The following is a 57,671-nucleotide window of genomic DNA, read 5'->3' as shown; positions in this document are numbered from 1 at the left end:
CAGATCAACGCGACGCCGCCATACGCGGCCGACAAACCGATTCGCGCGGTATCGCCCGGCCCGGCGCCCGCGCCCGCCGCCTCCGCGGTGCCCGCCGCGTCCGCGCCGGGCGCATCGGCCGGTAACCCGGCAGGTGGGTCGGCCGGCGGCTCAGGTAATGCGGCGCCGTCCGGCTCGACCGCGGTGGCCGTCTCCAACGCACGGGCGGTCCGATGACGGTCCGCACAGTAGTCACGGCACGCAGTCTGCGCGCGCTCGATTGGCTGAACTTCTTCGTCGCCAATGTGCAGACCGGTTTCGGGCCGTTCATCGCGTCGTATCTGGCCTCGCACAAGTGGACCCAGGGCGAGATCGGCATGGTGCTGTCGGTCGGCACGATCAGCGCGATGGTCAGCCAGGTGCCGGGCGGCGCCGCGGTCGACGCGCTGCGCAACAAGAAAGGCGCCGCCGCGTGGGCGATCGTCGCGATCATCCTCAGCGCGCTGCTGCTCGCGGTCAGCCCGACCGTGCTGCCGGTGATCGCCGCCGAGGTGTTCCACGGCTTCGCGAGCTGCATGCTGACGCCGGCGCTCGCGGCGATCTCGTTCGCGCTGGTGGGACGCGCGAATCTCGGCGACCGGCTCGGCCGCAACGCGCGCTGGGCGTCGATCGGCAGCGCGGTCGCGGCCGGTTTGATGGGTCTCTTCGGCGAGTACTACTCGCCGCGCGCGGTGTTCTTTCTGACCGCGGGGCTCGCGGTGCCGGCGCTGTTCGCGCTGTCGATGATCCAGCGCACCGACACGATCGAGCTGCCTAAGGCCGCGCCGACGCCCGAGCAGCTCGAGCGGCGCGAGAGCCTGCGCGAGCTGCTGCGCGACCGCCGTCTGCTGCTGTTCGCCGCGTGCATCGTGCTGTTCCATCTGTCGAACGCGGCGATGCTCAATCTCGCGGCCGGCGAAGTGACGGCCGGCATGGGCGATAACGTGCAGCTGGTGATCGCCGCGTGCATCATCGTTCCGCAGGCGATCGTCGCGATGATGTCGCCGTGGGTCGGCCGTTCGGCCGAGCGCTGGGGCCGCCGGCCGATCCTGCTGCTGGGCTTCTCGGCGCTGCCGATCCGCGCGCTGCTGTTCGCCGGAATCAGCAGCCCGTATCTGCTGGTGCCGGTGCAGATGCTCGACGGTCTGAGCGCCGCGGTGTTCGGCGTGATGCTGCCGCTGATCGCCGCCGACGTGGCCGGCGACAAGGGCCGCTACAACCTCTGTATCGGTCTGTTCGGGCTGGCGGCCGGGATCGGCGCGACGCTCAGTACGACCGCGGCGGGCTTCGTCGCCGATCACTTCGGCAATGCGGTGAGCTTCTTCTGCCTCGCGGCGGCGGGCGCGCTCGCGGTGCTGCTGGTGTGGGCCGCGATGCCGGAGACGCGCGATGCGCCGGCCGGCGATGGTAACGGCGATGGCGCGCCGGTGACCGGTGGAGGGAAATCGACCGCGCGGTGAGTTTTGCGTGAGGCCGTGGGTGGATAGCAAAAGAGGCGCGATTTTTCGATCGCGCCTCTTTTTTTGCGGGTCATTCCGCGCGCGTCGCCGCGCGGCGCGTGCTCAATCGATCGGTTTGCCCGCCGTCTCCCGCATCAACGGCAACGGCAGCAACGACACCACGCTGCACCCGATCAGATACCACGCCGGCGCGAGATTGCTGCCGGAAATCTGGATCAGCCACGTCGCGAAGAACTGCGCGAAGCCACCGAAAATCGATACGCCCAGGCAGTACACGATCGACATCCCGGTCGCGCGGATCGCACGCGGAAACAGCTCGGGCAGCATCACGATATTGGGCACCGCGGTGAACGCGACCAGCACCGCGAGGCCGGCGACCACCGCGAGCAGCACCGGCACCGTCGGCGCCGCGTTGATCGCCATGAAGGCCGGATAGACCGCTAGAATCAGCAGCACCCGCGACACCGCCATCACCGGCTTGCGGCCGAGCCGGTCGGACAGCGCGCCCGCGAACGGCGAGCAGATCACCGTGACCACCGCGCCGGTCCACGCGGCCCACAGCGCCGAGGCCATCGGCAGATGCAGGATCTTGATCGCGTAGGTCGACAGATAGAACAGCACGATGTAGTTCGCCGCGGTGCCGCCGATCGTCGTCAGCGTGCCGGTCGTGATCGAGCGCGCGTGGTCGCGAAACAGCTTGCGCACCGGCATCGACGCCGGCTGTTCGGCCGGATTCGCGTGCGGGCTCGACACCGCCTGCGCGGCCCCGTCCTCGACACCCGGCAAGGTCTCGTCCAGATGCCGGCGGATATAGATACCGATCGGCCCCATCGCCATACCGATCACGAACGGCACGCGCCAGCCCCAGCTTTCGAGCGCTTGGGTCGACAGCGTCGAGGCGAGCGCGACGCCGAGCAGCGAGCCCACCACCGTGTTCGCGCCCTGGCTGACGAACTGCCAGCTGCCGTAGAAACCGCGCGTGCGGTCGCTGCCGTATTCGAGCAGCAGCGCGGTCGATGCGCCGACCTCGCCGCCCAGCGCAAAACCCTGAATCAGCCGCGCGACGATGATCAGGATCGGCGCGGCCACGCCGATCGTCGCGTAGCCGGGCGCGAACGCGATGATCGCGGAGCCGAGCGTCATCAGCCACAGCGTCAGGCTCATCGCGGCCTTGCGACCCGCGCGGTCCGCATAGCCGCCGAGAATCACGCCGCCCACCGGCCGCATGATGAAGCCGACTCCGAACGTGCCGACCGCGAGCATCAGTTGCACGAGCTGCCCTTCGACCGGGAAGAACAGCTTGCCGATGATCGTCGCGAAGAAGCTGTAGATCGTGAAGTCGAAGAATTCGAGGCCGTTGCCGAGCGTGATCGCGGCGATCGCCTTTGCGTGGCTCGCGCGTTTGCCGGGCGCGAGCGATGCCGGCGCGCCACTGGCGGCCGTGGCAACAAGCTGTGCTGCGTCGGTGTCCGCGGGCTGGGGAGTGGCGGAATAGTTCATCTGTGTCTCCATCGTGTTTTTACTGCGCGGCCCGCGCGTCGTGGCGAGCGCGGCCTTCATTGCGCATTGCTGCGAGCGCGGACCGGCGCGAATGCCGTCGCCCGCGCCGCCGCGTCAAACCAGGAACGTCTGCGCGAGCTTGACCCAGTACGCGGCGCCGGTCGCGAGCGCGTCGTCGTTGAAGTCGTAGCCGGGGTTGTGGACCATGCAGCCGCCCTCGCCGTCGCCATTGCCGATGATCAGATAGCTGCCCGCGCAACGCTCGAGCAGGAACGCGAAATCTTCGCTGCCCGTGAGCGGCTGCATATCGCGGATCAGTCCGTCTTCGCCGAGCCAGTCGAGCGCGACCTGGCGCGCGAGCGCGGTCATCTCGACATCGTTCACGAGCACCGGATAACGGCGCTGATAATCGACCTCGGCGCGCGCGCCGAAGATCTCCGCCTGGCCGGTCGCGACCGCGGTGATGCGTTCCTGCAGATGGTCGCGCACCTCGGGACGCAGCGCGCGCACCGACAGACGCATCTCGGCGGTTTCGGGAATCACGTTCGGCGCTTCGCCCGCGTGGATCGCGCCGACGGTGATGATCGCCATATCGAGCGGCGCGATATTGCGCGCGACGATCGCCTGCAACGCGAGCACGATCTGCGCGCACACGACGATCGGATCGACCGCCTTATGCGGCACCGCGCCGTGACCGCCGCGCCCGATCACCTTGATCACGACCGTATCGGACGAAGCCATGAACGAACCCGGCAGGAATCCGAACTTTCCGGTCGGATGGCCCGGCATGTTGTGCATCGCGAACACCGCATCGCAGGGGAACTGTTCGAACAGCCCGTCTTCGAGCATTTTCTTCGCGCCGGCAAGGCCTTCCTCGGCGGGCTGGAAGATCAGATTCAGCGTGCCGTCGAAGTTTTTCTCCTGCGCGAGGTGCTTGGCGGCGCCCAGCAGCATCGCGGTGTGGCCGTCGTGGCCGCATGCGTGCATCTTGCCGGGCACCTTGCTCGCGTACGGCAGGCCGGTGGTTTCGTGGATCGGCAGCGCGTCCATGTCGGCGCGCAGACCGAGCCGGCGAGTGCCGTTGCCGAGTTTCAACTGGCCGACCACGCCGGTCTCGCCCATCCCGCGATGCACGGTGTAGCCCCATTCGGTCAGGCGTTCGGCGACCAGATCGGCGGTCGCGAATTCCTCATACGCGAGTTCGGGATGCGCGTGGATGCGGCGGCGCAGCTCGATCATCTCTTCTTCGACTGCGGCGATGCCGGCGGGAATGACCATCGTGTTCACGGGGTGTCTCCTCTGTAACGGTGAACCTAGGATAGCCACGCCGATATTCGAGCGGCAGGCGTAGAATCGTTCCGCCAGCAACCAGCGGTTGCCCCCTCCCCACGTGCAAATGAGATGAAACTGCATCAACTCAATACCCTGGCGGCGATCGCGGATACCGGAAGTATCCGGGCCGCGGCCCGCTCGCTGGGGCTGTCGCCGGCCGCCGTGACCAAGGCGATGCGCGAACTGGAAGCCGATCTGCATGCACCGCTGATCGTGCGCGGCGCGAGCGGGGTCGCGTTCACCGAGTTCGGCCGCGCGCTGGTCGTGCATGCGCGGCTCGTGCTCGGTCAGTTGCAGCGCGCCGAGGCGGAGATCGAGGCGATGCGCGGCGCGGCCGCCGGAAAACTGTCGATCGGCGTCACGCCGTGGGTCGCGCTGACCTTCCTGCCGCCCGCGGTGCGGCGCTTTCGCGAGCGGATGCCGGAGGTGCAGCTGGAATTTTTCGAAGGTCTGCTCGCGGTCGTGCAGCCTCGTTTGCGCGACGGCAGTCTCGACTTCTCGATCGGCCGGCCGCCGCCCGCGTCGCCGCAATCGGAGTTTCACAACGTGCCGCTGTTTTCGACCCATTCGGCGGTGGTCGCGCGGCGCGATCATCCGTTGGCCGGCTGTCGCACGCTGCTCGAACTGCAGGACGCGGAGTGGGTGCTGAACTACGATCCGGCGAGCCGCGAATCGATCGCCGACAACCTGTTCCGCCAGCGCGGGATGCGCGTGCCGCACACGATCCTGCTCGCCCATTCGCTGGCGATCGTGCTCGGCTTGCTCGCGCACACCGACATGCTGAGCATCTTTCCGTGGCCGCTCGTCGAGGTGATGCTCGCGAAGGAAAACCTCGCGGCGCTGCAACTGCGCGAAACCGTCGACGAAACGCTAGTCAGCATCACGTCGCGGCGCGGCGCGCCGACGAGCCCGGCGGCCGAATGTTTTCTGGACTGCCTGCGCGAGACGATCGATGCCGGCGCGCGCTCACAGGAGCCGGAGATGAAGCGGCTCTTTCATTCGATCGAACTGCTGTTGTAGCGGCTTTTACGGCCGCCTCGCATCGAATCAATCCAGAAACTCCCCCGCCCGCTTCCTGAGCATCGCGCTGAAATCGTCGAGCCAGCCGATCGACAAGCGCCAGCTCTGCCAGTACAGATCAACGTCGATATGCTTGCCCGGCGCGATCTCGACCAGCTCGCCGCTCGCCAGTTGCGCAGCGATCATCCGCTCCGGACACATCCCCCAGCCGAGCCCCGTCACGCACGCGCGCAGAAAGCCGCCCACATGCGGAATCCAGTGCAGCGGCGGCTCCAGTTCCGCGCGCGTGATACGTCGCATGAAGCGCCGTTGCAGCTGATCCTTCGGATTGAAATCGACGCACGGCGTGCGGCGCAGGCTCTCGCGCGTAACGCCAGCCGCGAAATAACGGTCGCGAAACGCCGGCGAGCACACCGCCAGATAACGCATCCGGCCGAGCCGCATCGAACGGCAGCCCTGCACCGGTTCGGCCTGGGTGGTGATCGCGCCTTGCACGCTGCCGTCGCGAATCCGCTGCGCGGTGTGGTCCTGATCGTCGATCACCAGATCCAGCAGCATCTCGCGCTCGACGCAGAACGGCGCGACCGCATCGATGAACCACGTGCCGACGCTGTCGTCGTTGACCGCCACCCGCAGCGCCGGCCACTGCTCGACCAGCGCGCCTGGCAATGCCGGCAGGCGGCCGTTCAGCTCCGCCTCCAGCAGTTGCACGCGCTCGGTATGACGGCACAGCAGCGCGCCCGACGGCGTCGCGACGCACGGCTGGCCGCGCTTGACCAGCACGCTGCCGACCCGCTCCTCCAGCAGCTTGACCCGCTGCGACACCGCGGACGGCGTGATATTGAGTTCGCTCGCCGCGCGGTCGAACGAGCCGTGGCGGACCACGGCGGCCAGCGCGTCGAGCAACGCGTAATCCAACATTAGCGTTCCTTAATCGGCATTAAGTAAATTAGCTTCTCTTATGAGAGGCCAGCCCGCAGACTAGCGCCAATGTTTCGCTTCGTCCATTGCCTCTTCCGTTTTCGGGACCTTCTATGAACTGGTTGTCGTTTTCCCACGGCGCGGCGCTGTGCGCGTCGCTGATCGTGACGATCGGCGCGCAGAACGCATTCGTGCTGCGCCAGGGGATCATGCGCTCGCACGTCGGCAAGATCGTGCTGCTGTGCACGTTGTCGGATTTCATTCTGATCGGCGCGGGCGTCGGCGGCGCCGCGGTGCTGATGGAGCGCTTCCCGCGCTTCGTGCACGCGATGCTCTATGTCGGGCTCGCGTATCTCGCATGGTTCGGGATCAATGCGCTGCGCCGCGCGGTGCGGCCGGGGCATGCGGTGCTCGATGGCGGTACGGCTGCTGCTGTCGAGGGTTCGGTCAATGGGCCGGATAACGGTGTAGCTAACGGTGTGACTAACGGTGCGGCCCATGCAGCGCCGCCGGTGCAGCGCGCGCTGCCGATCGTGCTGATGACGCTCGCATTCACATGGCTCAATCCGCACGTGTATCTGGATACGTTTCTTCTGATCGGCACGGCCGGCGCGAGAGAACCGGAAGGTGCGCGGGTCGCGTTCGCGCTCGGCGCGATGGCGGTCAGCGCGGTGTGGTTCGTCGGTCTCGGCTATGGCGCGCGCCTGCTCGCGCCGCTGTTTCGCCGCGCGACCGCGTGGCGCGTGCTGGATGGCGCGATCGGCAGCATGGTGTTGCTGCTCGCGGTCACGCAGTTGCGCTGAGCGAGCGTCACCGGTTTCCTCCAACCCGCCGCTCTGGCCACCCGCGCCAGCATGATCCTCCACGGGCCGCCGCGCCAGCGACGGCCGCTACCCCCGCCCCGTTCGCCGGTCTGCCGCTCTGCTGCTCTGCCGCTCCGCCGGATTTCATCGTCCGAACCGCCGGCCAGCGCCGGCGGCGGCAAAGCTCCGACGCTATCTCGCAACAGCAAAGCCGCCCCCTCCCGGACGTTTCTCTTAAGAGAAATACTCCCCGCCGACCGCCGATTAAAAGCCAATTAATCGCGCTATTCCGCGCCTAGCCATGAGCAGGTCCGGCCGACAATGCCAGCATGGCTGCGGTGGACCGCGCCGGCTAACGCGCGAAGGCAATCGCCGCCGCTCGAACCTCCGCCGCGTCGCACGCCGTCGTGCCGTGACAGCAACCGGGGCAACCGGAGCAAGCGGGCAAAACCGCCCCAAGCCGCCGCGACGATTCAGCCACCGGCGCCGAATGCCAAACGATTGACCGGATGGATTTGCCGAGGTCGAACAGGAATGGCGAGCAGATTCCGCTTTTTCAATTGTTTTACGGAGAGAATTCCCCTCATCGACCTGCATGTCCGATCGATCGAGGCCGGTTAGAATCCGCGCCGACCAGCTGGCGACGGGGGCCGGCAACGAAGACCACCCGCAATCCGCGGGATCCAGATAATGCCAACCAGGCCGCGGGCTCACGCCCGGCGCGGCCGCGTTCGTATGCCATTCGCCGGGAACGCCGGCCCGGCGGCATGCGGCAATAAAAAAGACCATTGCAACAATGCCTGTACGAATCATGTCGGTGTTCGGCACGAGGCCGGAAGCCATCAAGATGGCGCCGCTCGTCAAGCAGCTGGAAGCAGACCGGGAAATCGAATCGCTCGTTTGCGTGACCGGGCAACACGGCTCGATGCTCGCGCAAGTGCTGGAATTTTTTCGCATCACGCCGCACTACGATCTCGCGCTGATGACCGCGAACCAGACGCTCAACGCGCTGGCCTCGCGGCTGTTCGCATCGCTCGACGAAGTGTTCGAACGCGCGCAGCCGGACCGCGTGCTGGTGCACGGCGACACCACCACCGCCAGCATGGCCGCGCTCGCCGCGTTCCATCGACGCATTCCGGTCGGCCACATCGAGGCGGGCCTGCGCACCGGCAATTTGCAACAGCCCTGGCCCGAAGAAATGAACCGGCGCGTGGTCGACGTCGCGAGCGACCTGCTGTTCGCGCCGACCGCCAGTTCGAAGGCCAATCTCGCGCGCGAAGCACTGGCCGGGCGCGTGATCGTCACCGGCAACACGGTAATCGACGCGCTGCATGAAACCCTCGCCCGGCTCGACGCGGATGCGTCGCTGCGCGCCGCGCTCGAAGCGCGCATGAGTTTCATCGACGGCACGCGGCCGCTGCTGCTCGTGACCGGCCATCGCCGCGAAAGCTTCGGCCCCGGCTTCGCGAATATCTGCGCGGCGCTGGCCGAACTGGCCGCCGGCGACGACGTGCAAATCGTCTATCCGGTCCACCTGAATCCGAACGTGCGCGGCCCCGTGCAGGCGACGCTCGGCAACATGCGCAACGTGCATCTGATCGAACCGCTCGACTATGTCGGCTTCGTCTGGCTGATGCGGCGCGCGACGCTGATCCTCACCGACTCGGGCGGCGTGCAGGAAGAAGCCCCCGCGCTCGGCAAGCCCGTGCTGGTGATGCGCGAGGTGACCGAGCGGCCCGAAGCGGTCGCGGCCGGCACGGTGCGTCTGGTCGGCACCGCGCGCGAGTCGATCGTGCGCGAGGTGCGCGCGCTGCTGCGCGATCCGCTCGCTTACGGCGAGTTCGCGCGGCGCGTCAATCCGTATGGCGACGGCCGGGCGTCGGCGCGCATCGTCGCCTGTCTGGCGGGACGCCGGTTCGATGAGTTCGGCGGCGCGAGCGAGGACCGTGGACACGGTGAGCGCGGCGAACGCGGTGAACCGACCGCACCCGGCGAACGCAACGAACGCAAAAGCGAACTCGGCGAACGCGACCGCTGCGCCGCAGCCGCGCGCGGCGCCGCCGCTCCGGCGCCCCCGTAAGCCAGCACCTCGAACCGGCTGGCCCCACGCGTCCCTTTCTCCTGCCTATTTCCACTTCGCGACGATCGTGACTTCACTCCCCGTCTCCCGAGCCGGCCGCGCCCAGGCGCGCCGCCGCGGCATGCATCGCGCATCGCTGATGGCGCTCGCGCTGGCCGCCTGCAATGCGATCGGCGTGGCCGCCGCGCCGAATCCCACGCCGACGGTCCACGGCCCGGCGCCCGCCACGGCGGTGTCGAGTGCGTCGAGTGCGCCGTCTGCCGCCGCAACCTCTGCCGCCGCGGCACCAGCAGCGCCAGCAACAGCACCAGCACCAGCCGCTGCCGCCCCAAACACCAACCCATTCGCAAAAGCCCTCGCCGAAGCCGCCAACCCCACGGTCCGGCGCACGATCGCGCTGAACGGGCTCGGCATCAGCGGCACGACCACGCTCGACGCCCCCGCCAGCCGCCGCGAGTTCTACTTCCCGGTGCCGGCCGGCGTACCGATCGCGGACGGCGAACTGCAGCTCGACAGCAGCTACCTGCGCGCCGACGGCGGCCGCACCACGCTGCTGGTGTCGATCGACGGCACCCCCGCGCTCGCCCGCGCGCTCACGCAGCCGCAAGGCGACGCGGCGCTGGCGGTCGGCGTCGGCGGCGACGCGCGCCCGAGCGGCTATGTGCGGATCGGCCTCGACTGGAGTTCGGTCGTCGCCGATACGGTGTGCTCGGACCAGACCGCGATCGGCAACGTGCTGCGCGTCGCGCCGCTGACGTCGCTGTCGTATCGCTACGACACCCGCGACATCAAGGATCTGCGCACCGCGTGGAGCGCGCTGCCGCTCGCGCCCACGCTGCTGATTTCGTCGGCGCATCTGGACACCGCGCACTACGACGCCGGCTGGCGCGAACTCGCGCTGCTGCAGCGCGACGGCCGCGAGCCGCAAGTGCGCGCGTGGCCCGCGCCCGGCGACACCGTCGAACTCGGCGCGCCCGCCGTGCCGGCCGCGTTGCAGACGCTGCCCGCGTTCGCGGCGTTGGCCGCGGGCGGCCCGCATCGCGTCGCCAACCCGGCCGAGCTGGCCGCGTTGCTGGTCATCGCGCCGCGCGGCGCATTGCCGCTCGACCTGATCCTGATGGACGACACGCTGCGCGCGTCGCTCAATGGCGCGCTCGACGCGCTCGCCGCGCAAGCCGCGAACGCGTCGCCGGACGCGCGCGACGCATTCGCCGCGTGGCGCGCGCAGGTCGCCGCGCCGCTGGTCGCGCCGCTCGCCGCGGGCGAATTGCGGCTCGTGCATATCGGCGGCCAGGCGGCGATCGTGGCGGGCGACACCCAGGGCATCGCCGCGCTCGCGCAGATGTGGCGCGCGGTGAACGTATCGAACCAGCTGGTCGTGCACGAGCTCGACGGCAACGCGCGTCACGACGTCGAACAGGTCTCGCTGGCCGCGCTCGGCGGCGAACCGGGCACCCTCAGCGTGCTGCGCGAAGCGCAGTGGCAGACCCGGTTCGACCTCGCCGCGGCGGCCGGCGCGGGCCGTTTGCCCGACGACGTGGTGCTCGAACTCGCCGCCGCGCCGAACTCGCACGGCAGCGGCGTGGTCGCGTCGATCTACTTCAACGACGCGCTGATCGGCGCGCAACTGCTGAACGCGCGCGGCCGCAACGAGCGCGTCAGCGCCCATATTCCGCGCTATCTGCTGGCGGCCAGCAACACGCTGCGGGTCGCGTTCCAGCGGCAAAGCGACGGCGGCTGCGCGCGCGCCGAAGGCTATCCGGTCGCGGTCCTGCCGGGCAGCCACCTGACCCTCGCCAAGGCCGATGCGGGCGATACCTTCACCGGCATGGTCGGCCGCTACGCGTCGGGCTCCGCGGTCTACGTGCCCGCCGCGTATCCGGCGCGCTCGACCGACACGCTCGCGCGCGTCGCGCATCTGGCCAACGCGGTCGGCATCGCGCCGCAGCGGGCCGTGCTGCGCGTCGCCGCCGACGGCGAACGGATCGCGCCCGCCGAGCCGTTCCTCGCGCTCGGCGTGGCCGTCGAACGCCCGGACCCGGCCGTGCGCGTGCAAGGCGACGGCCTGACGATCGCCGACCCGCAAGGCCGCGCGCTGTACGCGGCCAGCGGCGTCGCGAAGCTCGCTGGCGTCAGCGTGTTCGACGTGGTGCGCGCGGATCGCGCGAGCGGCATCGTCTGGCGCAGCCTCGGCGAGCACGAGCCGGTGTTGCCCGCGAGCCTGCAGCTGCAGCACGGCAACGTCGCGGTGGTGAGCGGCGACGGCGTGCTCAAGACGCTGGACACCCGCCGCGCCGACGGAGCCCTCGACACCGACGACGACGAGCGCGCACCGTGGCGCCGGCAATGGTGGACGTGGGCGGTGCCGACGGCGCTCGTCGGCGCGTTCGCGCTGCTGTTGCTGCTGGCGACCGTAACCCGCCGCCGCAAGCAACGGCGCAGCCAGGGGACGCCCGAGTGAGCCTGCTGGCGCGCTACTTCGCCGCGCAATACTTCCAGTCGCTGCAATACGCGGCGGGCGCGATCGCGGTGGCGATCCTGCTCTCCAGCCTCGACGATCTGTTCATCGACGGCTGGTACTGGGTGCGCGAGACGTGGCGCGCGCTGACCGTGAAGCGCACCTACCGGCCGCTCACGGTCGAGCAGTTGCATATGCGCGACGAGCAGCCGCTCGCGATCATGGTGCCCGCGTGGCTCGAATACGACGTGATCGCGGCGATGGTCGAGGACGCGGTGAAGGTGCTCGACTATCGCAACTACATGATCTTCGTCGGCACCTACGTGAACGATGCGAAGACCATCGAGGAAGTCGAGCGGATGCGCCGCCGCTATCGCCAGTTGCGCCGCGTGGAAGTGCCGCACGACGGCCCGACCTGCAAGGCCGACTGCCTGAACTGGGTGATCCAGGCGATCTTCGCGCACGAGCGCGAGAGCGGCGTGGAGTTCGCCGGCGTGGTTCTGCACGACAGCGAGGACGTGCTGCATTCGCTGGAATTGCGCTTCTTCAACTATCTGCTGCCGCGCAAGGACATGATCCAGCTGCCGGTGTGCTCGCTGGAGCGCAACTGGTACGAACTCGTGGCCGGCACCTACATGGACGAGTTCGCCGAATGGCACGCGAAGGATCTGGTCGTGCGCGAAAGCCTGGTGGGCGCGGTGCCGTCGGCCGGCGTGGGCACCTGCTTCTCGCGCCGCGCGCTGCTCGCGCTGTGCGAAAGCACCGCCAACCAGCCGTTCAACACCGACAGCCTGACCGAAGACTACGACGTCGGCGCGCGGCTCTCGAAGCTCGGCATGCAGTCGATTTTCGCGCGCTTTCCGGTGCAGTTCCGCAGCCGCCGCGCGAGCTGGTTCGGCTTCGGCAAACCGCGCGACGTGATCGTGACGATGCCGCTGTGCGTGCGTGAGCTGTTCCCCGACACGCTGCGCACCGCGTACCGGCAGCGCGCGCGCTGGACTCTCGGCATCGGCCTGCAAGGCTGGGCGCAGAACGGCTGGAACGGCTCGCTCGCGAACCGCTACCTGCTGTTTCGCGACCGCAAGGGCATCGTCACCGCGTTCGTCGGGATGGCCGCGTATGCGGTGCTGCTGCAGTTCCTGCTTTTCATGATCGTGGCCGCGCTCGGCTACGGACCGGAGTTGCCGCCGTCGCCGTTCATCGACGCCACGTGGATGCATCTCGTGCTGTGGCTCAACGTCGTCGCGCTCGCGCTGCGGGTGGTGCAGCGGGTTCATTTCGTGAAGCGGCTCTACGGCTGGGAGCACGGTCTGATGGCGGTGCCGCGGATGATCGTCGGCAACTTCGTCAACTTTCTCGCGGTCGGGCGCGCGTGGCGGATGTATCTCGCGCATCTCGCGACCGGCAAGCGCCTCGCGTGGGACAAGACGATGCACGACTTCCCGTCCGCCGACGGCCTGCCCGCCGACCGTCGTCAGCGGCTCGGCGAACTGCTGCTCGCGTGGCAGGTGATCGACGATAGGCAGCTCGCGCTCGCGCTGGAGGATGATCACGCGCACGAAGCGCCGCTCGGTCGCGTGCTGATGGCCAAGGGCTGGCTCGACGAGGAAACGCTCGCCGAGGCGATCGCGTTCCAGACCGGCCTGCCGCGCGCGCGGCTCGACCCGGCGCGTCTGCGCGCCGACCGCGAGCGCCTGCCGGCCGCGCTGGCGATCCGCCACCGGGTGCTGGTGCAGGGCGAGGACGAGCGTGGCCGCGCGATCGTGCTCGCCGCCAGCCCGCTCGGCGACGAAGCGCGCGCGCAGATCGAGGCCGCGCTCGGCCAGCCGCTCGCGCAGCAGATCCTGCGCGAGAGCGAGATCGCCGCCGGCCTGCGCGTGTTGCGCGGCGACGCCGACGCGCTCGAACAGGACGCGCCGCGCGTGCCGCTGCTCGGCGATCTGCTGATCGAATTGGGCCACGTCACGCGCGAGCGCTTCGAGGCGGCGCTCACGCACTACCGGCCGGACCGCGACGGCCGCATCGGCGACTTCATGATGGCGCGCGGCGTGATCACGCGCGAGGCGCTCGCGCTGGCGATCGAGGTGCAGCAGCGGGTGCGCGCGACGGCGCCCGCGCAGCCGGTGGGGGCGCAAGCGCAGCCGGCGGCGGTGGCTGTCGCGTCTACCGCGACGACGACGACGCAAGCACAGCCCGTGCCCGCCAACGACGGACTACCCGCATGACGACGCCCCTCGCCTCGCTGCGCGAACGGCTGCGCGCCGTCCGCCGCGTTTGCTCCCGCGCCGGTTCTCGCGCCGGTTCTCGCGCCGGTTCCCACGCCGGTTCCTGCGCCGGTTCTCGCGCCGGTTCTCGCGCCGATTCCCGCGCCGATTCCCGCGCCAACTCCCGCGCCGATTCCCACGCCGATTCCCACGCCGATTCCCACGCCGATTCCCACGCCGATTCCCACGCTTACTCCCGCACGTTCCGCCGCGCTTGCGCCGTCCTCGCGCTGAGCCTGCTGGCCGGCTGCCAGCAGCCGCCGCTCGTGGACGGCATCGCGTGGCAGCTCGACAACGCGCATCTGCACCCGCGCGGCGACTGGGCGCGCCTGGGCGCAACCGATCTGCTGGTGCAGTGGACGGTGGTGGACGGCGTCGCCTACGTGAGCGGCACCGGCTTGCCGGCTGCCGCGCAACTGCCCGACTGGGCGCGCATCGCGCAGGAGCCGTGGGCGCGCCACGCGCTCGTCGGCCTCGCTGGCCGCTACGACGAAGCGGCCGCGCGCAAGGATCTCGAACAACTGGTCGAGCAGTCGTTGCGGGTGGCCGCCGCGCCGCCGCCGGTGCGGATCGACGGCTGGTATTTCCCGGTCGAGGTCGATCCGACGTGGCACGACGCCGCCGCCCTCGCCCCGCTGCTCGCGCGCCTGCCGCGCCCGTTGTGGATCAGCGTGTACGACCAGTCGAATATCGGCGGCGCCGCGCTCGCCGAGTGGCTCGACGGCTGGCTGCCGCGCGACGTCGGCGTGCTGTTCCAGGACGGCGTGGGCCTCTACACGCGCGAGCCGCGGGTAGCGCGCGAGTATGCCGACGCGCTGGCCGCGCGGCTCGGCGCGGCGCGCGTGCGGATCATCGCCGAAGCGTTCCGGCCCGGCACCGGCGGCCAATTCCGCGCGGCCACCGCCGCCGAACTCAAACCGCAACTCGACGCCTATCGCGGCTACCGGACCTATCTGTTCGACGGCCCCCATTACGTTCCCCCGGCACTCGTGGAAGACCTGCTCAAGTGATCGCCGCAACCTCGAGCGGCCTGCAACATGACCCGCTACACCCTTCGATTCGAAGCATGAACCGCCGCCCGGCGCGCGGCCTCGCGCGGCGCCGCGCGAGCCTTGCCTATGCCGCGCTGAGCGCCGCGCTAGCCGCCGCGTGGAGCCCCGCCGCCGCCGATGAAAATCTGCCGCTGCCGCTCGCCGGCGGCGCGTACCGCGTGGCCCAGCGAGCCTACGACGAATACGCGCGCGGCGACTACGACGCCGCGCTACGCGACGCACGCGAGGCGGTGCGGTTGCGCCCCGACGTCGCGCGCTTGCGCACGCTGCTGCACGAAGCGGAAACCGCGTCGCGCCGGCACGCGCAGCCGCTCGCCGTTCATCCCGCGTCGGGCACTGAAGGAAACGCACAAAATCGCCACACCGCGCGGGACGCCGCTACCCGCGATACCGCCGGCCGGCGCACGGTCGCCCAGCACGCCACGACCGGAGACGCGCTCGCGCAGCAGGCGGCAACCGGCGACGCCGTCGCCCAGCACGCCGCCACCCGGAGCACCGCCGCCCAGCACGATGCCGCCACGCAGGCACCGGCACCCGCAACCGCAACACCGGCCCCGCAACCGCAACCGCACGACGCCCCCACCGGCGCGGCAGCCACACAACGCTTTGCCGCCGAAGCCTATCGCGCCGCCGCCGACAACCGCCCGCAAGACGCCGCCGACCTATTCCAGCGCGCACTCGATGCGGGCGGCCCGAACCATGAACTCGAAGGCCGGCGCGACGCGATGCGCCGCCAGATGGCGCAGCAACCGGCCGGCGACGCGTACCGCGCGCTCGCGGCCGACCAGCTCGACGAAGCGCGCGCGCAGATCGCCCAGGCCATCGCGCTCGCCCCCGACGTGATGTCCTACCGCCTGCTGCTGGTGAACGTGCTGATCCGCCAGCAGCGCTACGCCGACGCGGAGCAAGCGGCCGGCGACGCGATCAGGGTCGACGACGAGGACGCGGTGCCGGTGCTGCTGCGCGGCTATCTGCGCCAGCAGCAAGGCCGCCGCGAACTCGCGCGCGCCGACTACGCGCGCGCGCTCGGCAACGACACGCTCGGCGACGACGACCTGCGCGAGCTGCGCCTGTACGTCGCCGATGCGTACATGGCCGCACGCGCCTGGCAGGATGCCGACGCGCTGCTCGGCAAGCTGCCCGCGCGCGACGGCGAAGCGAACTGGCGCCGCGCGCTGATCGCGTATCACCGTGAGCACGGCGGCCAGCCGCCGCTGCTCGCGCCGTTCCTCGACTGCCGGGTCACGCCGTACGGCACGGTCTGCAACGCGCAGCCCGCGCCGAGCGCATCGAACGCGATGATCGCCGCGATCTACCGCGCGCTCGGCCAGCACGAGCGCGCCGCCGCGCTCGCGCTGGCGCGCGTGCTGGCGGCCTCGAAACCGAACGAGCAGCGCTACCGGCGCGTGCTGGCCCAGGCGCTCGACGCCAACGGCGAGCACAGCGCCGCGCAACAGGCGCGCGCGCATCTGGACCCGCCGGCGCCCGACCTCGAATTCGCCTATCTCGCCGCGACCTCGGGCGCGCCGGCGCTCGCGCTCGACGCGTTCCAGCAGATCGACGCCGCCGGCAAGCTGCCGCCGCGCGCGCTGCAGGACGCCGCGTTCAGCGCGATCAACGCGAACGACAAACCCGCCGCGGTGCGCTACTTCGAACGCGGCATCGACGCCGCCGACGCCGGACAGCTCGACGCGACCGAGCAGCAGCGCTACGACATGCGCCGCTCGGTCGACGAACTGGAGCGCCAGTTCGGCGCATACGTGTCGCTCAGCTATCGCGGCAGCAACAACATGCAGACCGGGCAAAACCAGTCGGCGCTGGTGGGCGACAACCTGCAGCTCGGCACCGAGGCGTACTGGCGGCCGCGCGCGCTCGAACACGACGGCGCGTACGTCGACCTGTACGCGCGCCTGACCGGCACCCCGTACAGCGCGCCGAGCACGTCCACCGATCGCGCGACCGGCGCGACCTTCACCGGCAGTTCGCCGACCGGCCTCGCGAGTCTGCTGTCCGCGTTCGGCGTGCGCTGGAAGCCGCTGGCCGGCCAGAACGCGATCCTCGCGTTCGAACGCCAGCAGGCGATCGGCTCGAAAGCGCAGAGCGACTGGCTCGCGCGGCTCGGCTATTCGAACGGCGTCGGCACCGATCTGCGCTATGACCGGGCGAACTGGAACAGCGCGCAGGTCTACGCGGAAACCGGCTACTACACGATCGCGAACACCTATTACTTCACCTCCGAGCTACAGGGCGGGCGCAGTTTCCGCCTGCCCGAAGCCTGGTTCCATCACACGACGCTGGAGCCGCTCGCGGTGCTCGGCGCCGACTACAACAACGCGTACAACACCCCGCTGGCGGTGGGCGTCGGCGTCGGCGTGAATCTGCGGACGTGGTTCCGCGAGGACCGCTATCACGCGCCGCGCTCGTATCTCGACGTGTCGATCCAGTACCGCGTACGGATCGCCGGCGACGACCGGGCCACCGGCTGGTTCATTCGCAGTGTCTTCAACTTCTGAGGTCGCGCAGTCATGTTCAACCCTTCTGTTCTGGCTTTTCGTCCCGTGCGTTTCGCCGGCTGGCTGGCCGCGGCCTGCGCGTGCGCGGGTGTGCTCTGCGCCGGCGTGAGCGCGCCGGCGCGCGCGCAGGAAATCGCCCGGCTCTATGCGCCGCAGCCGCCGGCCGGCTCGAGCTACGTGCGGGTCGTCAATCCGGCCGCGCACAGCGCCGAGGTCGAGTTCGCCGGGGCGCGCGACACGCTCGACCCGGCGCGCCGGATCGTCACCGACTACCGCGTGGTGAATGCCGCGGCGGGCGTCGCGATCAAGGTGAACGGCCGCGCGTTGCCGCCGTTCAAGGTTCAACCGGGCAGCTTCAACACCGTGGTGCTGGACGACGGCGCGCCGGCCCAGCTGATCGCCGACACCACCGACGGCCGCGACGACCTGAAGGCCGAACTGCGCTTCTACAACGTCACGCGCGATTGCGACGCGACGCTCGCGGTCGACCACGGCCCCGAGGTGTTCGCGCACGTGCCGGCCGGCGCCAGCCGCAAACGCGTGATCAATCCGGTGCAGGCGCGCGTGGCGGGCCGCTGCGGCGCGGCGAGCACCGCCGCCGTCGCGCTGCCGGCGCTGCGCTCGGGCGACCGCGCGAGCGTGTTCCTGGTCGGCGCGGGCAGCGCGCTGCGCGTAGTCGCGCAGCTCGACGGCACCGCGCCGTACCACGCCGTGCAATAAGCCACCGTCCCCACCGAGCGCACCGTCGATGGTCTTCGTCAGCATCAGTTTCGTCTTCGTGTTCCTGCCGCTGTTCCTGCTCGCCTATGCGGCGACCGGCAGCCGTGCGCGCAACCTGACGATCCTCGCGTTCAGCTGGGCGTTCTACGCGTGGTGGCGGCTCGACTTCCTGCCGCTGATCGTGTCGATCGCGCTGTGGTCGTGGGGCAGCGCGCACTGGATCGAACGCAGCCGCGACGCCGGGCGGCGCGGCGCGCTGCTCGCCGCGATCGCGTGGCCGCTGGGCGCGCTCGTCTGGTTCAAGTACGCGAACCTGCTGCACGACACGGCGGTCTGGTTCGGCGCGCCCGCGCAGGGCTGGAGCGCGATCCTGCTGCCGATCGGTCTGTCGTTCTTCGTGTTCGGCGCGATCTCGTATTCGGTCGACGTGTACCGCGGCACCGTCGCCGCCGAGCCCAGCTTCGTGAACTACGCGACCTATCAGTCGATGTTCGGGCATCTGGTCGCGGGGCCGGTCGTGCGCTACGAGTGGGTCGCCGAGCGGCTGCGCCGGCGCGCGTTCCAGCGCGCCGAGCTGGTTGCCGGCATCGAGCGCTTCATGAGCGGCTTCACGCAGAAGATCCTGCTCGCCGACACGCTCGCGCCGCTGGTCGCCACCGGCTACCAGCTCGCCGCGCCGAGCGCCGCCGACGCCGCGCTCACCGTGCTCGCGTACACGCTGCAGCTGTACTTCGATTTCCGCGCGTACAGCAGCATGGCGATCGGCCTGGGGCTGCTGGTCGGCCTGAAGTTTCCGGAGAACTTCGACGCGCCCTATCTGAGCGCGTCGCTGTCCGAGTTCTGGCGGCGCTGGCACATCAGCCTGTCGAGCTGGCTGCGCGACTATCTGTACATTCCGCTCGGCGGCAACCGCGGCGGTCTCGCGCGCGGCTGCGCGAACCTGCTGGTAACGATGGCGCTGGGCGGACTGTGGCACGGCGCCAGCTGGACCTTCATGGTGTGGGGCTTGTGGCACGGCGGCGGCCTCGCGCTCGAGCGTCTGTGGCGAGCGCGCAGTAGCCGCGCGTTGCCGGTCGCGCTCGCGCACGCGGCCACGCTGGGCTTCGTGATGCTGGGCTGGCTGCTGTTTCGCGCGCAAAGCTGGGGCGAGGTCGCGACCCTGGCCGGCGCGCTCGGCGGCCGCCACGGCTGGGCGCTCTCCAGCGCGTTCGCCGCGTCGCTGCGGCCCAACCAGATCGTGTGCCTGCTGCTGGGCGTCGCGCTCGTCTATCTGCCCGCGCTGCTCGCGCGCGCGCCGGGCCTGCGCTCGCGCTGCGCGCGCCTGCACCAGCTCGGCGGCGTGCCGTTGTGGCTGATCGCGCTGTGGGTGCTGCAAGGCCGCACCGTGGTGCCGTTTCTCTACTTCCAGTTCTGATCATGATCCGCAAGCTGAACACGCTCGCCTTCATGCTGGTCGTCGCGGCCGGCGCGGCGCTGCTGGGCTGGCGCCTCGTCGCGCAGTCCGGCACGCCGCCGGTATCAGCGCCCGGCGCGTCCGGGGTGTCCGGGGTGTCCGGGGTGTCCGGGGTGTCCGGGGTGTCCGGCGCATCCGCGTGGCTCGACGGCGGCGTGACGCGGGCGTTCGACGCGCGCGTGGCCGCGGCGATGCCGCCGCCCCGCGCGATGAGCCGCGTGCTCAACGGCCTGCTGTACGCGGTCACCGGCGACCCCGATCCGCAGGTGCGCAGCGGTTGCCGCGGCTGGCTTTTTCTCGCCGACGAAACCGTCGAGACGCCGGCCGGCGAGCGCAACTTGCGCGAACGCGTCGCGCTCGCGCGCAAGCTCGTGGACACGCTCGGCAAGCGCCATGTGCACGTGCTCGCGGTGCCGGTGCCCGACAAGGTCGAGCAGGCCGCGGGCGAACTGTGCGGGCTCGCCGTGTCGCCGCAGGCGCGCGGCCGCCGCGACGCGTGGCGACGCGCGAGCGCCGCGCTCGCGCTGCCGCAGGTCGATCTGCATAGCGGCTGGAGCGCGCCCGGCTACTGGCGCACCGACAGCCACTGGAACCGCGCCGGCGCGAAGTTCGCGGCCGCGCGGGTGGCCGCGCTCGCGCAGCCGCTCGCGCCCGCCGGCGAGACCGCGATGCGCTTGCAGGTGGGCACGCAAAGCCATCCGCGCATCGGCGATCTGATGCGGCTCGCGGCGCTGGAGCGCAACGCGCCGCCGTTCGCGCCGCCCGCCGACGTGGATCACGACGAAACCCTCGACATCACCCACGACGGCGGTCTGCTCGACGCGGTCGCGGGACCGGCGGTGATGCTGGCCGGTTCGTCGTATTCGCTCAACTCGGGCTTCATCGATTACCTGCAGCTCGATCTGAAGCAGGAGATCGCGCAGCAAAGCCAGCTCGGCAGCGGCTTCGACGGCAGCGTGCTCGATCTGCTCCAGCATCATCCCGAGCGGCTCGACGGCATCCGGCTGCTGATCTGGGAGTGGCCGCTGCGCTCGCTCTATCAACCCCTTACCGACAACGAACGCGCCTTCCTGACGCAATGACCCACTTCGCGATGAGACGTCCAATGAAACGAATCCGCTTTCCGGCCATGACCAAAGCGCGCGCCCTCGTGCGTATTCTGTTGCAGGCGACCGTGCTCGGCGCGGCCGCGCACGCGAGCGCGGCGCCGTCGGTAATCGAAGGCCAGGACGGCTGGCTGTTCCCCGGCTGGGAACACACCGACGCGGTCAACCGCGCGACGCTCGACGCCAACCTCAAGACCATCGAGCAGACCGCGACCGAGCTGGCGGCGCGGCATATCGGCCTCGTGCTGATGGTGGTGCCCGCGAAGGCGCTGTTCTATCCGCAGCGGCTGCCCGCCGGCGTCGCGATCGCGCCGCCGGTGAAGTCGCGCTACGACGACATCCTCGGCATGCTCAAGGCGGCCGGCGTCAGCACCTTCGACGACCGCCCGGTGCTGCGCTCGGTCGAGCACGACCAGCAGAGCGCGTTCTATCGCGCCGACTATCACTGGAGCGCGTGGGCGGCGGAGGCGTCGGCGGACGCGACCGCGCAACTGATTCAGGCGCGCTTTCCGCTGCCGGCCAACGGCCCGGGCGCGACGCTCGGCGACTGGACCAACGAGCGCCGCTACGGCGATCTCGCGATGAACTTCATGGCGCCCGAGGACCGCAAACGCATCGGCCGCGACATCTATACCGTGCGCAAACAGCCCGACGACCAGAGCGGCCAGAGCGGCCAGGGCGGCCAGCAGGACGCCGGCGGCGCTCTGCTCGACAGCGCGGCCCCGCAGGTGCAGGTGATCGGCAACAGCTTCGTGCAGCCCTACCTCGGCTATACGCAAAAGCTCTCCAACGCGCTCGGCCAGCCGGTGGGCCTCACCTGGAATCCGGGCAACGTCGGCCCGTGGAAGACCTTCGTCGATTACGTCGAGACGCCGGCGTTCGCGCAGCACAAACCGAAGGTGATCGTGTGGCAGTTCAACGAGGCGCAACTGGAGAACGAACTGGATGCCGCGTCGAGCTGGGATGCGCAGAGCCTGATGTCCACGGCCAGCTGGCGCAAGCGGGTCGGCGCCGCGCTCGCGAAGTAGCGGCGGCATAGCCGCCACGCGCCGATTGTGATGACGAAACGGTGCGGGATGCCGGGCACACCTATTGCGTGAGTTCGCTGCACCGGCACCTCACCGTGACAGACGCCGACGTCCGCCACGGGTCGCCGTTCCAACGTCATTTCAACAATCCATCGGTGGAGGCACCATGCTTCGATACGCTGTGATTTTCTTCATCATCGCCATCATCGCCGCGGTGTTCGGCTTTGGCGGCATCGCCGCGGGCGCGACCGAAATCGCCAAGATCCTGTTCTTCATCTTCCTGGTGATCTTCCTCGTCACCTTGCTGATGGGGGTGATTCGACGCTGACGGTTGCAGACAGCGTTTTCGTGAAGCGACGCCCGGCCCGTTGCAATAGTTGCCGCACCGTCTTGCAATAGTTGCCGCGCCGGGTAGCTTTCTTGTACGTACATGCCGCCGGTCACGTATGCGCCCTCACGGTTTCCGTCGAGGACGCATAGGTGATCGGCGGCATCGTTTTGATGGGCTCGCGGCCGGCGGCGATACTTCGTGATCCCAGGCATCGCGTTCGGGCGGCGCGTAATCCTGCCCAACTCCCGCGCAACTCCCGCGCAATCCGTCACGCGATGTTCTCCGCCTCGTACAGCCGCCGCCCCGCCGCGTCCTTGCTGCCGAGAATCGGCTCGTAGTCGATCGGCCACTCGATGCCGATGTCGGGATCGGACCACAGCAGGCAGCGCTCGAGTTCGGGAAACCAGTACTCGGTGGTTTTCCAGACCACCTCCGCGACCTCCGACAACACCACGAAGCCATGCGCGAAACCGGGCGGCATCCAGATCTGCCGCTGGTTCGCGTCGCTCAGAAACTCGCCGCACCATTTGCCGAAGTGCGGCGAATTCAGCCGCACGTCGACCGCGACATCGAACACCTCGCCGCGCACCACGCGCAAAAGCCGCCCCTGCGGACGCTGCACCTGGTAGTGCAGTCCGCGCAGCACGCCGCGCACCGCGCGTTGATGTCGATCCTGGACGAAGTTGAAACCCGCCGCGACCTCGTCGGCGAATTCGTCCGCGCTGAAACTCTCGTAGCAGAAGCCGTATTCGTCGGCGAACACTTCCGGCTCGACGAGTTTGACCTCCGGCAATGCCGTCGCAATGACCCTGTTGCCCATCGCCTGTACTCGCAAAAAGGCTGGCCAGCGTGACGGCCGCTCACGCGCCGCGCTTCGCAACGAAGCGCATCCCGGCGCGAACGCGACCGCATCAGATAACGAAGCGTACGGACGCAAGCGCCCGTTCGCATGACGCTATGCGCTCATGCTACGCCTCGCTGGCCGCCCGGCTACGGGCACGATATTCGGTTGGCGACAGGGCCATGCGCTTGCGGAAGATTTTCGCAAGACGATCGCCGTTGCCGGTACCGCTGCGGCGGGCGATCTTGTCGACCGGCAATTCGGTCTCGGTGAGGAAGTTACACGCGATGCGCAGCCGCACCTGCAGCAGGTAGTCCGACGGCGTGACCTGCATCTCGTGCTTGAAGCGGCGCAGGAAATTGCGCTCGCTCATCGCCGCGACCTGCGCGGCGTCGGCGACCGAAACCGGCCGGTCGCAGTTCGCCTCCATCCAGCGCGCGGCCGCGCGGATTTTCTCGGCGACACTGAGCGTGCCGCCCTCGGCCGGCAGCGGCACCCACGTCGCCGCCATGCCGGGCATCACGCGATCGGCGACGCTGCGCGCGAGCTCCGCGCCGAGATCGCGCTTGATGAACATCAGCGCGCTGCGCGCGCAGTCGTTGCGGTCGGTGGCCGCGCCGAACGCGCCGTCCGGGCTGGCGGCGGCGCCGACCGGATAGCGCGTCAGCATGCCGTCGTGCTCGGTCGGACCGGCCGCTTCGAGCACGCTGCGGCCCTCGCCGATCGCTTCGATCGCGCGGGTGCGCGCCTGCACCGAGCGCAGCCAGCCGAGCAGACGTTCGTCGCGCGCGGCCGCGTTAGCGCCATAGCCGCCGGCGATGAACAGCACGTCGAAGCCGGCGCCGAAACGCGGATCGATCCGTTCGGTCCAGATGCGCGCCGACGACGAACTCGCGACATTGCCGCCGTCCATCGACAGAAACTGCACTTCGTAAGGGGGATCCTCGCCGGCGCGGGTGCCCGCGAGTTCATTGGCGCTCTGGAACATCTCGACCACGGTGCCCGGCCCCAGCAGCCAGAAGCCGTCGAACAGCAGAATGCCGATTCGCCGCGCCGCAGCACGGACATTGGGGGCCGGTGAATGAAGCCACGTAATTCTCGCTGTATCAAGGTGCATTTGCGGCATGATCTTTCCCCAAACGTACATACGTTGCGGACCCCGATGGCCCTATAGCCAGGCGGAACTAAAGAATGAATTAATTTCGGCAGAAGCCGCGGCGAACGCCGCTTAAAGGATTAAGCGTGATGTTAGCGGATGCGCCCGCGTTAGTAAATTTGAAAAGCAGAATTATTGAAAGGACAAGGTCTGACGAAAACCGTAATTGAGCGTTTGATATGAGCAGACGGTTGCGCCCCGCCACGCAACCCGCGGAGCCCGGCGCAAGCGGCGCCCGCTGTGGATTGGCGCGTTGATTCAGCACGCGCTTGCCGGATTCATGCCACTTGCCGATAATGCGAAGCGCGCGTGATTCGCCGATACCGCGGTGTTTCGGTTGGGCTTCAAAAAACGTTTCAAACGTGAAAAACCGAAAACCGCAAATAATGCGAGTCATTCCGCCCTTTATTCGCAAAGCAGGAATTTATCGGCTTCATCATCCGGTCATTTCGACCTGATTAACGGCTACTGCAAATTAATATCAAAATGCTGATTTAGCGGGTGACGAAAAACGTTTCATTTATGAAACATGGACGGCCTTTTCGTACGATTTAAAACGCGCGGCGCGCGCGGCGCGTTTTGCGCGCAAGCAGGCTTGAATGCAGTGCAGCAATCCGGCCTGCACGAGACGCTAAAACGACACGCAAAATTTCGGGCCGCTGTTGCAACCCACGCGGTTGCAACAGCGGCCCGATAGAACGCCTACGGAGGCCGCGGCAGTGCTTCAGCCTCCTGGCGACTCAACTCAACCGTGGGTCCCTTCCCCCGCCAGCGACTCCACGTTGGCCGTGCGCGCCAGCACCGGCCGCAACGCGGCGCCGGTATGGCTCGCGGCGACCCGCGACAGGCTGTCGGGATCGGTCGCCGCGACGATCGTGCCGCCGCCCACACCGCCTTCCGGCCCGAGGTCGATTACCCAGTCCGCCTCGGCGATCACATCCAGATCGTGCTCGATCACGATCACGCTATGACCGCCGTCGGCCAACCGATGCAGCACGCGGATCAGCTTCGCGACGTCGGCCATATGCAGGCCGACCGTCGGTTCGTCGAGCACGTACAGCGTGTGCGGCGGTTTCTGGCCGCGTCGCGTGATGTCGTCGCGCACCTTGCTCAGCTCGGTGACCAGCTTGATCCGCTGCGCCTCGCCGCCCGACAGCGTCGGCGACGGCTGGCCGAGCGTCAGATAGCCGAGCCCGACGTCCTTCATCAATTGCAACGGATGACCGATGTTGGTGATCGACGCGAAGAACTCGACCGCTTCGTCGATTTCCATCGTCAGCACGTCGCCGATGTTCTTGCCGCGCCACGTAACCGCGAGCGTCTCCGGATTGAAGCGCTGGCCGTGACAGACATCGCACGGCACCTTCACGTCGGGCAGGAAGCTCATGCCGATCGTGCGCACGCCCTGGCCTTCGCAGGCCGGGCAACGCCCGTCGCCGGTATTGAACGAGAAGCGCGACGCGGTATAGCCGCGCGCGCGCGCTTCCAGCGTGCCCGCGAACAGCTTGCGGATCGCGTCCCACACGCCGATGTAGGTGGCCGGGCACGAACGCGGGGTCTTGCCGATCGGCGTCTGATCGACTTCGAGCACGCGGTCGATGCTCTCCCAGCCGCTGATCGACTCGCAGCCCTGCCAGTTGTGCGTGACGTTCAGCGGCGCACGCGGCGCGCTGCGCGCGAGCACGCTGGAGCGCCGGTTGGCCGCCGGCTTGTCTTCGGCTGCCGCGCGCGCACGGCGAGTGGCCGGCGACGACAGCACCGAGCGGCCGACCGCGTCGAGCAGGTTGGTCATCAGCACGTCGCGCGCGAGCGTCGACTTGCCCGAACCGCTGACGCCGGTGACCGCGACCAGCCGCCCGAGCGGAATGCCGACCGTCACGTCGCGCAGGTTGTGCAGCTTGCCGCCGTGCACGGTCAGCCAGTTCTCCGGCACCGCGGCCGTGCGCTTACCGGCCGCAACGACTTCGCGACGCGGTTGCAGCGGATGCACGATCGGCTGCGCGAGGAAGCGCCCGGTCAGCGAATCGGGCTGCGCGGACAGATCCGCGACGCTGCCCTGCGCGATCAGCGAGCCGCCGCGCTTGCCGGCGCCCGGACCGATATCGATGATGTGATCCGCGCGCCGGATCGTGTCCTCGTCGTGTTCGACGACGACCAGCGTATTGCCCTTGTCGCCGAGCTTGCGCAGCGCGTTCAGCAGGATCTGGTTGTCGCGCGGATGCAGGCCGATGGTCGGCTCGTCGAGCACGTAGCACACGCCCTGCAGGTTGCTGCCGAGTTGCGCGGCGAGCCGGATGCGCTGCGCCTCGCCGCCCGACAGACTCGGCGCCGCGCGGTCGAGGCTCAGATAGCCGAGCCCGACTTCTTCGAGAAATTGCAGACGGCTGCCGATTTCGCTGACCACGTCGCGGGCGATTTCGGCGTCGCGGCCGGTCATCTCCAGCGTATCGATCCATGCGCGCGTGTCGGACACGGTCCATTGCGCGACGTCGGTGATCGCCTGGGTGTCGAACGTGACCGCGCGCGCGACCGGATTCAGACGCGTGCCGCCGCAATCGCCGCACGGCTCGTCGACCAGCCCTTCCGGTTCCTGCTCTTCCGACGGCAGGCTCTGTTCGCGGCCGCGATTGTCGTCGGCGGTAACCGTGTCGTCGTACGCGGCGCGCTGCTCGCGGGTCAGCGCGAGGCCGGTGCCGACGCAGCTCGTACACCAGCCGTGCTTGCTGTTGTACGAGAACATGCGCGGATCGAGTTCCGGGTAGCTGGTGCCGCACTCGGGACACGCGCGCTTGGTGGACAGCACCTTCACCGCGCCGAGCTGCGTCGTGGAGTGGCCGTTGTTGATCGCCGCGTGCAGGCCGTCGAGCGGCGCGAGCAGATGCATCACGCCCTTGCCGGCGTCGAGCGTCTGTTCGAGCGCGGTGCGCAGTTCCGCTTCGTGATCCGCTGAGATCACGAGATCGGCGACCGGCAGCTCGATCGTGTGTTCGCGGAAGCGGTCGAGCTTCGGCCACGGATCGACCGGCACGAATTCGCCGTCGACACGCAAGTGAGTATTGCCGCGCGCCTTCGCCCACTTCGCCAGATCCGTATAAACGCCCTTGCGATTGACGACCAGCGGCGCGAGGAAACCGACATGCTGGCCCTTGTGATCGCGCAACAACTGCGCGGCGATCGACTCGGCGCTTTGCGACGTGACCGGCGTGCCGTCGTGCACGCAATGCTGCAAGCCGAGCTTCACGTACAGCAGACGCAGGAAGTGCCACACCTCCGAGGTCGTCGCGACGGTACTCTTGCGGCCGCCGCGCGAGAGCCGCTGCTCGATTGCGACGGTCGGCGGAATGCCGTACACCGCATCCACTTCGGGACGGCCGGCCGGCTGCACGATCGAGCGCGCGTACGCGTTCAGCGATTCGAGGTAACGGCGCTGGCCTTCATGGAACAGGATGTCGAACGCGAGCGTCGATTTGCCCGAGCCGGACACGCCGGTGATCACGTTGAACTTGCCGTGCGGGATATCGACGTCGAGCGCCTTCAGGTTGTGCTCGCGCGCATTGACGATGCGCACCACGTCCTCGCCTTCGATCGCGCGCCGTGCGCGCGCCGCGCTAAGCGCCTTTTGCAGCGGGATGCCGTGCAGCGTGGTGTCGTCGTCGAACGCGCTGGCGCCCTCACGCGCGGCGCTCATCGACGCCATCGCGCGGTCGTACTGGACCAGCGCCTCGCCGGTATGCGAACCGGCGCAGGCTTTGACCTCGTCCGGGGTGCCCGCGCACAGCACGAGGCCGCCGCCGTCGCCGCCTTCGGGGCCGAGGTCGATCAGCCAGTCGGCCGCGCGGATCACGTCGAGATTGTGTTCGATCACGATCAGCGAATGACCGCTCGCGAGCAACTTGCCGAACGCCTGCATCAGTTTCGCGATGTCGTCGAAATGCAGGCCCGTGGTCGGCTCGTCGAACATGAACAGACGCTTGGGCAGCGCCTGCTTCGCGCCGCGCGGGCTGCGCGCCTGCGCCGATTCGGCGAGAAAACCCGCGAGCTTCAGACGCTGCGCCTCGCCGCCCGAGAGTGTGGGCACCGGCTGGCCGAGCTTCACGTATTCGAGACCGACGTCGACGATCGGCTGCAGCACGCGCAATACTTCGGCGTCCTTCGCGAAGTACGCGGCGGCCTCGCTGACGGTCAGCTCCAGCACGTCGGCAATCGAAAGCGCGCGCGCCGGCGTGCCGCGCTCGATCTTCACTTCGAGCAGTTCCGCGCGATAACGGCGGCCGTCGCAATCCGGGCAGCGCAGATACACGTCGCTGAGGAACTGCATTTCGATGTGTTCGAAACCGGAGCCGCCGCAGGTCGGGCAACGGCCGTCGCCCGAGTTGAAGCTGAACATCCCGGCGCTGTAGCCGCGCTGCTGCGCGAGCGGCGCCTTGGCGAACAGCTTGCGGATTTCGTCGAACGCGCCGACGTAGCTGGCCGGATTCGAGCGCGCGGTCTTGCCGATCGGCGACTGGTCGACGAACACCACGTCGGTCACCTGGTCCGCGCCGCGCAGGCTGCGGTACGCGCCCGGCGACTCGGTCGCGATGCCGAAGTGACGCGCCATTGCCGGATACAGCACGTCCTGCAACAGCGTCGATTTACCGGAACCCGACACGCCGGTCACGCAGACCAGCCGCTGCAACGGAATCTCGACCGTCACGTCGCGCAGATTGTGTTCGGTCGCGCCTTCGAGCACGATGCGCGGCGTGTCCGCATCGACCGCGCGACGCGACCAGTGCGCGGCATCCGCGACATGGCGGCGCCCGCCCAGGTATTCGCCGGTCAGCGTGCCGGAGCCGCGAATCGCGTTCGGCGCGCCGTCGAAAATAATCGAGCCGCCGCGTTCGCCCGGACCCGGGCCCATATCGATCAGCCGGTCCGCCGCGAGCATCACCGACGGATCGTGTTCGACCACCACCAGCGTATTGCCGGCGTCGCGCAGCCGGTGCATCGCCTCGACGATCCGGTTCAGGTCGCGCGGATGCAGGCCGATGCTCGGCTCGTCGAGCACGAACAGCGTCTTGGTCAGCGACGTGCCGAGTGCGGTGGTCAGGTTGATCCGCTGCACCTCGCCGCCCGACAACGTGCGGCTCTGGCGGTCCAGCGTCAGATAGCCGAGGCCGACGTCGCACAGATATTTGAGGCGCGTGCGCACTTCGGCGAGCAGCAGTTTCAGCGCGTCGTCGAGCAATGCGCTCGGCAGCGTGATGTCGTCGAAGAAGCGGCGGATTCGTTCGATCGGCAGCAGCATCAGATCGTGCACGGTCAGACCCGGCAGCGCTTCGAGCTGCTCGCGCCGCCATTGCACGCCGCGCGGCAGGAAGCGCTGCGCGGGCGCGAGGACCTCGTCCGCGTTGGCCTTGCTGCCCAGCCGCCACAGCAGCGATTCGGTCTTCAGGCGCGCGCCGCCGCAGGTTTCGCACGGCGTGTAGCTGCGGTACTTCGACAGCAGCACGCGGATATGCATCTTGTACGCCTTCGATTCCAGATACTCGAAGAAGCGCCGCACGCCATACCAATGCGTTTGCCACTTGCCGTTCCAGTCCGGCGAGCCATTGATCACCCAGTCGCGTTCGCGCTCGCTCAGCTGCCCCCACGGCGTGTCACGGCGGATGTCGGCCTTGGCCGCGTAGCGCATCAGGTCGTCCTGACACTCCTTCCACGCGGGTGTCTGCATCGGCTTGACCGCGCCTTCGCGCAGCGTCTTGCGCGCGTCCGGAATCACGAGGCCGAGGTCGACGCCGATCACGCGGCCAAAGCCGCGGCATACGTCGCACGCGCCGTAGGCCGAGTTGAACGAGAACAGCGCCGGCTGCGGGTCCGCGTAACGCAGATCGCTGTCGGGGCTGTGCAGACCGGTGGAGAAACGCCAGATGCGCGGTTCGGCTTCGGGCGCCTGCGGCTCGTCCGACGTGGCCGGCAGCACGTAGATGTTGACGCGCCCGCCGCCGCGCTTGAGCGACGCCTCGATCGCTTCGACCGCGCGGGCCTTGTCGACCGAACTGAGGCGGAAACGGTCGGCAACGACGTCGAGCAGCTTGCGCTTACCGGTCGGCGATTCGACTTCGCGCTGCGCCTGCACGCGCGTGTAGCCGCTCGCCGACAGCCATTGCTCGACTTCCTGCTCGGACGCCGACTCGGGCAGCTCGACCGGGAACGTGACGACGAGGCGCGGTTCGTCCTTCGCGGTGCGCTCCAGCAGTTCCGCGTAGATCGTTTCCGGCGTGTCGTGCCGCACCGGGTGCGCGGTCTGGCGGTCGAACAGCTCGGCCGCGCGCGCGTACAGCAGCTTCAGGTGGTCGTTCAGCTCGGTCATCGTGCCGACCGTGGAGCGCGAGCTGCGCACCGGGTTGGTCTGGTCGATCGCGATGGCCGGCGGCACGCCGTCGACCCGGTCCACCTGCGGGCGGTCCATCCGGTCGAGAAACTGGCGCGCATACGCGCTGAAGGTTTCGACGTAGCGGCGCTGGCCTTCCGCGTACAGCGTGTCGAACACGAGGCTCGATTTGCCGGAGCCCGACGGCCCGGTGACGACCGTCATTTCGCCGGTGCGCACGTCGAGGTCGACGTTTTTCAGGTTGTGCTGGCGCGCGCCGCGAATGCGGATCGTGCCTTTGGGAGTGCGGCTGGCCTCGCCAGCGGGGGTGTCACGGGTAGCGTCGTTCGAGGACAATTTTTCCGACCGTCTGAAGGAGTGGATCACCTCTCACGGCCGGCTCGCGACCGCGCAAGTTCGGTGAAATCGGCGCCGCGCGCGATGGCGGCGCGGCGCTAGGGGGCAGGCAAGTCGCGTGCCGCGCCCGCTGCCTGGTTGCAACGGGATACTATACTGTATGTTTATACAGTTTTCCATGACGCCCGCTGGAACGGGCGTTGCCAGCGGGATGGCGGGAAACGGCGCGAGCGGGAAACGGGGCCAGAGGCGCAGCGGAAGCCGGCGTGGGGCGCGCTGCCCGGCTGTGATCAGCTAGCGAAAGAACGGCAAAGCGCCGGAGCAAAAACGACGAAAAACCCGCATCCCGGCTAGCCGACCGCGCTTTCCACTTGCGAGCGCTTCGCCACCGGCGCAGCCGTAGAGGCGGTCGCACACTCGGCGCGGCCCTGCCACGCGGCCCGGTCGCCGAGCGCGTACGCGACACAGCGCCTGGCCAGCACCTCGGTCGGGTCGACGAGCCGCACCACCCGCCCGCCCGGGCACGCGATCACCGGCTCGCGCAGCAGCAGCGGCAACTCCGTGCACGCGAGCACGATCACCTGCACGCCCTGCCCGACCAGATCGTCGAGCGCCGCCGCGAGGTCGTCGCAGCATTCGCCCGACGTGTAGCCGGCCTTCGCGCCGCGCGGCCCGTAGATCGCGTTCATCAGCCGCGCCTGCGCGGCCGCCGACGGCGCGACCTGCACGAAACCGCGCGCGTCGAGCGCGTGTTCGTAGACGCGGCTCGCGAGCGTGCCGGTCGTCCCCAGCACGCCGACCTCGCGCAGTTCCGGGAAAGTGTCGCGCAGATAATCGGCGGTGCAGCCGAGCATATTGACGATCGGCACCCGCAGCGCCGGCTGGATCCGCTCGACGAACGCATGCGCGGTATTGCACGGCATCGCGATCAGATCGGCGCCGCTCTCCTCCAGCGTCTTGCACGCGGCGTACAGCGCGAGCGTCGGGTCGTCGCCGCCACCGAGCAGCGCGTCGGTGCGATCCGGAATCTGCGGGTTCTGCTCGACGATCACCTTCAGGTGATCCTGATCGCGCGCGGCCGGCGTGTTGCGCACCAGCTTGCCGAGAAAATCGACGGTCGCGGCCGGCCCGATTCCGCCGACCACGCCGATCCGGAACGCCGGCTGCGGATGCGGATAGCGGGCCGCCGCGACGTAGCGCGCGTAGACCTGGTTCGTGTCGACCAGCGGCACGTCGAGCGGTCCTAGCGCGCGCAGCAGCATGCCGATTTCCGCGAGCCCCGGCACGATCACGTCGACGCCCTGCGCGACCAGATCGGCGCAGGCCGCGCGCAGCAGTTCGAGCGGCCGGCCGTACAGACGGCCGTGGCGAATTCCCTCGTCGCCGTAGACCGCGCTCGTCACGCAGTCGAACCCGGCCGCGTCGCGCGGATAGCGGACCTCGAACCCGCCGGCCTCGGCGCCGCCCCCGACGCCGCCCCCAACGCCCGCCTCGAAATACCGCTCGAACAATCCGTTCGCGCGGATCGCCGCCGACGTCAGCACGCCGATCCGCCGCGCCGACGGATAGGTGCGCCGCACGTGCGCGGACAGCGCCGTCATGATGTTGGCGACCGGCACCGTGAGGTTGGCCGCGAGTTCGTCGATAAAGGTATGGCTCAGAAAGCACGGCAGCACGATCGCATCGACGCCGCGCTTTTCGAAGCCGCGCAGCGTGTCGAACACGTGGATCTTGAAGCGCGGGTCGCTCGGGTCGGGCGCGGCCGGCCCCTGCCACGCGCGCGGCTCGAGAATCAGATCGAATGGACAGGCCGCGCCGGGCCGGCGCGAAGCCGTGCCGATGCGGCTGAGGATGTCGGCGCTGGCCAGTTGCGCGGCGCCCGTCGCCACGCCCAGCGAACGAAACCGGTTCATGATGAAGCCCCCGTCGTTAGTCGGTCCACCCATGCTTAACGGGTGAATTTCCGCGCGCTTGAGGATGACATTTTGCGACGTGCGCATGTCCTGGGGTTAACGACAAAGCGGCGGGACAGCCTGCGCCGCCCCGCCGCCCGTTCACCCGCAAAGCCGGGCGCCCGTTGCCAAACCTCAGGCCGCCTCGGCGACTCCCGCCATCAGCGTGCGCTTGCGCCGCTCCAGCGTGCCGATACACACCAGCGACACCCCGGCGAGGCACGTATAGAACACCGCCAGCGGCCACCACGCGCCCGGATACCGGTGCGCGAGCACCGTGCCGATCAGCGGCGTCAGTCCGCCGGCCAGCGCCGCGCACATCTGGTACGACAGCGAGATCGCCGAGTAGCGCACCCGCACCGGGAACGCGGTCGACATGAAGCCGGCCATCACCGCATACGAGCTCGACATGCACATCACCGCGAGCGCGATGCCGACCACGATCGCCACCGGCCGGCCGGTCGACACCAGCGCGAACATCGGATACGGCGACAGCATCGCGAGCGCGGCCGCGCCTTTCAGGAAGCGTCCGGTGCCGATGCGCTGCGCGAACCAGCCCGAGCCGAGCTGCGTGAACAGCTGGATGAACGCGACCACGAACAGGCTGTCGAGAATCAGCTTGCGGTCGAGGCCCAGCGTCTGCGTCGTGTAGTTGAGCATGAAGGTGTTGACGAACCACGCGCCGGCCACGCCGATCACGTTCGCGCCGAGGCACAGCAGCACGGTGCGCCACGCGTCGCGCACCACTTCGGCGACCGGCAGCGTCGCGACGCGGCGCTGTTCCTTCACCGCCGCGAATTCCGGCGACTCGTTGACGCCCGCGCGGATCGCCAGACCGACCAGCAGCAGCACCGCGCTGGCGAGGAACGGCAGACGCCAGCCCCAGCTGAGAAACGCGTCCTGGTCCATCGACGTGACCGCGCGGAACGCCAGCAGCGACAGGATCAGACCGGCCGGGCTGCCGAGCTGCGCGAACGAGGCGAAGAAGGTGCGCTTGTTCTTCGGCGCGTGCTCGCTTGCCATCAGCACCGCGCCGCCCCACTCGCCGCCGATCGCGATGCCCTGCGCGACCCGCAGCAGCACCAGCAGCACCGGCGCGGCCACGCCCGCGCTCGCATAGGTCGGCAGAAAGCCGATCCCGACCGTGCCGACGCCCATGATGACCAGCGTCGCGACCAGCGCCTGCTTGCGGCCGATCCGGTCGCCCAGGTGACCGAACACGAGGCCGCCGAACGGCCGCGCGAAGAAGCCGACCGCGAAGGTGCCGAACGAGGCGAGCGTCGCGAAGAACGGATCGCTGCCCGGAAAGAACAGCTTGCCGAAGATCAGCGCCGAGGCGGTCGCGTAGATGTAAAAGTCGTACCACTCGATCGTGGTGCCGACGAACGCGGCGGCTGCCGCGCGCGTGGGTTGCCGGCTCGCGGCATGGTGGTCTTGTTCGCGGTGCATGTTGTCTGGCTCCTGGTACTGCTCATGGGTGCTGCGCGAGGTGGCGCGGCTTTCTATGTGCCGTCGCCGCAAAAGCGTGCCGCGTCGCCGCGGCCACGCGTCAGGTTTTGAGCGCCTCCGCTTCGGCTACTGCAAGTTGCGGCTCGGCCGACTTCAGCACGCCCGCGTCGAACAAGCGCTGCTGCGTATCGGCATCGATGCCGAGCGCGTCGAGCACGTCGCGGGTATCGGCGCCGAGCGTCGGCGGCACGCTGCGATAGGTGGCCGGCGTGCGCGACAGCTTGATCGGCGACGCGGTGCCGCGATACTCGCCCATCTCGACCACCAGCTGGCGATGCAGCGTGTGCGGATGGCGCGCGACCACGTCGACGGTCTGCACCGGGCCGCACGGCACGCCGAGCCGGATCAGCTGCTGCGCGAGCGGCTCGCAGTCGTGCTGCGCAAGCAGGCTTTCGAGCGCCGCCTTCAACGGCTCGCGATGCCCGCAGCGGCTGCGGTTATCGATAAAACGCGGGTCCTGGGCGAGTTCGGGCGCGCCCAGATGCGCGCACAGCTTCGCGAACTGCCGGTCGTTGCCGACCGCCAGAAAGATCGGCGCGGTCGCGGTGCGGTAGCTGTCGTACGGCGTGATGTTCGGATGCGCGTTGCCGCTGCGCTGCGGCGTGCGGCCCGAGCCGAAATAGTTCGGCAGATGCGGATGCAGCAGCGACACGCCGCAGTCGTACAGCGAGATATCGATCGACTGGCCGCGCCCGCTCTTCGCGCGCTCGGCGAGCGCGAGCAGGATGCCGGCCAGCGCATTCAGACCGGTGACCATATCGACGACCGGCAAACCGACTCGCGTAGCCGGACCGTCGCGCTCGCCGTTCACGCTCATCAGGCCGGTCATCGCCTGGATCGCCGCGTCGTAGCCGGGCAGACCGCCGAGCGGACCGTCGGGGCCGAAGCCCGACACCGCGCAATGGATCAGCTTCGGAAAGCGTTTGCTCAGGATCCCTTCGTAATCCATCCCCCAGCGCTTCAGCGTGCCGGGCTTGAAGTTCTCGACCAGCACGTCCGCGTCTTCGAGCAGCTTCCACAGGATCGCGCGGCCTTCGTCGCACGACAGATCGACCGCGATGCCCTGCTTGTTGCGGTTCACGCCGGCGAAGTACCACGCGGTGTCGCCGAAGAACGGCGGACCCCAGCCGCGGGTTTCGTCGCCGTCCGGCGGTTCGAGCTTGATCACCTGCGCGCCGTGATCGGCGAGCGCCTGCGTGCAGTACGGGCCGCCGAGCACGCGGCTCAGATCGACCACCTTGATGCCTTGCAGCGCGCCGAGGCAGCGGTCGTTGCGTTGCTGGCTTTGCTGGCCTTGCTGGCTTTGATCGGTCGCGAGCGTCATTGCGCGCCTCCGGCCGGCAGCAGTTGCAGCGCCTGCGCGAGCGTGACCGGACGGTCGTTGACGAGCGCGTCGAGCACTTCGATTTCGTCGTCCGCGCCGCGCAGGTCGAGCGGATCGGTCGGCAGCAGCTTGTGCCGCACCACCAGGTGCGCGAGCGCGAGACGGCGATAGTCGGGGCCGAGGCGCGCGCCTTCGCAGGCCATCAGCACGGCGGTCGTTGCGTGATACAGCGCCGAGCCCGCCTGGCGGACCCATTCGTCGCGGCCGGAATCGGCGACGCCGGCGAGCGCGTCGCATGCGCGGGTCAGCGTCCAGCGCAACAGCGCGAGACTTTCGGCAGGCAGGCCGGCCGCGCCGAGCTGATCCTGCAGATACGAGCGCAACGGTTCGAGCGCGCCGTCGCGTTTCGCGGCCCGCGCGATATCCAGCGCGACGATATTGCTGGTGCCTTCCCAGATCGAGCCCAGATGCGCGTCGCGCACCAGCCGCGCGTCGCTCCATTCCTCGATATAGCCGGTGCCGCCGCGCACTTCCATCGCGTCGCCGGTCACGCGGCGCGCGTCGCGGCACGCGCGGAACTTGATCAGCGGCGTGAGGATACGCACGCATTTCGCGGCGTGGCGATCGCCGGCGTCGGCCTGTTGCAGCAGCAGCGCGATGCGCATGAACATCGAGCGCGCCTGTTCGGCCGGCAGCATCATCTTCATCAGCTGGCGCTGCATCAGCGGCATCGTGACCAGCTTGCGGCCGAACGCTTCGCGATTGCGCGCGATATGCAGCGCCTCGGTCAGCGCGCGGCGCATCAGCCCGGCCGCGCGCACGCCGTTCGACAGCCGCGACATGTTGATCATGTCGGCCATCTGGTGAAAGCCGCGCCCCACTTCGCCGATCAGATACGCGTGCGCGCCTTCCAGCACGATCTCGCCGCTCGCCATCGAGCGGCTGCCGAGCTTTTCCTTCAGACGGATGATCCGGTAGCTATTGCGCGAACCGTCGGGCAGCGTTTTCGGCAGCAGGAACAGGCCGAGACCGTTGATGCCGTCCGGCGCGCCGTCCGGGCGCGCGAGCACCATCGCCAGATCGGCGTCGGCGTTCGAGCAGAACCATTTGTCGCCGTACAGGCGCCATTGCTGCTCGCCGTTCGCGCCGGTTTCGAGCGCGGCGCGGGTCGCGATGCGCGCGACGTCGGAGCCGGCCGCCTGCTCGGTCATGAACATCGCGCCCTGGTACAGCGTGTCGAAATCGCGCGAGGCGAGCAGCGGCAAAAAGCGCGCGACCAGTTCCGGCGCGCCGAACTTGCGCAGCGTGCGGGTCAGCGAATCGGTCATGCTGACCGGGCAGCACAGCCCGAACTCGGCCTGCACGAACAGGAACGTCAGCGCGTATTTGACGAGCGGCGGCGGCGTCGGTTTGCCGTCGCCGCTCGCGTGGCTCATCGATGCGAGACCCAGTTCCGCGTACGCGACGCGTTCGAGCGCGACGTAGTCCGGGTGTTTGTCGATGCTTTGCAGCGCTTCGCCGCGGCGGGTGCGATGGTTCAGCGCCGGCGGGTTCTTGTCGGCGGACAGCGCCCACAGGTCGAGTTCGTCGGATGCGCGCTGGCCGAGCGTGACGAACTGGCTTTCGAGTTCGTCGTACAGCGCGTCGCCGAGATGGAGCCTCAGCAGACGCGCGAGTTCGGGATCGCTGGAAAAGAAGTTGATGCCGCGGCTATCGGGGATGTTGGACGAGCCGTGAACCGGCTGGTCGATTACTTCGCTCATGTCTGTCTCCTGTCGACCGGAGTGGGTGCTTCAGCACTTACTCCAGTCCCATACGGCTTTGCCGCGAAGCCCATGCGAGACGGGCGTGTTGTGGAAGGCAGAATAGAAGCGGCGACGATAATCGTCTAATACAACTTATATCCGGTACGATAAGCAGAAATTATCGATCGCGACTGCGTTGCAGGGGGAGACACCGATGGAACTGAAGCAATTGCGCTATTTCGTGGCGGTCGCCGAGGAACTGCATTTCGGCCGCGCGGCGAAACGGCTGTTCATTTCGCAGCCGGCGCTCAGTTTCGACATCCGCAAATTCGAAGAGCAGCTCGGCGTGCAACTGCTCGCGCGCACCAACAAGTCAGTCACCCTAACCAATGCCGGCCAGGCGCTGCTCGGCGAGGCGCGCCGGCTGCTGTTGCAGGCGAGCGAGGCCGAGCGGATCACGCAGCGTTCCGCGCACGGTCTCGCGGGCCGGCTGCGGATCGGCTTCGTCAATTCCATGTTGTATCGCGGGATGCCGCAGGCGGTCAGCCGTTTCGAGGCCGATCATCCGGGCGTCGAAATCGTGCTGAAAGAAATGAACACCAGCGAGCAGGTGCAGGCGATCCAGCGGATGCAGATCGATATGGGCTACGCGCATTGGGGCAATTTCCCGTCGGAGGTGGTATCGACGACAGTGTTCTCCGAGCCGTTCCTGTGCTGTCTGCCGGCCGGCCATGCACTCGCGCGCAAACGCAAGATCGATCTGCGCGCGCTCGCGCAGGAGCCGTTCATTCTGTTTCCGCGCACCGTGTCGCCGCATTATCACGATCTGATCATCGCGCAGTGCGTGAGTGCGGGGTTCAGTCCGTTGATCCGGCACGAGGCGCGGCTGTGGCAGACGGTCGTGACAATGGTCGGGTTCGGGATGGGCGTCGCGCTGGTGCCCTACACGCTGCGCCAGATCGGCGATCCGCGCGTGTGCTTCGTGCCGTTGCAGGGCGAGGCGTTGCGCTCGGAGGTTTTGCTGCTGCGGCGCGGCGGTGCAACCGAGCCGGTCGCGGACCGCTTTATCGAGTATTTGCGCGACGGGCGCTAAACGGGCAACGCGCCGCTGCCGGATCCGATGGCAGCCCGCAACGTGGTGAGCGATACAGGCCGCGAAAAGAAATAACCCTGAATTTGCACATCGCCCAATCGACGCAGCCAGTCGGCCTGGGCCTTCGACTCCACGCCTTCGACCAGCAGCGAAAGGTCCAACACGCTGGCGAGGCGAGCAATACATTCCAGAATTTTCACCGCTTTCTCGTCGTGCGGCACGGCGCGCGCGAAGCTGCCGTCGACCTTCAGGCCATCGACCTCGAGCCTCATCAATCTGGACAGCGATGAATAGCCGGTGCCGAAATCGTCGAGCACGATGCTGACGCCCAGTTGCTTCAAGGCCCGCAATTGCGTGACAGCCGTGGCCGGGTCCTCGAAACTGGCGGTTTCCGTTATCTCCAGCCTCAGGCATGCCGGCTCGATCTGATACTCGCCCAGGCATCTTGCAACGACGCGAACGAAATCTCCATCCATCAGCTGCGGTGCGGAGACATTGAGCGACAGGACCAGAGGTCCGCGATCAGGGTGCTGGCACTCGCGCAGCAGCGCACACGTCTGCTCGAGCACGAACTCGCCGATAAGGCCAATCAGACCGTTGCGTTCGGCGTAAGGGATGAAGTCGTTGGGCATGACGACGCCTCGCGTGGGATGGCGCCAACGCACCAATGCCTCCGCCCCCACCATGCGTGCCGTGCTTAAACGTACGATCGGCTGGAATTCCAGGAAAAGTTCGCCGTTGCCGATCGCATGTTGCAGCTCGCGCTCCAACGGGTCATGCTGTCCCGCGCACGCCGACGTATTGAGCGCATTGAGCGCACTTTGATCAAGAAGCGGATTTCGATCGGGGTTCACTCCGTCTTCCTTTCCTCACAACAAACGTGTCTTTGCGATGCTCGGGCTGTCACGTCCTCGGCTCACCGGATGCAACCGGTCTGCGCGCGTGCGCGAGCGGACCAGCTCCTGGATGTTCACTGCCCGGCAGCCCGCCAGTGCATCTGTCACGCGTTCGAACAGGCCTGAATCGCGCCATGCCTTGAAGCGCCGATGGCATGTCGTATGAGGTGGATACCTGCCCGGCATCGCGGCCCAGGCCGCTCCCGAGTACATGACCCATAGCACGCCATTTAACACACTGCGTGTGTCGACGAGCGGGCGCCCCCGCCGGTCATTCGACTTTCGACCCTCCTGAAGAAACAGGGGTGAAACGCGCTCCCATTGTTCGTCGGTGATTTCCCGAAACGGGGTGAATCCTTCCATCGCCAATCCAATCATAGAAAACAAAATTATTACGGCACGGCGACCACGAATGCCCCCCGCTCGACGCGCGGCTTAAACGAATTTAATTTTTATCCGCAGACTGCGCCGCTATTGTTTCGATTGCTGCGACGACTTCATTTTAAGACCGATCTCTCGCGAGCCAATGGCGAACATCACTGCCACCGCGGCCATACATGCGATCAGAAAAACGTTCATGGCAACCAGCCACCAGCTGAGTTTCGGGCAAAACCATAGGCGGAACAGGATGTAGCAAAACATCGCAAAGAAAAGCGACAGCAACGGCAGAATAAAATTGACCAGCCAATCACAGACAACAAATACCCAGTTCTTGCGCGCGTTGTCTGAAAACCCAGCACAGTCTTCCATTACGAAATCTCCAGAACCCGCATCAAAAAGCGCTTTACCGGTTATGTCCCGCTGTTTGCGCCGCATCGACGCACATGGATCATCCTGCTCCAAGGGGCGCCGCCGACGCCGCCGCGTTGCGGCCGTGCGGCAACCTTGCAGATTTGAAGACCCCGCGACTGTCCCATGCGGGCGAGAAAATATAGACGTCTCTATCGCGGACACCTATAGAATGGCTTCGAAAATGCGCGTACTGGCGAATTTTCCTAATCATTGCTTGCGAAAAGAAGCCGGTCAGGCAAAATGACCGAAAGAATGTCTCGCCAGCTTACAGTCCGCTTTAAAAAAACCATAAAGTCTGACAAGCAAATAGTACCGAGCCATTTCAACCGACCGAGGTTGAAGCCGCTTGCATGGCGCCTTGAATTGGGCCGCACGGGTATTTCCGCACCCGGCGAAATGGCTCGGCGCGGGGCGGTTACGCGGCGTTGAAACAGGGCCACCGTTTTCCGCTGCAAAAGCTCATCCGGTGGAATAAGATTGTTCGCAGTTCCAAATAACCAGCTAATCGTCTATGGAACCTATGTCCCGAACTCAGGTAGTGGTGGCCGACGACCACGCGGTTATCCGTGTGGCGCTCACTCAGACACTCAACGCAAATCCCGCTTTCGAGGTCGTCGGCGCCGCGAAAACAGGGTCCGAATTGCTGGACATGCTGAAGACGGTGGCATGCGGCCTGATCGTCACCGACTTCACGATGCAGGCATTCGGCGCCGACGAAGACGGGCTTCGTCTCGTCATGCAGTTGCGGCGCCGCTTTCCCGCTATTCCAATCGTCATCTTCACGTCGCTGACGAACGGCGGGATCTTGCAACAGCTCTGTCAGCTTGGCGTGGCAAGCATCGTCGGCAAGGGCGAAACCCTCGACGTACTCGAACAGGCGTGCATCAAGGCGCTAGCGAAGGAAACCCGCACCTTTCTGTCACCGGGTTTAAGCGGCCGCATCGCGGAGCGAGGCAACACCGAAGAAGAGTTTCTCGATGCCCGCGATCTCTCCCCGAGAGAGCTGGAAGTTGTCCGTCTCTTCGCTCTTGGATGGTCGGTGACCGAAATCGCCCGGCAACTGCACCGCTCGGTTACCACGGTGGCCACGCAAAAGAGCTCGGCGATGCGCAAGCTCCACGTAGACACCAACGCCAATCTCGTCAAATACGCGCAAGAGCAGGGACTGATCTGATGCCGCCGCCCCTGAATCTGATCGGGGATCCCACCTTGCAGGCGCGCCATTCGCTCGAGCGGAATCTGAAGCGCGAGCGCCATGTTTTTTCAATGGTGATCATCCTGCTGATTCTTGGGGCGCTCGCCGGGGCCGCGGTCACCGTCTCGGCTTTGCTCACCAGCGCGTTGAATCAGGAAGAGCGAATCACTCAATCGCTTGGACAATCTCTATTCGACCGTTTTCAACAGCGAAACATTGCGCTGACCACAGCCAGTCTGGTGATCGAGCTGCGGGCCAACGGCGTTCTTCTGCCGCAGGCGCCGATGCACCCCGGCGAAACCTGCACAGCCAGCATCCCGGACGCGCAATCTCAGGCTGTCCTCGCAGCGAGTTGCGATGCGACCGTGCAATTGCTGTCGGCGTCGGGCCCCCCTCCCCCTATCGAAATCGTCCTCACCGACGGCAGCGTCGCCTATCAGTTCGGCATGCCAAGCGACACGCCGCGGGCTCTGCGCCCCAAATCGCCGGACGACGCGCGCAAACTCGTCGATCTCGTGCTTCGGCGCTACCGCGCGCTGGGTCTGGACCCCGCTCTCGCGGCGCGTGAAAAGCGGATTATCTGGCTGCGTATCCCCGGCGCCGACGATACAGAACCGCCGCACGCGGTGGGGGCGTCGCTCGTTCCGAGCGGGGGCGCGATTTATGCCGTGGTGCTAACCAGCGTGGATTTGCAGGCCGAAAACCGGAAAACGTTCCTGCCTTCGGCGCCTAATTTCATCTGGGTGACGAGCGATGGCGCGGTGGTGGTGATCGGCAACATTCCCGATGCGCAGGCACGCGCGATCGACGCGCAAACACGCGCGCTTCCGGACGGCAGGTTTCACTGGATTGCCGGTTATGGTTGGGCGTTACGGCGCCCATCGACCATTTTCGGCATCGGTCACGTCATTCGCGTGGTGCCGCTGCGCCAACAGATCGTGACCATGCGTTATCAGCTGCTGCTGGTGCTTTCGGTCACGGCTGCGCTCGTCATTCTTCTGCTGTCGACGTTTCGATACTGGAACTACCGGTTTTTGACGCGCACCTATGCGCAGGCATCGCGAGCGCTCGAAAGCGAACTGCTCAACTACCTGCTCGTCCACGCGACGCCGGTGGGCTTGTGTATCGTCAGAAAGAACGACTCCAGCATCGTGCTGGCGAACCAGATCGCGCGCACCACGCTCGGCATCGAGAATTCGGACACACTGCCCGCGGCGCTGAGCGAGAAATTTAAGAACCAGGGCGTCAACAAGGAGTCGTTCGCTCTCGCGGAAGGCACGAAGATTTTTCAGTTTCCGTTCGTGCTCGAAAGAACCAAGGGCGAAAGCGTACATCTGAAAATCACCTTTGCCCCGGCGACGCTCAATCGCGAAGATATCTTTTTCTGTGCGATCGCCGACACGACCGAGCACGTGATGGCCGAACAGGTACTGCGTGAAGCCAAGCTGGCGACCGAATCGATCGCGCGCGCGAAGGTGAACTTCTTCGCGTCGATGAGCCACGAGATTCGCACGCCGCTCGCCTCTCTGGTCGGCAACATCGAGCTGCTGAAGCTCGGCACGTTGGCGCCGGAACAGGAAGCGCGCGTGATGGCAATGCAGGTGTCGGCGATGGGCCTGCTGCAGGTCGTCAACGACGTTCTGGACTTTTCCAAGATCGATGTCGGCGAACTGCGGATCGACGAGGAATGGGGATCGGTCACGACCCTCATGAAGCGTATCGCGCTTTCTCACGCGCATCTGGCCGTCAAACAGGGGCTCAAGTTTTATCTCGTGCTGGACCGGGCGATCCCCTCGCAATTGTTCTTCGATCCCGTACGGATCTCTCAGGTCGTCAACAACCTGCTGAGCAACGCGTTCAAGTTTACGCAGTCCGGCAAGATCGTGATGCGGGTGCGGTGGGCCGACGAAGCGCTGCAAATCGATATTGCCGATTCCGGCATCGGTATTTCCGAAGAACTGAAGAAGCAGTTGTTTCAACCGTTCACGCAAGGCAATAGCAACCGTCTCGCACAAGCGCGAGGTACGGGTCTCGGCCTGTCGATCTGCGAGCGGCTTTGCGAACTGATGAAAGGCACCATCACGCTGGACAGTACGATCGGCGTGGGCACCCGCGTTGCCGTCAAGCTGCCTTTGCGCAAAGGCGACGGTCCGACGGCCGGCGCGGAGTGGACCTTGCCCGATACCAGACCCGCCGTTCTTTGTCTGGCCAGCGAATACCAGGATTGGCTCACGAATCTCTACGATCCCGAGAAATCGATCGTCACGGTCTTTTCCGACCTGCGTCAGCCCGTGGACCATGGCAAGCACGACTACCTGATCGCCACCGACGAGTTCAATCGCGCGGATGTGCTCGCGTGGTGGGGCAACCCGCGCAACATCGTCTGGCTCAGTCAGGATGGCCCGCTCGTGCCCGCCGCGCGCGAGGACGGCGGCGTGGACATCTCTGTCTATAGTCAGTCGGGGATCAAGTCGGCCACCGAAATGTTCGCGCCCGAGTATCAACGCAGAACCGAGACACGGCCGAGCGAACATGTGCCGTCGTCGCGGCGCGACTTCGGCAAACTGACCGTGCTCGTCGCGGAGGACAATCTGCTGAACCGGAGCTTGCTGCGCGACCAGCTGACTACCCTGGGCGCCAACGTGATCGAAGCCGTGAACGGCGAAGAAGCGCTGTCCCTGCTGGTCAGACAGCCGGCGGACAAGCCGGTGGACATCGTGCTGACCGACATCGACATGCCGGTTCTGGGCGGTTGCGAACTGCTTGACGCGATTCGCTCCAGGGGAATGAGCATGCCGATTTATGCGGTCAGTGCGAGCGCTTATCCCGACGACATCAACGAAGGCCGGCAACGCGGCTTTACCGACTATCTGACCAAGCCCGTTCCTCTGGCGGTATTGACGAGAGTGCTCGATAGCGCGGCCGGCCCGATTGTCTGCACCGTTGCCTCTCCGGCCGCGGCCGCAACGGAAGCGACGCTGCCCAGGCTACCCACGGTCCCGCCCGCGTACTCGGCCGCGTTTGTCGAGCAGGCGGCTCTCGACCTCGCCGCACTCGACACCGTCATCGCGGAACGCAGCATCGCGACGCTGCGCAGATGGCTGCACGGCGTCTCCGGCGGTCTGTCGATGCTGGGCGGGTCGCAGTTGCTGCAACGCTGCCAGGCGCTCCACGTCCTTCTGTGCGGCAGCGAAGTTTGGGACGACGAAATAGAACATCGCGCATTGGCCATCGCCCAGGATCTGAAGGAAATGAGCGAAGCCGAGCAGCGCAACACGCAGCGCGGCGGTTAAGTCCGGTTTGACGAGCGCGGCCACGCTGGCCGCGCTCGTCGCGGTTTTTCTAGCGAACGGGTCGCGCCATCAGCTCGCCGAGCAGCGCGTCATACGTGGCCACGAGTTGCGGATTGTCGGGTAGATAACGCGCAATGTGCGCGCGTTGCCGCCGGCGATACTGCGATACCTGCGCATCGTGAGTTTCAATCGCTTCGATCAGCCGGCGCGCGCCCTCGTCCACTTCATTGTTTTTGTAGTAATAGCCCAGCTCCGCGCAAAGATGCGCGTTGTGCACCAGCGGGTAGCCCTGCCAGCAGACTTCGAGATAGAAGTAGTTGAGCGGATTTTCCAGTTGATGCGACACGACAATGTCCGTGTTGCTCGCAAGAAAAGCCGGCGTTTCGTGACGGCCCAGAAACACCGCCTTCTGGTCGCGCACGATATCGAGCTGATTCATCAGCGCGATGAACTCGGCACTCTTTGTTGCGATCCCGTCGGCGTTGGTCACCTGGAGAATCGCGATACTGTCCGGCCGCCGGCGATACGCCAGTTCCGCAATGAAGGCGGGATACAGGCAGAATTTGACGACATTGATATTCGGTTCCATCACGCTCAGGCGCCGCGCGCCCTCACGTGGCTGGTACTCGCCGGCATTCGGCAGGTTCCCGACACGGGCGTCGAGAAAGATGGGACTCCAGACGAATGGCACCACGCGGGCGCTCTGCCGGCGCAACACCTCGAAATACGAACGGCTGATGTTATCGACCTGCGGGATGATCCAGATGTCGTCATAGCGCTGGTTGACGAACAGATTGGCGCCCCACGTCGGCTTGCCGAACAGCACCGACTCCATCGCGTGAACGTACTCGAAGCCGCAGCAGTACGACACCAGTCGCACGCCGCGCTGCTTCAGCCAGGCGGTCCGCGGCGCGTCGATCTGGCCGCCGAGCTCGATCAGCACATCGAGGTTATCTTTCGCGGCATCGAAGCTCCGGGTCGGATAGCGCGCCTGATTCCACGGCAACGCCGACGTAATGGGCACCGCGGTTGTGTTGACCAGCACGACGCCGGCCACCCGCGGACAATGCCGCAAGGCTTCGGCAAGAAAAGCGGCGTTCTGCTTGATGCCGTTATTCCACAGCGTTTCGGCCTCGTGATGCAGACCGATGGTGATGCCGATACGCAGTCCGCTCACAGGCGCCTCGCCGCGCCAACGGTTGAAGACATCATGCGTTTTCACCTTCATACAGCGCGGCAAGCGCATCGGAATAGATCCGGACGTTGGCCTCGTTTTCCGGATCGAGTTGCGCGAGAAACGTCCGCGCGCTCTGCTGGTACGCGTCAAACTGGCGATCGTGCTCCGCATACGCCCGCTGCAGCGCGCGGCCGCCCTCCTCGCAATCGAATTCGTGATAGCGATATCCGCAGTCGCCGATCAGATGCGAGTTGTGAACGAGCGGATACCCGCCATACAACGCTTCGTAGTACACGTAGTTCTGCGCGTTTTCCCACTGGTGGCTGACCACCACGTCGACGTTGGCGGCGACGATCTGACAGAACGGATAGCGCGCCTCGTACGACGCCAGCCCGTGCCTGTGGAGATCCAGGCTGCCGGCAAATTCGCTGAAGCCGCTATGGGCCTTCAGATCCGATGTATTGAAGGCCCACACGTGTTCGAGCATGCCGGGATCGGCGCGGTGCGCCGCCTCGCATGCGAACAGCGGAATAAAGCTCGTCTTCACCATGCAGATGTTCGGCTCGAAAATCCCCACCCGCCAGCGCCGGCGGCCCGGGCGATAGCCGAAGCTCACGCCCTCGGGCAGCCGCTGCGCTTCGCGTTGCAGCACGAATGGACTCCACAGATGCGGCATCACCCGCACCGGACAGCGGAACGTGCTGCGGAAGTACGGCACGCAGGTGTTTTCGTATTCCGCCAGCGTCCACACCTCGTGATAGGGCGCGCGGGTAATCAGCAAGGCCTGCGGTTTGCCGAATATCATGCGTTCGATATCGATCACGTAGTCGTTGCCGACTCTCATCGAGACGATTTTTCCGCCGCGCTCGCGAAACGCCACCACCCATTCGCGGTCGAGCTGGGCGCTCATTTCGATCATCACATCGAGCGCCGTGGCGGCTTCGTTCATGTCGATGACCGGCACTGGCGCATCGCTCAGAAAGTCCCGCGCATCGGCCGGTTCGCCGTCACCGCCGCCCGCGACCAGAAAGGTCGCGCCGACCAACGGCGAGCGCATCAGCAGCATCACGAGGAAAACGCAGTTCTGGTAAATGCCGTTTTCCCACAGCGATTGCTGGCCTTTGCGCACGAATATCGACACCCCGACGCGCAACCTGCGGGGACGGCACACCGGCTTCTGTTCGGCGCTCATGCCCGGCTCCCCGCTGCCTTCGCGAAGTTCGCGTCGCGGCACAGATGCAGCAACCTCGCGGCATAGCCGTCGAGGTTGCCCGGATTGAACGGATCGACCGCGCGAAACACGCGTTGCGTGCGGGCACGGTAGTCGTCGAGATTGCCGTCGTGTTGCGCCGCCGCCCGCAGCAGTTGCGCGGCGCCCTGGCGCGCGTCGAACTGCGGGTAGTAGTAGCCCGCATCGCGCAGCCACGGCGAATTGTGGACCAGCGGATAGTCGCCGTACAACGCGTCCAGATAACTGTAGTTCTGTTCGTTCTGCCACTGATGCGAGACCACCGCATCGGCATGCTGCGTCATGAAACCGACGATATCGTGGCGGCCGTGAAATGTCGCTTTGTGCTCGCGAATCAGATTTAGCGAGTTGGCAAGGTAAAGCATGGTGGGATGATCTTTCAGATGCAGCGTATTGAGCACGTGCATGGCGATGACCGATTCGGGCTCGGCCCGATACGCCTCGTCGCATGCGAGCATCGGAATGCTCGAGGTCTTCACCACCGAAATATTCGGCTCGAAGATCGCCACGCGCAAACCGGTACGCTCACCGCGCGGACGCGCGGCGCGAGGCTGATAGCCGTAGCGCGCGCCGAGCTTGTCGGCCACTTCCCGCGCGCGCCGTTCGACGAAATGCGGCTGCCAGATGTACGGCGCGATATGCACGTCGCAGCGGTGCAACGTCCGCATCATCGGCACGAATGCCGTGTCCTTGGGCAGCAGCCATACCTCGTCGCAACGGTCCGGGCGCCATGCATGGGTCGGCTTGCCGAACACGGCCGGTTCGGCCAGCGCGACGAACGGCTGGCCGCAACAGAAATAGACGACCTTTTTTCCTCTTGCGCGCATCAGGTCGAGCCACTGTATATCGAGCGCGCCGCCCATTTCGATGACGACATCGACTTCGTCGGTCGCCCACCGGGGCTTCAGGATGCGTATATCGTGCAGGCCCATGTCCACCTGGGGCGGCATGGCAAGTTGATCGCCGGCATCGATTAGCGAGACCGACTGCACGAATGGCAGCCGTTTGAATAATTCGGAAAGAAAAATGACGTTCTGCCCCAGGCCGTTCTGCCAGATGTTCTGGCCTGCATGGGTCAACACGGAAATACCAATGCGCATGTTCTTGTCCATGAATCCGGAGCGCCCCGCGATCAGTCAGGCAAGTCGGCTCGCGGCTGCGAGCTCCTTACTGACAAATAGAAAGCAGGGGCAATGGTCGAAACCATTGAACCCCTGCGTACATCACCCGCGTTTTGCGGCGGGTTTTATCTCGACGAATCCCGGGCCCGCATCAGGCTGACCGGATGCCCGGGATCGCGACGCTTACCACTGATACGACGCACCCGCACCGTAGGTCGTGCCGTTCGAGCTGATGCCCGCACCGAGCTTCACCTTCAGATTGGCGGTAATACGGGCACTGATGCCGAGGGCCGAAGCGCCGTAACCCTGGTAGGTTGCCGCACCGATCCCGACCGCGATCGTCTTGCCCGGATCGACATCCGGAATCATCGTCAACGCGGTCGCCGCGGCCACACCGGAATACGCGGTACGCGCCACCTGGTTGACGCTCGACTGAACGCCCCACAGCTGATTCATATTGGCGGCATCGGTACCGTTGACGCCCGGCGCGACGTTCGTGATGCGGCGCTCGTTACCCGGCGAACCGACGGACACGGTGTTCGGCTCGTTAGCCACCGAGTTCGCCCCGAGGGCCACCGAGTTGTTCGCCGTTGCCTGGGCGTTGTTGCCCAGTGCCGTCGAGTTCGAACCGGACGCCGTTGCACCCTGCCCCAGCGCGCTCGAGCCGTCGCCCGACGCAACCGAACCCTGGCCCGTCGCCACCGAGTTGTCACCGGATGCCAGCGTGCCTTGACCGAGCGCCGTGCTGTTGTCGCCCGTGGCTTGCGCGTTCTGGCCGTTAGCCTTCGAGTTCTTCCCCGAAGCAATCGCGCCCTGACCCTCGGCCGTCGAGTTTTCACCCGACGCCGTTGCGCCCTGACCCATTGCCGTCGAATTGTCGCCCGACGCGTTCGACGCTTCCCCGGTCGCCGTCGAGTTCTCACCCGACGCGTTCGAGTTCTGGCCGGTGGCCGTCGAGTTATCGCCCGACGCGTGCGAATTTTCTCCGTTCGCGTTCGAGTTTGCCCCGCTAGCGTTGCCCTGGTTCATGTCGTTCAGGATGGCGTTGCTCACGGACGTGCTCAACGAGTTGACCTGCTGCTGAACCGCGTACAACTGGCTGCCGTTCACGGCGTCCGTGCTGGTCGCCGCAACCCGGCCGGCCGCGACGTTGGTCAGCACCTGCGCCGCGCCCGGATGCGCGCCCGTGCCGCCCGGCGCGACCAGCGCGAGCTGGTTGGCCACCGGTGTTTGCTGCACCGGACCGATATTGCCGCTCGCGATACTCGTGCTCAGGTTCGTCACATCGTTAGTCACCGCGGTCAGACCCGTGGACAGCGAAGCGACGTTGCTGTTGGTCGTGTCCAGAACCGTCGACAACGAAGCGACGTGGCTGTTGGTCGAATCCAGACCCGTCGACAGCGACGCGACGTGGCTGTTCGTCGTGTCCAGACCCGTGGACAGCGACGCGACGTTGCTGGTCACCGTGCTCAGACCCGTCGAGGTCGAGGTCGACAACGAAGCGAGATTGCTGTTGATCGTGTCCAGACCGGTCGACAGCGATGCGACGTTGCTGTTGGTCGTATCCAGACCCGTCGACAGCGACGCGACGTTGCTGGTCACCGTGCTCAGACCGGTCGAGGTCGAGGCCGACAGCGAATACAACTGGCTGCCGTTGATCGCGTCCGTGCTGGTCGCCGCAACCTGGCCGTTCGCCACGTTGGTCAGTACCTGTGCGGCGCCCGGATTCGCACCCGTGCCGCCCGGCGCGACGAGAGCCAGCGTGCCGGCCGTGCCGGTCTGCTGGACAGGACCGATCGTGCCGCTCGCAATCGATGTGCTCAGGTTGGTCACATCGTTGGTCACCGTGGTCAGACCCGTCGACAACGAAGCGACGTTGCTGGTCACCGTGCTCAGGCCGGTCGAGGTCGAGGCCGACAGCGAAGCGACGTTGCTGTTGGTCGTATCCAGACCGGTCGACAGCGAAGCAACATTGCTGGTGGCCGTATCGAGACCCGTGGACAACGATGCGACGTTGCTGGTCACCGTGCTCAAACCGGTCGAGGTCGATACCGACAGCGAGTACATCTGGTTGCCCGTGACCGCGTCCGTGCTGGTCGCCGACACCTGGCCGTTCGCCACGTTGGTCAGCACCTGCGCGGCGCCCGGATTCGCACCGGTGCCGCCCGGCGCGACGAGAGCCAGCGTGCCGGCCGTGCCGGTCTGCTGGACGGGGCCGACAGCGCCGTTCGCAATGGACGTGCTCAGATTGGTCACGTCGTTGGTCACCGTGGTCAGGCCCGTCGACAGCGACGCGACGTTGCTGTTGGTCGTGTCCAGACCCGTGGACAGCGATGCGACGTTGCTGGTTACCGTGCTCAAACCCGTCGAGGTCGAGGTCGACAGCGACGTGAGATTGCTGTTCGTCGTGTCCAGACCCGTCGACAGCGAAGCGACGTTGCTGTTGGTCGTATCCAGACCCGTGGACAGCGATGCGACGTTGCTGGTCACCGTGCTCAGACCCGTCGAGGTCGATACCGACAGCGAATACATCTGGTTGCCCGTGACCGCGTCCGTGCTGGTCGCCGACACCTGGCCGTTCGCCACGTTGGTCAGCACCTGGGCCGCGCCCGGATTCGCACCGGTGCCGCCCGGCGCGACCAGCGCGAGCTGGTTGGCCGTGCTGGTCTGCTGGACCGGTCCAATCGCGCCGCTCGCAATCGACGTGCTCAGGTTGGTCACATCGTTGGTCACCGTGGTCAAACCCGTGGACAGCGATGCAACGTTGCTGTTGGTCGTATCCAGACCCGTCGACAGCGACGCGACGTTGCTGGTCACCGTGCTCAGGCCGGTCGAGGTCGATACCGACAGCGAAGCAACATTGCTGTCAGTCGTGCTCAGGCCCGTCGACAGCGAGTTGATACCGCTGGTCGCCGTGCTCAGACCGGTCGAGGTCGAGGCCGACAGTGAATACAGCTGGCTGCCGTTGATGGCGTCCGTGCTGGCCGCCGACACCTGGCCATTTGCCACGTTGGTCAGCACTTGTGCCGCGCCCGGATTCGCACCGGTGCCGCCCGCCGCGACGAGAGCCAGCGTGTTCGCCGTGCCGGTCTGCTGGACCGGGCCGATCGCGCCGTTCGCAATCGACGTGCTCAGGTTGGTCACATCGTTGGTCACCGTGCCGAGGCCCGTCGACAGCGACGCGACGTTGCTGTTGGTCGTGTCCAGACCGGTCGACAGCGACGCGACATTGCTGGTCACCGTGCTCAAACCCGTCGAGGTCGAGGTCGACAGCGAAGCGACGTTGCTGGTCACAGTGCTCAGACCCGTCGAGGTCGATACCGACAGCGAATACATCTGGTTGCCCGTGACCGCGTCCGTGCTGGTCGCCGACACCTGGCCGTTCGCCACGTTGGTCAGTACCTGTGCGGCGCCCGGATTCGTACCCGTGCCGCCCGGCGCGACGAGAGCCAGCGTGCCCGCCGTGCCGGTCAACTGGACAGGACCGAGATCGCCGTTCGCAATGGACGTGCTCAGGCTCGACACATCGTTGGTCACCGCGCCGAGACCCGTCGACAGCGATGCAACGTTGCTCGTCACGGTGCTAAGACCCGTCGAGGTCGAGGCCGACAGCGAATACAGCTGACTGCCGTTGATGGCGTCCGTGCTGGCCGCCGACACCTGGCCGTCCGCCACGTTGGTCAGCACCTGCGCGGCGCCCGGATTCGCACCGGTGGCGCCCGGTGCGACGAGAGCCAGCGTGTTCGCCGTGCCGGTCTGCTGGACAGGACCGATCGTGCCGCTCGCAATCGACGTGCTCAGGTTGGTCACATCGTTGGTCACTGTGCCGAGGCCCGTCGACAGTGAAGCGACGTTGCTGTTGGTCGTGTCAAGGCCGGTCGACAGCGACGCGACATTGCTGGTTACCGTGTTCAGGCCCGTCGAGGTCGAGGCCGACAGCGAATACATCTGGTTGCCCGTGACCGCGTCCGTGCTGGTCGCCGACACGTCGCCGTTCGCCACGTTGGTCAGTACCTGTGCGGCGCCCGGATTCGCACCGGTGGCGCCCGGTGCGACCAGCGCGAGCTGGTTGGCCGTGCCGGTCTGCTGGACGGGGCCAATCGCGCCGTTCGCAATCGACGTGCTCAGGTTGGTCACATCGTTGGTCACCGTGCCGAGACCTGTCGACAGCGAAGCGATGCCGCTGGTCGCCGTGCTCAGACCCGTCGAGGTCGAGGCCGACAGCGAAGCGACATTGCTGTTAGTCGTGCTCAGCCCCGTCGACAGCGAGCCGATGCCGCTCGTCGCCGTGCTCAGGCCGGTCGAGGTCGACGTCGACAGCGAAGCAACATTGCTGTTGGTCGTGCTCAGGCCCGTCGACAGCGAGCCAATGCCGCTCGTCGCCGTGCTCAGACCCGTCGAGGTCGATGTCGACAGCAAAGCAACATTGCTGTTGGTCGTGCTCAAACCCGTCGACAGCGAGCCGATGCCGCTCGTCGCCGTGCTCAGGCCGGTCGAGGTCGAGGCCGACAGCGAAGCGACATTGCTGTTGGTCGTGCTCAAACCCGTCGACAGCGAGCTGATGCCGCTCGTTGCCGTGCTCAGGCCGGTCGAGGCCGAGGCCGACAGCGAATACAGCTGACTTCCATTGATGGCGTCCGTGCTGGCCGCCGCAACCTGGCCGTTCGCCACGTTGGTGAGCACCTGTGCGGCGCCCGGAGCCGCACCCGTGCCGCCCGCCGCGAGGAGAGCCAGCTCGTTCGCCGTGCCGGTCCGCTGGACAGGGCCAACCGTGCCGTTCGTAATCGACGTGCTCAGGGTGGACAGATTGTTGGTCACGGTGCCGAGACCCGTCGACAGCGAAGCGATGCCGCTGGTCGCCGTGCTCAGGCCGGTCGACGTCGAGGCCGACAGCGAAGCGACGTTGCTGTTGGTCGTGCTCAGGCCCGTCGACAGCGAGCCGATGCCGCTCGTCGCCGTGCTCAGGCCCGTCGAGGTCGATGTCGACAGCAAAGCAACATTGCTGTTGGTCGTGCTCAAACCCGTCGACAGCGAGCCGATGCCGCTCGTTGCCGTGCTCAGGCCGGTCGAGGTCGAGGCCGACAGCGAAGCGACATTGCTGTTGGTCGTGCTCAGGCCCGTCGACAGCGAACCGATGCCGCTGGTCGCCGTGCTCAGACCCGTCGACGTCGAGGCCGACAGCGAATACAGCTGGCTGCCATTGACCGCGTCCGTGCTGGTCGCCGCCACCTGGCCGTTCGCCACGTTGGTGAGCACCTGTGCCGCGCCCGGAGTCGCACCCGTGCCGCCCGCCGCGACGAGAGCCAGCTTGTTGGCCGTGCCGGTCCGCTGGACAGGGCCAACTGTGCCGTTCGTAATCGACGTGCTCAGGGTGGACAGATTGTTGGTTACGGTGCTCAGACCCGTCGAGGTCGACGCCGACAGCGACGCGACGTTGCTGTTGGTCGTGCTCAGGCCCGTCGACAGCGAGCCAATGCTGCTGGTCGCCGTGCTCAGGCCCGTCGAGGTCGATGTCGACAGCGAATACAGCTGGCTACCGTTGATTGCGTCCAGACTCGAACTCGTCACGGCGCCCGCCGCCAGCCCGGTCATCAACACGTTGTTTCCGGACGAGGTCATGGACAGCTGATTTACTCCATTGGCCCCATTTACATTCAGAGAAAAAAGCGCCTGGCCACCCGAGAGCAGGAATTGCGCATTGTTGCCCCCTGCACCGGACTGTAGAAGCGCGAAAGTAGGCAATCCAGTTGTCGTACCAAAAACGTCAGTGCAGCCGGCCGAAAGTATCCCGCCAGCGCCTGTCATCTGGCTTGTGCCCTTATCGTCCTTGAGACACAAAACGGACGCGGACGCGACCACCGGACACATCGCGAGCACCGCAGCGGCAACCGCAGTATTTAACTTTCGACTCGAACTTTTCTTGCCGCGTGCCGATGTATTCTCCGACGCGGCCACCCACGATCCAAGCGCTTCATTCCAGATGCTTTTATACGACTTGTTCACGACTAGTCCTTCTACAAAAATTTATTTAACTTTGTTTAACACTGCGAATTAAATAAAACCGGTTAATGCCTTTACGGTCAGTAGATATTCGCTACAAAAACATGGTTATCGCGCGCCCGGAGACCGGAGCGAACGTCAGGGTTTTGGAACGATCGTTGAGGGACAAATTGAGGTCTACTGCTTTGAACACCAACGTTCGGACGCGCAGCCAATCATGTCGGCTGCGCGTCTGCCCCTTCGACGTTCACCCGTCGAGTTTCATCGAGCAGAATGCGGACGCTCTCCGTACGATGCGGCGACCAGCAGACGAGCTACCGGATGTCACGGAGGGTAGAAATTCGCGCGCCAGTTTTCCGTCTTGACTGGGCCTTGGCGAACATGGCGAGCGCGTCGACGGCAAACTGAACGCCCGCCCCGCGCCACGCCGAAGTTGATCCAGCTCAAAAAGCGAAGGACGCACGTTCGTCGCGCATCATCCGTTTTTGTTTGTTGAACTAACTGATCAGCCAGCCGCCGCGAAGATCGACTAATGACGAAGACCCGTTGAACGCCTCATGGATCTCGCACCGTCGCGCCTTGCGGCGGCATGTCGAATATGGTCCAGCATCGTTTAAGCGACCCATACAAACCTTTCGCTTAATACGTACTTTATCGGCCTGACCGCTATCGCGAAATAGATAGGATTCGATTTTGAAGTCAGGATTTTGACGCAGGCCGAACTCGTGTTAAGGGTCAAGCAGCGCCGGCAAACCCTAAGCCATCACCGCCAGCCCCCGCACCAACCGCTGTGCGAGCCGCGGCTGGCGCAGCTGCTCGAGCCACCACGTCAGCGCGCGCCCTTCCTGATCGCCGCGCCACGCGACGTACAGCACATTCGGCTCGCGCGGATCGGCGGTGCGCTTTTCGACCAGCTCGCCGCGCTCCAGCAACGACGCGACCCGTTCGCGCGGCAGCCAGCCGACCCCGAGCCCGTCGCGCTGCGCGAGGATTTTCGCGCGCATCGTCGGCACCGCGAGCGAGGTTTGGCCGCCCAGCACCCCATACGCGCGGCCGGCGCTCGCACGCGACGAATCGGCCACCACCACCGAGCGATGCTCACGAATCCGCTCGCGGGTGAGCGGCTCTTCCACAGCCGCGAGCGGATGACGCGGCGCGACCGCGAACACCCACTCCATCACGCCGAGTTCGAACCAGCGCAGCCCGGCGATCGACGGCGGCTCGTTGGTCGCGCCGACGATCAGGTCCGCGCGGCCGTCGCGCAACGCCTCCCACGTGCCGCCGAGCACTTCGTGCGTGAAGCGCAGCCGCACGCCGGAGCCGAGTTCGTCGAACGAGCGCACGACCGGCATCAGCAGTTCGAATTCGAGGATTTCGTCCGTCACGATCCACAGCCGCTCTTCCCAGCCGCTCGCTACCTGCTTTACGCGCTGCGTCATCCGTTGCAGGTCGAGCATCAGCCGGCCGGCTTCGTCGGCGAGCAGTTGGCCGGCCGGCGTCAGTTGCAGCCGGTAGCGGCGCCGGTCGAACAACAGCGCGTCGAAGCGCGCCTCCAGCTGCCGCGCCGCGTGCGAGATCGTCGACGGCGCCTTGCCGAGCCGCGCCGCCGCGCGCGACAGGCTGCCGGTCGAGCGGATCGCGTCGAGTAACGCCAGTTCGTCTTCCGACAACATGTGCGATTCCTTCGAATGAGTGCGTCGACCTCGATCCTAACGCGCGCCGCCGCGCTTTAACCGACCGCGGCGAAAATCTCCGTCAGCCACTGCGCGAACACCCGCACCCGCGACGACAACTGGCGGTTCTGCGGATACAGCACCGACACCGGCATCGGCGGCGGCGGATAGCCGGCGAGGATCACCCGCAAGCGGCCGGTCGCCAGTTCGCCGTCGACCCGGTAGCGCGGCACCTGCACGATGCCGAGCCCGGCGAGCGCCGCGCCCGCGTACAGATCGGCGCCGCTCACCGATACCGCCGACGGCAACACCAGCGCGCTATCGCGCCCGTCGATCCGAAATTCGAGCGGCACCGGCTTGCCGGTCGCGCTGGAGATGTAATTGACCGCCCGATGCGCGGACAGCCCGGACAGTTCCGCCGGCGTGGCCGGCTCGCCATACGCGGCCAGATAATCAGGACTCGCAACCGTCACCTGCTGCAGCAGCGCGACGCGCCGTCCGACCATCGACGAATCCTGCAGCACGCCCGCCCGCAGCACGCAGTCGATCCCCTCGCGCACCAGATCGACGAGCCGGTCGTCCTCGCCGATCATCAGCTCGATGCCCGGATAGCGTTCGAGAAACGCGGGCAGCGCCGGCACCACGAAATGCCGCGCGAGCGTGCCCTGCACGTTCACCCGCAGCAGCCCCTTCGGCGCGAGATTCGAAAACGATCCTTCGGCCTCCTCCATATCGGCGAGCAGACGCACGCAGCGGCGGTAGTACGCGTCGCCGTCGGGCGTCAGGCGCACCGTGCGGGTCGTGCGTTCGAGCAGGCGCGCGCCGAGCCGCTGCTCCATCCGCTTCATCAGATTGGTGACGGTCGCGCGCGGAATACGCAGGTCGTCGGACGCGCGGGTAAAGCTCTGGCGCTCGGCGATCCGCACGAATACGCGCATTTCCTCGAAACGGTCCATAGCGGCGGGATTATTAAAGCAAATGGAATGATGATCGCAAGTCTAGCCCGATTATCTCAGCGTCGAAAGCGTTCATGATTCAGCTCACCGACTCATTCACTCCGACAAGGAAACCGATCATGAACACCACCCAATCATCGAAAGTTGCAATCGTCACCGGCGCGGCGCGCGGCATCGGCATGGCCATCGCGCAGCGGCTCGCGCGGGACGGCTTTGCGGTCGCGGTCAACTATGCATCGAGCGCGGGCGATGCCGACGCGCTGGTCGCCGCGATCCGCGAAGCCGGCGGCAAGGCCGTCGCGGTGAAGGCGGACGTGTCGAAGCCGGACGACGTGCGCCGCCTGTTCGACATCACCGAACGGGAACTGGGCAAAGTGGACGTGCTGGTCAACAACGCGGGCGTGATGAAGCCGACGCCACTCGCGGACACCCCGGACGCGCTCTACGACCAGACCTTCGACATCAACGTGCGCGGCACCTTCAACACGCTGCGCGAAGCGGCCGCGCGGATCAACGACGGCGCGCGCATCGTCAATTTCTCGACCAGCGTGCTGGCGCTGAATCTGCCCGGCTACGGCGTCTACACGGCGACCAAGGCGGCCGTCGAGGCGTTCACGCGGGTGTTCGCGAAGGAGCTGCGCGGGCGCAGCATCACGGTCAACGCGGTCGCGCCGGGACCGGTCGCGACGCCGCTGTTCCTCGACGGCAAGACCGCCGAGCAGATCGACACGTTCGCGAAGATGCCGCCGCTGCAACGGCTCGGCGAGCCGGACGACATCGCGAGCGTGGTCGCGTTTCTGGCGGGACCGGACGGCGGCTGGGTGAATGGACAGGTGTTGCGGGCGAATGGGGGGTTGGTTTGACGGGTTGCGGGTCCGGCTCGCCGCTGCGCCGGACCGCCCTGCGCGCCGCGCCGGACTTCGGCGCGGCG

General features: G+C 66.8%; 38 protein-coding genes (1 of these 38 cut by a window edge). 18 read left to right on the top strand and 20 right to left on the bottom strand.

The window, feature by feature from the left end; all coding sequences use genetic code 11:
- Positions 1-216 carry the 3' portion of a PRC-barrel domain-containing protein gene (locus tag BTH42_RS06130; RefSeq protein ID WP_083654676.1) on the top strand. 909 nt of this gene lie to the left of the window's left edge, so 216 of the gene's 1,125 nt are visible here — the last part of the coding sequence; its start codon lies beyond the left edge, outside the window; its stop codon occupies positions 214-216.
- Positions 213-1,478 carry an MFS transporter gene (locus BTH42_RS06125; protein ID WP_075296860.1) on the top strand — a complete coding sequence of 422 codons (1,266 nt, stop codon included), beginning with the start codon at positions 213-215 and terminating at the stop codon, positions 1,476-1,478. The genes BTH42_RS06130 and BTH42_RS06125 overlap by 4 nt, the downstream gene beginning before the upstream one ends.
- Positions 1,479-1,580: 102 nt before the next feature.
- Here BTH42_RS06125 and BTH42_RS06120 read toward each other — a convergent pair whose 3' ends face one another.
- Both BTH42_RS06120 and BTH42_RS06115 read right to left on the bottom strand, forming a co-directional pair.
- Positions 1,581-2,978, bottom strand: coding sequence for an MFS transporter (locus tag BTH42_RS06120; protein ID WP_075297031.1), 1,398 nt, complete (start codon positions 2,976-2,978; stop codon positions 1,581-1,583).
- A 114-nt stretch (positions 2,979-3,092) separates the two neighbouring features.
- The gene (locus BTH42_RS06115) at positions 3,093-4,265 is read right to left on the bottom strand and encodes a M20 aminoacylase family protein (protein ID WP_075296858.1); all 1,173 of its coding nucleotides are present in this window, start codon (positions 4,263-4,265) and stop codon (positions 3,093-3,095) included.
- 114 nt (positions 4,266-4,379) lie between these two features.
- Here BTH42_RS06115 and BTH42_RS06110 point away from each other — a divergent pair, with 114 nt between their 5' ends.
- Positions 4,380-5,330 carry a LysR family transcriptional regulator gene (locus BTH42_RS06110; protein ID WP_075296856.1) on the top strand — a complete coding sequence of 317 codons (951 nt, stop codon included), beginning with the start codon at positions 4,380-4,382 and terminating at the stop codon, positions 5,328-5,330.
- Between the two features lie 27 nt (positions 5,331-5,357).
- On the opposite strand, the gene BTH42_RS06105 is transcribed toward BTH42_RS06110, so the two are convergent.
- Entirely contained in the window at positions 5,358-6,251 is an 894-nt protein-coding gene (locus BTH42_RS06105) for a LysR family transcriptional regulator ArgP (RefSeq protein ID WP_075296854.1), read from the bottom strand.
- 113 nt (positions 6,252-6,364) lie between these two features.
- Between BTH42_RS06105 and BTH42_RS06100 the strand changes: the two genes are divergently transcribed.
- From BTH42_RS06100 to BTH42_RS06050, 11 genes are all read left to right on the top strand, one after another.
- Complete coding sequence (locus BTH42_RS06100) at positions 6,365-7,054, top strand: LysE/ArgO family amino acid transporter (RefSeq protein WP_075296852.1); 690 nt, start codon at positions 6,365-6,367, stop codon at positions 7,052-7,054.
- Between the two features lie 796 nt (positions 7,055-7,850).
- Positions 7,851-9,134, top strand: coding sequence for a non-hydrolyzing UDP-N-acetylglucosamine 2-epimerase (gene wecB / locus BTH42_RS06095; RefSeq protein ID WP_083654675.1), 1,284 nt, complete (start codon positions 7,851-7,853; stop codon positions 9,132-9,134).
- 67 nt (positions 9,135-9,201) lie between these two features.
- On the top strand, positions 9,202-11,595 hold the full coding sequence (locus BTH42_RS06090; protein WP_256701827.1) for a cellulose biosynthesis cyclic di-GMP-binding regulatory protein BcsB: 2,394 nt from the start codon (positions 9,202-9,204) through the stop codon (positions 11,593-11,595).
- Positions 11,592-13,817, top strand: coding sequence for a glycosyl transferase family protein (locus BTH42_RS06085; RefSeq protein WP_372237243.1), 2,226 nt, complete (start codon positions 11,592-11,594; stop codon positions 13,815-13,817). Before BTH42_RS06090 ends, BTH42_RS06085 begins: the two co-directional genes overlap by 4 nt.
- A gap of 305 nt (positions 13,818-14,122) precedes the next feature.
- Positions 14,123-14,866 (top strand): hypothetical protein, encoded by a 744-nt coding sequence (locus BTH42_RS06080; RefSeq protein ID WP_305954777.1) that lies wholly within the window; start codon positions 14,123-14,125, stop codon positions 14,864-14,866.
- A gap of 56 nt (positions 14,867-14,922) precedes the next feature.
- Entirely contained in the window at positions 14,923-17,421 is a 2,499-nt protein-coding gene (locus BTH42_RS06075) for a bacteriophage N4 adsorption protein A (RefSeq protein WP_075296841.1), read from the top strand.
- A 12-nt stretch (positions 17,422-17,433) separates the two neighbouring features.
- Entirely contained in the window at positions 17,434-18,141 is a 708-nt protein-coding gene (locus tag BTH42_RS06070; protein ID WP_083654671.1) for an alginate O-acetyltransferase AlgF, read from the top strand.
- Between the two features lie 28 nt (positions 18,142-18,169).
- A complete protein-coding gene (locus tag BTH42_RS06065) occupies positions 18,170-19,555 on the top strand; it encodes an MBOAT family protein (protein ID WP_075296839.1) in 1,386 nt (461 codons plus the stop codon).
- Positions 19,556-19,557: 2 nt separating this feature from the next.
- Entirely contained in the window at positions 19,558-20,676 is a 1,119-nt protein-coding gene (locus tag BTH42_RS06060; protein WP_075296837.1) for a hypothetical protein, read from the top strand.
- Between the two features lie 23 nt (positions 20,677-20,699).
- Entirely contained in the window at positions 20,700-21,728 is a 1,029-nt protein-coding gene (locus BTH42_RS06055) for a twin-arginine translocation pathway signal (protein ID WP_143751982.1), read from the top strand.
- A 166-nt stretch (positions 21,729-21,894) separates the two neighbouring features.
- Positions 21,895-22,056, top strand: a complete 162-nt coding sequence (locus BTH42_RS06050; protein ID WP_075296833.1) for a DUF1328 domain-containing protein — start codon at positions 21,895-21,897, stop codon at positions 22,054-22,056.
- 271 nt (positions 22,057-22,327) lie between these two features.
- Here BTH42_RS06050 and rfbC read toward each other — a convergent pair whose 3' ends face one another.
- The 8 genes from rfbC to BTH42_RS06015 all read right to left on the bottom strand — a co-directional run bounded on the left by rfbC (position 22,328) and on the right by BTH42_RS06015 (position 37,313).
- On the bottom strand, positions 22,328-22,879 hold the full coding sequence (gene rfbC, locus BTH42_RS06045; RefSeq protein ID WP_075296831.1) for a dTDP-4-dehydrorhamnose 3,5-epimerase: 552 nt from the start codon (positions 22,877-22,879) through the stop codon (positions 22,328-22,330).
- Positions 22,880-23,027: 148 nt separating this feature from the next.
- Positions 23,028-24,026: a GlxA family transcriptional regulator gene (locus BTH42_RS06040; protein ID WP_075297023.1), complete on the bottom strand. Its 999-nt coding sequence runs from the start codon at positions 24,024-24,026 to the stop codon at positions 23,028-23,030.
- A 70-nt stretch (positions 24,027-24,096) separates the two neighbouring features.
- Positions 24,097-24,453 carry a hypothetical protein gene (locus BTH42_RS34685; protein WP_143751981.1) on the bottom strand — a complete coding sequence of 119 codons (357 nt, stop codon included), beginning with the start codon at positions 24,451-24,453 and terminating at the stop codon, positions 24,097-24,099.
- 348 nt (positions 24,454-24,801) lie between these two features.
- Complete coding sequence (gene uvrA / locus BTH42_RS06035) at positions 24,802-30,765, bottom strand: excinuclease ABC subunit UvrA (protein ID WP_075296820.1); 5,964 nt, start codon at positions 30,763-30,765, stop codon at positions 24,802-24,804.
- Positions 30,766-31,115: 350 nt separating this feature from the next.
- Positions 31,116-32,678, bottom strand: coding sequence for an amino acid racemase (locus tag BTH42_RS06030; protein WP_075296818.1), 1,563 nt, complete (start codon positions 32,676-32,678; stop codon positions 31,116-31,118).
- 174 nt (positions 32,679-32,852) lie between these two features.
- Positions 32,853-34,166, bottom strand: coding sequence for an MFS transporter (locus tag BTH42_RS06025; RefSeq protein WP_075296816.1), 1,314 nt, complete (start codon positions 34,164-34,166; stop codon positions 32,853-32,855).
- A 100-nt stretch (positions 34,167-34,266) separates the two neighbouring features.
- On the bottom strand, positions 34,267-35,550 hold the full coding sequence (locus BTH42_RS06020; protein WP_256701825.1) for a CaiB/BaiF CoA-transferase family protein: 1,284 nt from the start codon (positions 35,548-35,550) through the stop codon (positions 34,267-34,269).
- A complete protein-coding gene (locus tag BTH42_RS06015; RefSeq protein ID WP_075296814.1) occupies positions 35,547-37,313 on the bottom strand; it encodes an acyl-CoA dehydrogenase family protein in 1,767 nt (588 codons plus the stop codon). Before BTH42_RS06015 ends, BTH42_RS06020 begins: the two co-directional genes overlap by 4 nt.
- A gap of 196 nt (positions 37,314-37,509) precedes the next feature.
- Here BTH42_RS06015 and BTH42_RS06010 point away from each other — a divergent pair, with 196 nt between their 5' ends.
- Positions 37,510-38,388, top strand: coding sequence for a LysR family transcriptional regulator (locus BTH42_RS06010; protein ID WP_075296812.1), 879 nt, complete (start codon positions 37,510-37,512; stop codon positions 38,386-38,388).
- On the opposite strand, the gene BTH42_RS06005 is transcribed toward BTH42_RS06010, so the two are convergent.
- The 3 genes from BTH42_RS06005 to BTH42_RS05995 form a co-directional block, all read right to left on the bottom strand.
- Positions 38,385-39,242 carry a bifunctional diguanylate cyclase/phosphodiesterase gene (locus BTH42_RS06005; protein WP_075296810.1) on the bottom strand — a complete coding sequence of 286 codons (858 nt, stop codon included), beginning with the start codon at positions 39,240-39,242 and terminating at the stop codon, positions 38,385-38,387. The genes BTH42_RS06010 and BTH42_RS06005 overlap by 4 nt on opposite strands.
- 15 nt (positions 39,243-39,257) lie before the next feature.
- Complete coding sequence (locus BTH42_RS06000; protein ID WP_075296808.1) at positions 39,258-39,647, bottom strand: transposase; 390 nt, start codon at positions 39,645-39,647, stop codon at positions 39,258-39,260.
- Positions 39,648-39,755: 108 nt separating this feature from the next.
- Positions 39,756-40,127 carry a hypothetical protein gene (locus tag BTH42_RS05995; RefSeq protein WP_143751980.1) on the bottom strand — a complete coding sequence of 124 codons (372 nt, stop codon included), beginning with the start codon at positions 40,125-40,127 and terminating at the stop codon, positions 39,756-39,758.
- Between the two features lie 469 nt (positions 40,128-40,596).
- Between BTH42_RS05995 and BTH42_RS05990 the strand changes: the two genes are divergently transcribed.
- Both BTH42_RS05990 and BTH42_RS05985 read left to right on the top strand, forming a co-directional pair.
- On the top strand, positions 40,597-41,250 hold the full coding sequence (locus BTH42_RS05990) for a response regulator transcription factor (protein ID WP_178392126.1): 654 nt from the start codon (positions 40,597-40,599) through the stop codon (positions 41,248-41,250).
- Positions 41,250-44,564 (top strand): ATP-binding protein, encoded by a 3,315-nt coding sequence (locus BTH42_RS05985; protein ID WP_075296802.1) that lies wholly within the window; start codon positions 41,250-41,252, stop codon positions 44,562-44,564. The genes BTH42_RS05990 and BTH42_RS05985 overlap by 1 nt, the downstream gene beginning before the upstream one ends.
- Positions 44,565-44,613: 49 nt before the next feature.
- Here BTH42_RS05985 and BTH42_RS05980 read toward each other — a convergent pair whose 3' ends face one another.
- The 6 genes from BTH42_RS05980 to BTH42_RS05955 form a co-directional block, all read right to left on the bottom strand.
- Entirely contained in the window at positions 44,614-45,792 is a 1,179-nt protein-coding gene (locus tag BTH42_RS05980) for a DUF2827 domain-containing protein (RefSeq protein WP_075297009.1), read from the bottom strand.
- Positions 45,773-46,933, bottom strand: coding sequence for a DUF2827 domain-containing protein (locus BTH42_RS05975; protein WP_075296800.1), 1,161 nt, complete (start codon positions 46,931-46,933; stop codon positions 45,773-45,775). The genes BTH42_RS05980 and BTH42_RS05975 overlap by 20 nt, the downstream gene beginning before the upstream one ends.
- Complete coding sequence (locus tag BTH42_RS05970; RefSeq protein ID WP_075297007.1) at positions 46,930-48,090, bottom strand: DUF2827 domain-containing protein; 1,161 nt, start codon at positions 48,088-48,090, stop codon at positions 46,930-46,932. The genes BTH42_RS05975 and BTH42_RS05970 overlap by 4 nt, the downstream gene beginning before the upstream one ends.
- Positions 48,091-48,294: 204 nt before the next feature.
- On the bottom strand, positions 48,295-53,730 hold the full coding sequence (locus BTH42_RS05965) for a YadA-like family protein (RefSeq protein WP_256701820.1): 5,436 nt from the start codon (positions 53,728-53,730) through the stop codon (positions 48,295-48,297).
- Between the two features lie 1,136 nt (positions 53,731-54,866).
- Positions 54,867-55,784 carry a LysR family transcriptional regulator gene (locus tag BTH42_RS05960; protein ID WP_075296796.1) on the bottom strand — a complete coding sequence of 306 codons (918 nt, stop codon included), beginning with the start codon at positions 55,782-55,784 and terminating at the stop codon, positions 54,867-54,869.
- Between the two features lie 56 nt (positions 55,785-55,840).
- A complete protein-coding gene (locus BTH42_RS05955; RefSeq protein WP_075296794.1) occupies positions 55,841-56,740 on the bottom strand; it encodes a LysR family transcriptional regulator in 900 nt (299 codons plus the stop codon).
- A 119-nt stretch (positions 56,741-56,859) separates the two neighbouring features.
- Between BTH42_RS05955 and BTH42_RS05950 the strand changes: the two genes are divergently transcribed.
- The gene (locus tag BTH42_RS05950; protein WP_075296791.1) at positions 56,860-57,603 is read left to right on the top strand and encodes an SDR family oxidoreductase; all 744 of its coding nucleotides are present in this window, start codon (positions 56,860-56,862) and stop codon (positions 57,601-57,603) included.
- The last annotated feature ends 68 nt before the right edge of the window (positions 57,604-57,671 follow it).

It is taken from the genome of Burkholderia sp. SRS-W-2-2016 (genome assembly GCF_001931485.1).
In the GTDB taxonomy this organism is placed as follows: domain Bacteria; phylum Pseudomonadota; class Gammaproteobacteria; order Burkholderiales; family Burkholderiaceae; genus Paraburkholderia.
The sequence above is the reverse complement of the archived record's forward strand: the minus strand, read 5'-3'. Positions and strand labels throughout refer to the sequence as shown.

Coding starts and splice junctions, on each gene's coding strand:
- BTH42_RS06125 (WP_075296860.1), top strand. CDS start 213: ATGACGGTCCGCACAGTAGTCACGGCACGCAGTCTGCGCGCGCTCGAT.
- BTH42_RS06120 (WP_075297031.1), bottom strand. CDS start 2,978: ATGAACTATTCCGCCACTCCCCAGCCCGCGGACACCGACGCAGCACAG.
- BTH42_RS06110 (WP_075296856.1), top strand. CDS start 4,380: ATGAAACTGCATCAACTCAATACCCTGGCGGCGATCGCGGATACCGGA.
- BTH42_RS06105 (WP_075296854.1), bottom strand. CDS start 6,251: ATGTTGGATTACGCGTTGCTCGACGCGCTGGCCGCCGTGGTCCGCCAC.
- BTH42_RS06100 (WP_075296852.1), top strand. CDS start 6,365: ATGAACTGGTTGTCGTTTTCCCACGGCGCGGCGCTGTGCGCGTCGCTG.
- wecB (WP_083654675.1), top strand. CDS start 7,851: ATGCCTGTACGAATCATGTCGGTGTTCGGCACGAGGCCGGAAGCCATC.
- BTH42_RS06075 (WP_075296841.1), top strand. CDS start 14,923: ATGAACCGCCGCCCGGCGCGCGGCCTCGCGCGGCGCCGCGCGAGCCTT.
- BTH42_RS06070 (WP_083654671.1), top strand. CDS start 17,434: ATGTTCAACCCTTCTGTTCTGGCTTTTCGTCCCGTGCGTTTCGCCGGC.
- BTH42_RS06065 (WP_075296839.1), top strand. CDS start 18,170: ATGGTCTTCGTCAGCATCAGTTTCGTCTTCGTGTTCCTGCCGCTGTTC.
- BTH42_RS06060 (WP_075296837.1), top strand. CDS start 19,558: ATGATCCGCAAGCTGAACACGCTCGCCTTCATGCTGGTCGTCGCGGCC.
- BTH42_RS06055 (WP_143751982.1), top strand. CDS start 20,700: ATGAAACGAATCCGCTTTCCGGCCATGACCAAAGCGCGCGCCCTCGTG.
- BTH42_RS06050 (WP_075296833.1), top strand. CDS start 21,895: ATGCTTCGATACGCTGTGATTTTCTTCATCATCGCCATCATCGCCGCG.
- rfbC (WP_075296831.1), bottom strand. CDS start 22,879: ATGGGCAACAGGGTCATTGCGACGGCATTGCCGGAGGTCAAACTCGTC.
- BTH42_RS06040 (WP_075297023.1), bottom strand. CDS start 24,026: ATGCCGCAAATGCACCTTGATACAGCGAGAATTACGTGGCTTCATTCA.
- BTH42_RS34685 (WP_143751981.1), bottom strand. CDS start 24,453: ATGACTCGCATTATTTGCGGTTTTCGGTTTTTCACGTTTGAAACGTTT.
- BTH42_RS06030 (WP_075296818.1), bottom strand. CDS start 32,678: ATGAACCGGTTTCGTTCGCTGGGCGTGGCGACGGGCGCCGCGCAACTG.
- BTH42_RS06025 (WP_075296816.1), bottom strand. CDS start 34,166: ATGCACCGCGAACAAGACCACCATGCCGCGAGCCGGCAACCCACGCGC.
- BTH42_RS06020 (WP_256701825.1), bottom strand. CDS start 35,550: ATGACGCTCGCGACCGATCAAAGCCAGCAAGGCCAGCAAAGCCAGCAA.
- BTH42_RS06015 (WP_075296814.1), bottom strand. CDS start 37,313: ATGAGCGAAGTAATCGACCAGCCGGTTCACGGCTCGTCCAACATCCCC.
- BTH42_RS06010 (WP_075296812.1), top strand. CDS start 37,510: ATGGAACTGAAGCAATTGCGCTATTTCGTGGCGGTCGCCGAGGAACTG.
- BTH42_RS06000 (WP_075296808.1), bottom strand. CDS start 39,647: ATGGAAGGATTCACCCCGTTTCGGGAAATCACCGACGAACAATGGGAG.
- BTH42_RS05990 (WP_178392126.1), top strand. CDS start 40,597: ATGTCCCGAACTCAGGTAGTGGTGGCCGACGACCACGCGGTTATCCGT.
- BTH42_RS05985 (WP_075296802.1), top strand. CDS start 41,250: ATGCCGCCGCCCCTGAATCTGATCGGGGATCCCACCTTGCAGGCGCGC.
- BTH42_RS05980 (WP_075297009.1), bottom strand. CDS start 45,792: ATGAAGGTGAAAACGCATGATGTCTTCAACCGTTGGCGCGGCGAGGCG.
- BTH42_RS05975 (WP_075296800.1), bottom strand. CDS start 46,933: ATGAGCGCCGAACAGAAGCCGGTGTGCCGTCCCCGCAGGTTGCGCGTC.
- BTH42_RS05970 (WP_075297007.1), bottom strand. CDS start 48,090: ATGCGCATTGGTATTTCCGTGTTGACCCATGCAGGCCAGAACATCTGG.
- BTH42_RS05965 (WP_256701820.1), bottom strand. CDS start 53,730: ATGACCTCGTCCGGAAACAACGTGTTGATGACCGGGCTGGCGGCGGGC.
- BTH42_RS05960 (WP_075296796.1), bottom strand. CDS start 55,784: ATGTTGTCGGAAGACGAACTGGCGTTACTCGACGCGATCCGCTCGACC.
- BTH42_RS05955 (WP_075296794.1), bottom strand. CDS start 56,740: ATGGACCGTTTCGAGGAAATGCGCGTATTCGTGCGGATCGCCGAGCGC.
- BTH42_RS05950 (WP_075296791.1), top strand. CDS start 56,860: ATGAACACCACCCAATCATCGAAAGTTGCAATCGTCACCGGCGCGGCG.